Raw genomic sequence first — 54898 nt, forward strand, 5'->3', positions numbered from 1 at the left:
GTATAGGTGTGAAACTTTGGGTCGGGGTCGTCCAGGTGCGGCTCGGTCCACCAGCGGGTTCCCTCGGGGTGGAGTGCCTGCCGCGTCAGGTAGGCCGCGGGCTCGGTCGGAGTGTTCGACCAGTCCTTGGTCACCACGAACACGTCCGTGCCCGCGAACAATTCGTCGAGGACCGTGTTGTACCGGTCCAGCACGATCGCGTACTCGTCCTCGGACTCCGGGTAGCGCTTCGAGCCGGGGAGGCTGTGGAAGCGCACCCAGCGGTCCGCGTACGTACTGCGGAACGTGTGGGCGATGGGCGGACCGGACGGCCGCCGCTCCTGCCACAGCCCCGCCAGTAGCTCGGGGGTGAAGCTGGACGTCACCCCTCGGCCTTCGCGACGCCGATCGGGCAGGAGACGCCCGTGCCGCCGATGCCGCAGTAGCCCGCCGGGTTCTTGTCCAGGTATTGCTGGTGGTACCCCTCCGCCGGGTAGAACGGGCGGCCCTCCGCCGGGAGGATCTCCGTCGTGATCGTGCCGTACCCGGAGCCGGTCAGGACCTTCTGGTACGCATCCCGCGACGCCGCCGCGGCCTCCGCCTGGGCCGCCGAGTGGGTGTAGATCGCCGAGCGGTACTGCGTGCCCACGTCGTTGCCCTGGCGGAAGCCCTGCGTCGGGTTGTGGGACTCCCAGAACAGCTTCAGCAGCGATTCGTACGACACCTTTGACGGGTCGAAGACCACGCGGACCGCCTCCGTGTGGCCCGTCAGGCCCGAGCAGGCCTCTTCGTACACCGGGTTCTCGGTGTATCCGCCCTGGTAGCCGACCAGCGTCGTCCAGACGCCCTCGGTCTGCCAGAACTTCCGCTCCGCTCCCCAGAAACAGCCCAGGCCGAAGTCCGCGACCTCCAGGCCCTCCGGGTACGGGCCCAGCAGTGGGTTGCCCAGGACCGTGTGGTGGGACGGGACGGTGAACTCCGGGGCCGGGCGGCCGCGGAGGGCCTGGTCGGGGGTGGGGAGCTGGGGGGTGCGGTTGCTCAGGAACATGCGGGGCTCCTCGGACAGCGGTCGTGACAGTCGGTGACAGGAGAACGTATGGCGCGGGGTCCGGGATTCCCGGGTGCCCCCGGCATGCCGTCCGGCCAGGTCAGCGGCTGCGTGCGTGGCGAATCGCCAGGTCGCGGATGTCGCAGTACGTCTCCACCGCCGTCCCGCCGTTCACCCACGGGAACGCACCCACGTAACCGTCTACGTGCCGGAACTGTTCCAGGGCCAGGCCCGGCCGGTCCTGCACCACGAGGAAATACGCCAGCATGTGCCGTACATCCGCCAGATAGGGGTGGTGCGAGGGCGCCGCCGCCACATCGTTGAGCGTCGCGTCCACCGCTGCCCTCAACTCCAGGGTCCCGTAATCCATACGTGTGCCGTCCCTGGGGCGGTGCTCCCACCGTGCCGTCAGGCGCAGCGCGCTCAGCAGCGTGCCGGGTGGGGCTCCTGCCGCCGCACGCTCGGCAAAATCGAAGGCCAGCTCACGCGAGCCGCGCCACTTCGCGCACCAGTACTGCAGTGCGCTGCGGTGCGCTTCGTAGTGGTACGGATCCCTGGCGGTGAGCTGCGACCAGAGGTGGTGCATTTCTTCGTGCGGGCGGCCTTGGCCGACGCCGAGCCAGATGTCGGTGACGTATGCGGAGGGGTCCGCCGGGTTCAGGGCCTTGGCCCGCTCGATGGTTTCGCCCGAGCGCCCCAGGACGTTGAGGAAGCCCTCGAACTGCTCGCCCGTCGTCATATGGGCCCGGGCGCCGCCGCGGATGGACCAGGCAAGCTTGATCATGGAAGCCGCTTCTACGGCCGCCGCGTCCGGGTCGTCGGGGCGCGCGGACTCCCACGCCAGGAGCCAGCTGTCGTCCTTGGCGGCCACCCCGGCGAGATTGTCGATCGCCGCCGTGCGGCGCTCCCAGTAGCTGCCCGTGGCCACGAGAAAATCCGCGCCCGGACGCCAGTCGCCCGCCTGCGCGGCGGCCACGATGTGGTCGAGTTCCGGGTCGGGCATGGGACGGTCCGGATTCAGCCGCTCGGGTGGCAGGAAGCCGTGGGCGGCGAGCTCCTGGGGCGTGACGGGTGCGTCCATGAGGCCTGGGGCGGAGGCGGCGGGCTTGCGTAAGCGGCTGAAGAAGGCCATGGAAGTCCGATCGAGGTCACGTGTGGAGTGTCGAGTTCAGTGTGCGGCGAGCAGTTTGCGCAGCGGCTGGGTGTCGGGGAGGTCGGCGACGGCCGCGTCCAGGGCGGCTGGCAGCAACTCCTCGTACCCCTGCGGCAGTCGCAGGCTCGCCGACTCGGACCACGAGAGCTGCCAGCGGGCCCGGCCGTCGGCGATGAGCCGGCCCGACGCCAGCTTCGACAGACCGTGCCGCACGGCGGGGCGGGCGAACTCGTGGGCCGCGCGGCCCGATGCGGCTGCGGCCTCCGCCGACTTGGGCAGCCGCTCGGCGATCTGCCACAGTGCCCCCGCGTCGACAGCGTTCAGCAGTGACACCAGTGACGGGTCGCCCGTCAGCTCGGCCGTCGCCCGCCGCAGCGGCTCCGCGTCCGCCTCGACGTACGCCGTCATCGACTCGTGCACCAGCTCCGGCCAGTCCACGCGGCGCAGCCCCAGCGCCTCCGCGGTGAGCGCGGACTCCTCGACGGCGGCGAGCGTGTCGTCGAGGGAGTGCAGCAGCGCCAGCGCGGGGCCCGACTGCTCGGAAGCCCGCCCGTCGTCCGGCAGCGCCTCGATCCGCGCCACCCGCTCGGCGATCGGCGGATGCGTGTCGTACGGCGACGACCGCTCCGTCGGCAGGTCGCGCCGCAGCTCGTCCAGTTCCGCGGTCCGGGCCGCCAGCAGATGCCGTACGCCGCCGAACACCTCGCCCCGCGGCGGCAGCAGACCCGCGCCGACGCCCATCGTCGCGTACGACCGCAGGTAGAAGTCGTGCGCGCCGTCCAGTACGGGGATCTCGCGCAGCGCGGAGGCGGTCGCGTCGCGCCCCGCGATCCGGGCGGCGGCGAGGTCGGCGGCCAGTTCCTGGCGGCGGGAGCCGGACTCGGTGGCGCGGATGTAGAGCTTCGCGTACGCCGTGTAGATCCAGGCCATCGCCCGGTACGTGATACCGGCTCCGGCCGTGTCGATCTCCTTCGCCCCCTTGCCTTTGGCGAGGGCCTTCTCAGCCTTCTTCTCCTGCCGGGCGCGCTCCTTGGCGACCTTGCTGCCCGCGCGCTCCTCGAAATGCCCGATCGTACGGAGGACCTGGACGCGTCCGCGTACGGCGATCGAGGCGAGGCGGGTGTCGGCGTTGCTGTAGTGGCCCATCTCGTGGGCGAGCACGGCGCGCAGCTGGGCCTCGGTCAACCCCGTCATCAGCGGTACGCCGAGGTACAGACGACGCGTGCCGGACAGCAGGCCCAGGAAGCGGGCGTCCTCGCTCACCGCCGCGTTCATGTCGGCGGTCAGCCGGATCTCGTCGGGCGCGCGGGTGGAGACGCCCGCCGCGAGTTCGCGGGCGGTCTGCCACAGCCGTGGCTGTTGCGCCTCGCTGACCGGCAGTCCGGCGGGCCCGTCCTCGCCGTCGTCCTTGGGCGTACGGAGCATGAACATGCCGCGCACGACCGGGACCGCCAGTACGGCGCTGAGAAAGTACAGCTTCAGATAGACGCTGCCCGGGGTCCAGAGCGTCGCCGCCCAGTCGATACCGGCGAGTGCGACCAGCATGATCAGACCGAGCAGATAGAAGCCGGCGAGCAGGACAAGAGCACGCAGGGCGCGCAGAGTTGAGCCCATTGAACAGATTCCCCCCACAGGAATGGAAGCGGAGTATCGCCCGCCGCCGAGGGGGAAGGCAAATGAAAAGGCGGAGGTCAGTGCGGCAGCGTCGCCGGGCTGCCGCCGTTCGCCTCGTAGCCCGCCACCGCCAGCGCCCGGTACACCGCGTACTCCGCCGCCGGGTCCCCGCCCTGCGTCCACGGCAGCGCGCCGATGTAGCCGTCCACCCGTACCAGCTGGTTCATCGCCTCGGCCCACCTCTCCGACCGTACGAGGAAGAGGATCAGCAGATGGCGTACGTGCGCCAGCATCGGGTCGTCGGCGCGGGCGGAGTGCACCGTGTAGAGCGCGCCCTCCACCGCCTTCGTGACCACCGTGCTCTGGTAGAAGCCCTGCACCAGCACCACGTCCGGGATGTGCTCGTACACCGCGAACAGGGGGAGGGCGGCCAGCAGCGAGCCCCGGGGTGCGCGGGCCGCGGCCGTCGTCGCGAAGTGGTCCGCCTCCTCGCGGGAGCCGTGCCACTTCTCGCACCAGTAGCGCAGCGCGGCCAGATGCGCGCCCATGTGCTCCGGCGCGCGGTCGATCACCTTCGCCCACAGCTGGTCGAACTGCTCGTGGCTGTAGCCCAGTCCGCGTGCGACGGCGAGTTCGACGATGTACGGGATCGGGTCGCCGGGCGCGAGCAGCGCCGCCTCGCCGCAGACCGTACGGGCCTCCTCCAGGATGATCCGGAAGTCGTCCGTCCCCGCCGTCGAGGACCGCCACGCCTGCTGCACCAGGAACTCGGCGTGCACCTGCGCGGCGCCCGCGTCCTTCGGGGACTCGGAGCGCCAGGCACGCAGCCACGCCCCGCCGACGCCCGGCTTCCGCTGGAGCTCCAGCGACGCGGCGCCCGCGAAGGACTGGACGCGCTGCCAGCGCACCTCGCCCTCCTTCGGGGTGCCGGCGAGCAGCTGCGCCGCCGCCTGCCACTCCTGGGTGCGCTGGACGACATCGAGTACGTCAAGGAGGTCCTGGTCCGGTCCCGGCAGCCGGATGTCCAGCTCCTCCTGGCGTACGAATCCGTACGTGTCGGGGTCGGCGGCGTCGGGCGAGCCCGGGGCCACCAGCCGGATGCCGGAGCGGCGGCGCATCAGGTACGGGCCGAAGGCCGCGGCCAGCAAGGCCATCGCGATCAGGAACCAGAGAATCTCCATGGGCCCATTGTCCCGGACGGGGGACGGTGCGGGCCACGCCCGTTTCCCGTCCGGGACGGGGGGTCCGCGTACAGGGCGCGGGCCGGGCTACCCTCGGAGCCCATGAGCGACCAGCACAGTTTGCACAGTTTCGAGACACTCGCCATCCACGCGGGCAACGCCGCGGACCCACTGACCGGTGCCGTCGTCCCGCCCATTTACCAGGTGTCCACGTACAAGCAGGACGGAGTGGGCGGACTGCGCGGCGGTTACGAGTACAGCCGCAGCGCCAACCCGACGCGCACCGCGCTGGAGGAGAACCTCGCCGCTCTGGAGGGCGGCCGGCGCGGGCTCGCCTTCGCGTCCGGGCTCGCGGCGGAGGACTGCCTGCTGCGCACGCTGCTCGCGCCGGGCGACCATGTGGTGATCCCCAACGACGCGTACGGCGGCACCTTCCGGCTCTTCGCGAAGGTGGTCTCGCGGTGGGGCGTGGAGTGGTCGGTGGCCGACACCTCCGACCCGGCGGCGGTCCGCGCCGCGATCACCCCGAAGACCAAGGTGATCTGGGTCGAGACCCCCTCCAATCCGCTGCTCGGTATCACCGACATCACGGCGGTGGCGGCCATCGCGCGCGGCGCGGGCGCGAAGCTGGTCGTGGACAACACCTTCGCCACTCCTTATCTTCAGCAGCCGCTCGCGCTCGGCGCGGACATCGTCGTGCACTCCCTCACCAAGTACATGGGCGGGCACTCGGACGTCGTCGGCGGTGCGCTGATCGCGGCGGACGAGACGGTGGGCGAGGAACTGGCGTACCACCAGAACGCGATGGGGGCGGTGGCGGGCCCGTTCGACGCGTGGCTGGTGCTGCGCGGCATCAAGACGCTGCCTGTCCGTATGGACCGGCACAGCGAGAACGCGGGCCGGGTCGCCGAGCTGCTGACCAAGCACCCGCGGGTGACGTCGGTGCTCTACCCGGGGCTGTCGGAGCACCCGGGGCACGAGACGGCCGCGAAGCAGATGAAGGCGTTCGGCGGCATGGTCTCGTTCCGGGTCGACGGGGGCGAGGAGGCGGCGGTCGAGGTCTGCAACCGCGCGAAGCTGTTCACGCTGGGCGAGTCGCTGGGGGGTGTGGAGTCGCTGATCGAGCACCCGGGACGGATGACGCACGCGTCGGTGGCGGGCTCGGCGCTGGAGGTTCCGGCGGATCTGGTGCGCCTGTCGGTGGGCATCGAGTCGGGCGACGACCTGCTGGCGGACCTGACGCAGGCGCTGGGGTAAGGGGGAGGGCGGGAGGGGGCGGCCCGGGCTCCTTGGACAGGTGGATCCCGGGCCGGTCACGGAAGGGTCCGCTACTCGCTCCCCTTACCGATGGTCTTGCGTGAAAGCCCCGGCCTTCAGGCCGGGGATGAAACGCATCTCTGGTCTGCTCACCCACCTCTCTGACGATCACCAAGGATTCCAGCGGCCGGTACTTCATGAGCTTTGTCGTGGACACCGAGCCGGACATCCTGCCCGAGCTGGACGCCGAGGTGGGTATCGACCTCGGCCTGACCACCTTTGCTGTCCTGTCCGACGGCACCCGCATCCGCTCCCCGAAGTTCCTGCGCCGTGCGGAGAAGAAACTCAAAAGGTTGCGGAAGGACTTGTCCCGTAAGGCCAAGGCGTCGAAGAACCGGGCCAGGGCCCGTATCAAGGTCGCCCGGCAGCACGCGCGGGTGGCCGATCGCCGCCGGGGCTTCCACCACAAGGCATCCACCCGGATCATCCGCGACAACCAAGCGGTGTATGTGGAAGACCTCGCGGTGTCCGGTCTGGGCAGGGCCCGGCTGGCCAAGTCCGTGCACGACGCCGGATGGTCCACCTTCGTGAGCATGCTGGAGTACAAGGCCGCCAAACATGGCCGGTACTTCGGCAAGATCGGCCGGTTCGAGCCGACCTCCCAGATCTGCTCCGTGTGCGGCCTCAAGGACGGACCGAAACCCCTGCACGTCCGGGAATGGACGTGCAGGAGTGCGGGACCGTCCACGACCGCGACGACAACGCCTCCAAGAACACCCTGGCCGCCGGACGGGCGGACAGGCTAAACGCCTCGCAGAGCGCAGGTAAGACCAGGGCGAAAGTCCCGGCACAGCGCGTTGAAGCAGGAAGCCACCCAGACGGTCCGACGACCGTGGCAGGAATCCCCGGACCTCAGGCCGGGAAGCACGTCAAGCACTGACCTTCTCGTCCTCGAGCATCTCGCGGATCTGCGCCCGAAGGTCCAGGCTGTCCGTGTGGCCGTGGACGGAGACCGCGTGCTCGCTGGCGGCCCGTACGACTTCCTCCTCCTCACCGGAGATGGTGAGAGAGCAGTTCGTCTCACTCGGGAACTTGCGGCAGTCGGCTACTTTCCTGGTCATAACGACCTCCTTCGCGGGATCTGTACGCCGCTTCTTCCAGCATAGAACCGGACAAAGCGGCGGTTCCCCCGGCTACCAGCCCTCCAGCGGCGGCGTCACATCCATCGGCGGCGACACCCACGGTTCCGCCACCGACGCCCACACCGCGAACGCGATCGCCGCGGCTGCCAGCAGCAGCCACCCCACTCGCCGTACCGCCCGGTGGCGGCGCAGCAGCCGGTTGCCCCGGTCCGCCGCGCGGGATGCCAGGTCGGCCGGGACCGGCGGGTACCGGGTCTCCATCATCCGCCGGACCTCGTCCTCCTTGCGGTCCGCGCGGCTCATGGCGCCGTCTCCACCCGTGCGTGCGGCGGCGGTCGCGGGGCCCTGCGCATCGTCGCGACCGCGCGGGCGCAGACCGCCCGGACCCGTTCCACCGGCAGCCCGATCAGTGCCGCCGTCTGCTCCTCGGCCACCCCTTCGTACAGCCGCAGCACCAGGATCAGGCGCTCCTGGGGGCCGAGGCGGGCCAGGATCCCGCCGCGTGCCTTGTGGTGGCGCCAGGCGCTGAGCGCGAAGCGGGAGACCAGTTCCCGGCGGGTGCGGTCGTACGGATCCTCCCCGCGCAGCCGGTCCCAGTCCGCGTACGTACGCGCGAGCGCGGCCGTCAGCAGTCGCTGTGCCTGCGGGTTGATGCCCGGTGTCTCGGCCGTCAGCAGGGTGGCGGCATGCAACAACCGGCCGGCCGCGCCCGCGACGAACGCGTCGAACTCCCGGGCCCGCCGGACCCGGCGGGCCCGGCGACGCGTCTTGGCCGTCTGCCGCTCGCTCACGTCCTCATATAGAGGCAGTCGCACAGCCAGGGTCAAGAGCTCGGCGGCGTCCCCGTCTCCACCGTCTCCACCGTCTCCACGGGCGGCAGCCCCGCCTGGCGGGCGGAGAGCGCGGTGTTGAAGCGGGTGAGCAAGGTGCAGAACGACTCGCGCTCCGTCTCCGTCCAGCCGTCCGTCACCTGCGCCATCAGCTCGCGCCGCGACGAGCGCACCTCTTCGAGCCGGGACTGCCCGCGCGGGGACAGCTGGAGCACGACCGCGCGGCCGTCCTCCGGGTGCGAGGTGCGTTTGACCAGGCCGGTGTCGACGAGCGGCGCGACCTGGCGAGTGACGGTCGACGAGTCGATGCCCATCCCCGCGGCCAGCGCTTTCACGCCCATGGGGCCTTCCAGGTCGAGCCGGTTGAGCAGCAGATACGCGGCACGGTCCATGGAGTTGCGGACCTGGCCGACCCCGCCGAGCCGAGTCTGTTCCGCGCGGCGTGCGAAGACGGCCACCTGGTGCTGGAGGGCATCGAGGAGACCGGGGTCGAGACGGGTCGTCATGTCCTGAGAAGTGGGCATGGCTGAGGGGGCTCTCTCGTGCGGTGGGCGGTTGGTGGGGGACAGAGTACGCGGCCGGGACCCGGTGCGTACCTGCGCTGCGTAAACCCATGAGGAACCTTGGTGTGAGGCCGATTCGGGCCATGATCCGGCTACGATCCGGGCCGTGAGGCCTTGTTTGATACGGGTCGTGACGCGGGTGGTGACAGCGGTCGTGACGCAGCCGGTGACGCGGCCTGTGACGCGGCCTGTGACGCGGACGCCGTCCCGGCGGTGAGCTGCGAGACTTGACGCCATGAGCTTCAGCACGCCCGGCACCTTCCGTCCCGTCATCCTCGACGACATCAGGGGGGCGCAGAAGATGCTGTCGGGCGTGGCCCGCATGACCGCCATGGAGGGCAGCAGGCATCTGTCGCAGCTCGTCGGCTCGCCCGTGCACCTGAAGTGCGAGAACCTTCAGCGGACCGGGTCCTTCAAGCTGCGCGGCGCGTACGTACGGATCGCGGGCCTCTCCCCGGAGGAGCGGGCGGCGGGCGTCGTCGCCGCCTCGGCCGGAAATCACGCGCAGGGCGTGGCCCTGGCCTCCTCGCTGCTCGGCGTGCGGTCCACCGTGTTCATGCCGGTCGGCGCACCGCTGCCGAAGGTCGCCGCGACGGCCGAGTACGGCGCTCAGGTGCGTATGTACGGACAGGTCGTGGACGAGACCCTGGCCGCCGCGCAGGAGTACGCCCGCGAGACGGGTGCGGTCTTCATCCACCCCTTCGACCACCCGGACATCATCGCCGGGCAGGGCACGGTCGGCCTGGAGATCCTGGAGCAGTGCCCGGAGGTGCGGACGATCATCGTCGGGGTCGGCGGCGGCGGGCTCGCGGCCGGGGTCGCGGTGGCGGTGAAGTCGGTGCGCCCCGATGTGAAGGTGATCGGCGTGCAGGCGGAGGGCGCGGCGGCGTACCCGCCCTCGCTGGCTGCCGGGCATCCGGTCTCGATAGAGGGGCTTTCGACGATGGCGGACGGCATCAAGGTGGGCCGCCCCGGAGACCTGCCGTTCAAAATAATTGGCGATCTCCTGGACGAGGTCCGTACGGTCTCCGAGGACGCGCTCTCCAGTGCGCTGCTGCTCTGCCTGGAGCGGGCCAAGATGGTGGTCGAGCCGGCCGGGGCGAGTCCGGTGGCGGCGCTGATGAGCGATCCGGGGGCGTTCCAGGGGCCCGTGGTCGCCCTCTTGTCGGGCGGGAACGTGGACCCGCTGCTGTTGCAGCGCATCCTGCGGCACGGCATGTCGGCGGCGGGGCGGTATCTCTCGCTGCGGCTGCGCCTGACGGACCGGCCCGGGGCGCTGGCCGCTCTGCTGGGGGTGTTGTCAGTGGTGGACGCTAACGTCCTTGACGTGAGTCATGTACGGACGGATCCGCGGCTCGGACTCACAGAGGCGGAGGTGGAGTTGCATCTGGAGACGAAGGGGCCGGAGCACTGCGGGGAGGTCGCGACGATGCTCCGCGAGGCGGGTTACACGGTCATGGCCTGAAGCGCTACCGGGGGGTTGAGTATCGCGATGTATCGCGTTACGGTGTTGTCCGCTCGGCCCCGGCTCGGCGCGGCGTCCTGCCATGCACCTGCCAGACGCCCGCGCCCGTACACACCCTCACGCGCGCACCCCCGCACACGCCCCCACGTACACCCACACGCATTCCTGCTTTCGCACCAAGTAACCCACCCACCCGCCACCTTGGGAGAACCCATATGCCAGGCGCCATTTACGCCGAAGGCCTGGTGAAGACCTTCGGCGCTGTAAGGGCTTTGGACGGCGTCGATCTCGACGTCCCCGAAGGCACGGTCCTGGGACTGCTCGGCCCCAACGGAGCCGGCAAGACCACCGCCGTGCGCGTCCTGACCACCTTGCTGCAGCCCGACAGCGGCAAGGCCGTCGTCGCCGGTATCGACGTCCTCAAGCACCCGAACGAGGTGCGCCGCGTCATCGGCCTCTCCGGCCAGTTCGCCGCGGTGGACGAGTATCTGACCGGCCGTGAGAACCTCCAGATGGTCGGTCAGCTGTACCAGATGAGCTCCCGGGACGCCAAGGCGCGGGCGGTCACCCTGCTCGACCGGTTCAACCTCGCCGACGCCGCCGACCGCCCCGCCAAGACGTACTCCGGCGGTATGCGCCGCAGGCTCGACCTCGCCGCCGCCCTTGTCGTCTCCCCGCCCGTGATGTTCATGGACGAGCCGACCACCGGGCTCGACCCGCGCAACCGCCAGCAGTTGTGGGAGGTCATCGAGGAACTGGTCGCCGGCGGTACGACACTGCTGCTCACCACCCAGTACCTCGAAGAGGCCGACCGCCTCGCCCATGACATCTGCGTCATCGACCACGGCAAGGTCATCGCCCGCGGCACCTCCGACGAGCTCAAGGCACGTACGGGCGGCGAGCGCGTCGAGGTCGTCGTGCACCAGCCCGACCAGATGGCCCCGGCCCAGGCCGTGCTGGCCGGTTTCGGCAAGGGCGAGGTCACCGTCGTCCAGCTCAGCCGCAAGCTCACCGTCCCGGTCACCGGCGGCGCCAAGCTGCTCGCCGAGGTCATTCGCGAACTGGACGCCCGTGGTGTCGAGATCGACGACATCGGCCTGCGCCGCCCCACCCTCGACGACGTCTTCATCTCCCTCACCGGCCATGCCGCCGAGCTGGCGGCCGAGGAGACCGAGGAGACCGAGGAAACCGACAAGCCGCAGGACGCCAAGGCGTCGAAAACATCCGGGAAGGAGACGGCGAAGTGACCACGACCACCAAAGCTCCTCCGCTCGCGGCCCCCCGGCCGCGCGGCGGCATCGTGCAGTCGGTCAACGACTCACTCGTCATCGCCAAGCGCAATCTGATCAGGATGACCCGGATCCCGGAGATGATCATCTTCGGGCTGATCCAGCCGATCATGTTCGTGGTCCTGTTCAGCTACGTCTTCGGCGGCTCCATGCAGATCGGCTCCTCGACGTCCCCGGAGGTCTACCGCGAGTTCCTGATGGCCGGGATCTTCGCGCAGACCGTCACCTTCGCCACGGCGGGGGCGGGCGCGGGCATCGCCGACGATATGCACAAGGGCCTCATCGACCGGTTCCGCTCGCTGCCGATGGCGCGCGGCGCGGTCCTCACCGGCCGTACGCTCGCCGACCTCGTGCAGACCGCGCTGACCGTCGTGGTCCTCGCGATCGTCGCCCTGCTCGTCGGCTGGCGAGTCCACGAGGGCATCCCCAAGGCGCTCGGCGGGTTCGCCCTGTTGCTGCTCCTCGGCTACGCCTTCTCGTGGATCGGCGCGCTGATCGGCCTCTCGGTCCGTACGCCCGAGGCGGCCACCTCCGGCGGTCTGGTCTGGCTCTTCCCGGTCACATTCATCTCGAACGCGTTCGTGGACTCCAGCAAGCTGCCCCCCTGGCTGCGGCACATCGCCGAGTGGAACCCGTTCAGTGCCACGGTCCGGGCCTGCCGTGAGCTTTTCGGCAACCCGGGAGTCCCGCCGTCCGACGCCTGGCCGATGCAGCACCCGGTGCTGGCCTCGATCATCTGGTCGATCGTGATTATCGTGCTGTTCCGGACGCTGGCGGTGCGGAAGTACCGCTCGGCGACCGTCTGAGGGGCGCGTGGCGTACACGTTGCGAACAACGTGGCAAAGGGGCCGGACCGCAGCGAGCGGTCCGGCCCCTTCGGGGTTTGTCTCTGCGCGGCCGGCCTCAGCCGGTGTACGGCTTGGCCTCGAGGATCTTCACCGAGGCCTTGTTGCCGTTCGGCAGCTCGTACTGCGCGTCCTCGCCGACCTTCTTGCCGTTCACGGCGGACCCCAGGGGGGACTGCGGCGAGTACGTCTCGATGTCCGTACTCGCGTACTCACGCGATGCCATCAGGAAGGTCACGGTGTCGTCCGGATCGCCGCCGAAGGCGATCGTGACGACCATGCCGGGGCCGACGACGCCGGTGTCCGCAGGCGCCTCGCCGACCTTGGCGTTGTCCAGAAGCTGGGTCAGCTGGCGCACACGGAGCTCCTGCTTGCCCTGCTCTTCCTTGGCTGCGTGGTACCCGCCGTTCTCGCGCAGGTCGCCCTCCTCGCGCGCCGCCTCGATCTTCTTCGAGATCTCGGTGCGCGCGGGACCAGACAGGTACTCCAGCTCGGCCTTCAGCTGGTTGTACGCCTCCTGGGTGAGCCAGGTGACGTTCTCGCTGGTCTGGGTCACAGGTGCTCCTCGTAGGTACTGGGAATACAAAGCATCGCCCTACCCAAAGGATGTGCCTCCCCGGGTGGGCGAAACCACGAGCCTAACAATTTCGTGGCCGAAGGGGGAGGACGAATGCCATCAGAATTACATCTTCGCAGGTCAGCATGGAGACTCGCGGAGACCCGAGGATCAGCGTGCGGCGCACTCCACCAGTTCGGCGCTGGTCGCGCGCGCCGTCGTGCGCACCTTGACGACCTGATCGGTCCGCTTGTCGCCGCGCTGATCCACGGCAACGTCCACGCGGCCCACCTCGCTGCCGTCCTCCGCGCGGGAGCGCAGGGTGCAGGTGCCGGTGGCGCCCGCGTCCTTGCGCACCTCCAGGTGCACCTGGACCTCGGTGTCCGAAGTGACGTCAAATTTGATCACTTCGCCGCTGATCTTCTGACTCGCGATGTAGTCATAACCGAACCAGCCGGTCATCCCGAGAAGCGCGACGCCGAGCACCGCGCCCAGGATCCTGAGCTTGCGGTCGGCGCGCTCGTCCACCGAGCGGCCGTAGCGGCCTTCCGGGAGCTCTTCGCGAACCGCGGTCATGATCTTTCCTCTCCAGGGGCGGACGGCGGAATTTTCCGCCCGCCGATTCGGTCACTATAGAAGCCGCCCAACGTGACGAATCATTGAGGATCGACTCTTGACTGAGCAGCTGCGACTGATGGCCGTTCACGCCCACCCCGACGATGAGTCGAGCAAGGGCGCGGCCACGATGGCCAAGTATGTGTCCGAGGGGGTGGACGTGCTGGTCGTGACCTGCACAGGGGGCGAGCGCGGCTCCATCCTCAACCCGAAGCTCCAGGGCGACGCGTATATCGAGGAGCACATCCACGAGGTACGCAAGAAAGAGATGGACGAGGCGCGGCAGATCCTCGGCGTCGGGCAGGAGTGGCTCGGCTTCGTCGACTCCGGCCTGCCCGAGGGCGACCCGCTGCCGCCGCTGCCCCAGGGGTGTTTCGCCCTGGAGGACGTGGAGGTGGCGGCGGGACGTCTGGTGAAGTCCATCCGCGCGTTCCGTCCGCAGGTGATTACGACGTACGACGAGAACGGGGGATACCCGCACCCCGACCACATCATGACCCACAAGATCACGATGGTGGCCTTCGACGGAGCGGCCGACGCCGAGAAGTACCCGGAGTCGGAGTTCGGGCCGGTGTGGGAGCCGCAGAAGCTGTACTACAACCAGGGCTTCAACCGTCCGCGTACGGTCGCGCTGCACGAGGCGCTGATAGAGCGCGGGCTGGAGTCGCCGTACGGGGAGTGGCTGGAGCGCTGGAAGGAGTTCCAGCGCGACGAGCGCACGCTGACCACGTTCGTTCCGTGCGCGGACTTCTTCGGGATCCGCGACAAGGCGCTGATCGCGCACGCGACGCAGATCGACCCGGACGGGGGCTGGTTCCGGGTGCCGATGGACATCCAGCAGAAGGTGTGGCCCACGGAGGAGTACGAGCTGGTGAAGTCTCTGGTCGACACCTCCCTCCCCGAGGACGACCTCTTCGCGGGCATCCGGGACAATGCCTGATATGAGCGCAAGCGCAAACCTGGCACTGACGCACCTCGTCCCTCTTGCCAAGGAGGTCGACGACAACAAGGTGACCCCTGGGGTTCTCGGCTTCATCGTCTTCGCGGCGTTGGCGGTGGGGGTGTGGCTTCTGATGAAGTCGATGAACCGCCATATGGGCAGGATCAACTTCGAGGAGGCGCCGGATCCATCGGGAGCGTCTCCGAAGGATGGCGGCGAGCGGGGACGGGGCGCGGCGTCTGCGTGAGGGTGCGGCGTGAGGGGGTCGGGGCGCGTCTGGTTCCCCCGGTCCCCTTGCGGCGTTGCGCGGGGCACGGGAAACCCGGGCGCTGCGTGCGCCCGGGCCCTTGTCGGGGCTCCGCCCCGCGCCCCGCGCCTCAATCTCCCCATGGCCTTCGGCATGGGAGGGTGCCCCCACGGGGCTGGTTTTCGCCGGAGGCGTGAGCCCGGGTGCTTGTCGGGGCTCCGCCCCAAGTCCCGCGCCTCGAACTCACCCATGGCCTTCGGCATGGGAGGTGCCCCCGCGAGGCTGGATTGTCCGCCGGCGCGCTGGAAGTATCCGGTGAACTGGGGAACCAGCCCGCCTGGCGATTGAGGGCGAACCGAGTGCCGAGCGGCCCCGGTACGTCAGGTCGTCGGGATCGGGACGCCCATTACCTCCCTCGCGTGGCGGTTCGGGACCATGCCCAGTTGCCAGGCCTGCCAGCCGTCCTCCAGGTGCACGCCCCGTTCCAGCATCAGCGCCAGTGCCTCCGCGCAGTCCTCCAGCTTGCCGTCGCGCGAGCGGTGCGTCGTCTCCATCAGTTCGGACAGTTCCTCCTGGGCCACCACCGTGCCGACCTCGATGCCCCCCGGCGAGGCGTACGGCAGCAGCGTGCAGCGCAGGAAGCGGGACCAGTCCGCGCCGCGGTGGTCCTCGTACGAGGTGAAGAGCGCCGTCGCCGCGTCGCACAGGGCCAGCGCCTGTACCGGGCGGTTGTTGCCGCCGTCGATCATCGCGAGCTCCAGGCACGTCCAGGCCTCGCCGTGTGCCACGCCGATGCGGCGGAAGTCCGCGCGCGCGTCCATCAGGAGTTGGCGGGCGAAGCCGGAGTTGCGCAGATTGCCCGTCTGGGCGGCGCGCTGGTCGCGGGTCACGCGGCCCGAGTGGTGGCGGGCGCAGGCCAGGCCGTACACGTCGCGCATCCGCGAGAACATCGTGCGCGCCCGCTCCAGCTCGCGTACCGCCTCGTCGCGGTCGCCGCGCTCCTCCAGCGCCTGGCCCAGGTAGTACAGCGTCCACGCCTCGCCGCGCGCGTCCTCGCTGTCGCGGTGGCGGGTCAGGGCATGACGGAGCTGGTCGACGGCCAGTGCCGGGTCGCCGTCCACCAGGCGGGCCCTGGCCAGCTGGGTCAGCGCCCAGGCCTCGCCGCGCTCGTCGTGGGTGCGGCCGTACAGGTCCAGGGCCGTACGCAGCTCCTCCTCCGCGCGCTCCACATCGCCCATCCGCAGGCAGACCTGGCCCAGCTGGAGCCGCGTCCACGCCTCGCCGTGCAGGGACTCACCCTCCCGGTGCAGGTCGAGCGCCTCCGCCAGCAGACCCAGCGCCTTGTTGAGGTTGGCGCGGTCGCGCTCCACCGCGGCCAGCGCGTGCATCGTCCACGCCCGGTCCGCGGCCTGCTCCTCCGAGGACTGGAGGCCGAGCGCCTCGTTCAGCTTCGCCGCCGCCTCGGTCAGATTGCCCTGGTGGTGCAGGGTGATCCCGAGCGAGCCGAGCGCCAGCGCCGCCCCCGCGTCGTTCTGCGCCTCGCGGTAGAGGCCGACGACCGAGGAGAGCGTGGTGCGGGCCTTGTCGAGCTCGCCGAGCTGGCGGGCCGCGATGCCTGTACGCCACCGTACGGAACGCTCCAGCAGGCCCTGGTCCACCGCCTGCGACAGCTCGCTGATCTCGCCCAGCCGGTAGAGGTCGCCACGCAGCAGGCAGTAGTCGCACAGCGCGCCCAGCAGATTGAGCACGGTCTGCTGGTTCACGCCCTCCGCGTAGCGCAGCGCCGAGGTGATGAAGCTGGACTCGTCGTCCAGCCAGCGCAGCGCCGCGTCCAGGGAGGAGAAGCCGTGCGACCCGAAGTCGCCCGCGCGTGTGGATCTCTTGCCGTCCACCATCCGGATCACCGCGCCGGCCAGGTCCGCGTAGTTCTGGATCAGCCGCTCCTGTGCGGCGGTACGCTCCGCAGCCGCCTCCTCGTCCACGAGCCGGGCGCGGGCGAAGGCCCGTACGGCATCGTGCAGCCGGTAGCGGCCGGCCCGTACCTGAACGATCAGGCCCGTCTGCGCGAGCTTCGCGAGCAGCCCCTGCGCCCCCTTCTCGTCCGTGTCCAGCAGCGCCGCCGCAGCCGCCGCGCCCAGCGACGCCCGCCCGGCCAGCGCGAGCCTGCGCAGCAGCCGCCGCGCCTGCTCGGGCAGATCGGCGTAGCGCAGCCGCAGGGCGCGCTCGACCGGGTCCGGCGCATCGTAGGCGGCCAGGTCCGAGGCGAGTTGCCGGTCGGTGCGCGGGCCGAGGGCGGAGCCCGCGATCCGCAGCGCGAGCGGCAGCCTGCCGCACAACTCCCGTACGGCGTCTGCCGAGTGGGCGTCGTACGGGCCGGTGGCCGGGCTTTCGGCCGAGGCGCGCAGCAGTTCCTCCGCGCTCACCGCGTCCAGCGCCTCGACGGGCAGCTGGTGCACCCACGCCGGGGTGTCGTCCGGCAGGTCCAGCCGCTTGCGCGCCGTGACCAGCACCAGGCTGTCCGAGCGCTCCGGGAGCAGCGTGCGCACCTGCGCCGGGTCGTTCGCGTCGTCGAGCACCACCGTCACCGGCAGCCCGGTCAGATGCTGGTGGTACACGTCGCTCAACCGCTTGACCTGCTGTTCTGCCGAGGACCGCTCCCGGAACAGCAGTTGTTCGCGCGGCGCGCCCAGCCGGTTCAGCAGATGCAGCAACGCGTCCCGGGTGGCGAGCGGATGCTCGCTGTCGCCGCGCAGATCGACCACGCACGCGCCCCGGAACTGGTCCCTGAGGTGGTGCGAGGCCCGCACCGCGAGCTCGGTGCGCCCCGCGCCCGGCGCTCCGTACAGCACCACCACCGTCGGTCTGGTCTCCGTCGACGCGCGCGCGGCGTGCACCCACTGCGCGATCCGCGTCATCGACTCGCGGCGGCCCGCGAACACCCCCTCCGGCTCCGGCAGCAGCCCGAACGACTGCTCCAGCACGGACCTGCGGCGCGCCGCCGCGCTGCGGTCCACGCCGCGCAGCACCGGCGCGGCCGTGGTCTTCTTGGCGTTACGCGTGTTACGGGCCGTACGGGCGGAGGAGGCCAGCATCCGCTGCTGGTCCAGGAACGGGCGGATTCCCCGTACCTCCAGCGCCGTCAGCCATTGGAGCCGCAGCTGATCGGCCCCGCCCGGCTGGCCCAGCGCACCGGCTCTGCGGTTCGCGGCAGGCCAGTGCGACGCGGTCACCCTGAGGACGGTGGTCGCCGCCCCGGCGACGGCGACGATCGCGCCCGCGCCGATCGCGGTGCCCGGGCCGGTGCCGAGCACGAGGTCCGTGCCGATCGCGGCGAGGGCCGCAACCGCCGTCACCAGCGCGGGCGTCGAGATGTTCTGCCGGCTGAAGCGCTCGGACAGGGGCTGCTGCCAGGCCTCCGCCTCGGTCAGTGCCTGCTCGTACGCGGCGTACTCCTCGGCGGCGTTCGCCGCCATGGTGTCCAGGGCCGCCCGGCCGCGTGCCAGCAGCACGCCCGAGTCCGATCTTTCGCCGGAACCGCCGGAACGCCGTAGTTCTTCCTCTACGGCGCGTACCAACAGCCTCTCGGCTTCCGCCCGATGGCTGTCCCGCATGTGCGACCCCCTCGGAGAGCTCCGCTTCCTGTGCCGGTCTGGCGACAAGTGTCCTGCGTACGGCGCGTCAGCGCGAGGGAGTCCGGCGATCAACCACACCCTGAGAGAGGATGGCGGTATGCCGAACCGCCTTGCACACGAGACCTCCCCCTACCTCCTCCAGCACGCCGACAACCCGGTCGACTGGTGGCCATGGTCGGGCGACGCTTTCGACGAGGCGCGCAGGCGCGGGGTGCCGGTGCTGCTCAGCGTCGGCTATTCGAGCTGCCACTGGTGCCATGTGATGGCGCACGAGTCCTTCGAGGACGAGGAGACCGCGGCGTATCTGAACGCCCACTTCGTCAGCATCAAGGTCGACCGTGAGGAGCGGCCCGATGTCGACGCCGTCTATATGGAGGCCGTGCAGTCGGCCACCGGGCACGGCGGCTGGCCCATGACCGTCTTCCTCACCGCGGACGCGGAGCCCTTCTACTTCGGTACGTACTTCCCGCCCGAGCCCCGGCACGGCATGGCGTCCTTCCGGCAGGTGCTGGAAGGCGTCACGGCCGCCTGGAGCGACCGCCGGGACGAGGTCGGCGAGGTCGCCGGCAAGATCGTCCGGGATCTGGCGGGCAGGTCGCTCGCCTTCGGCGGGGACGGCGGCGTACCCGGCGAGGAGGAGCTGGCGCAGGCGCTGCTCGCGCTGACGCGGGAGTACGACGAGCGGCACGGCGGCTTCGGCGGGGCACCCAAGTTCCCGCCGTCGATGGCCGTGGAATTCCTGCTGCGGCACTACGCCCGTACCGGCTCCGACGGTGCGTTGCAGATGGCTGCGGACACCTGTGCGGCGATGGCGCGCGGCGGGATGTACGACCAGCTCGGGGGCGGTTTCGCGCGGTACTCGGTGGACCGGGAGTGGACGGTGCCGCACTTCGAGAAGATGCTCTACGACAATGCGCTGTTGTGCCGGGTGTACGCGCATCTGTGGCGGGCCACCGGTTCTGAGGAGGCCCGGCGGGTGGCGCTGGAGACCGCGGACTTCATGGTGCGGGAGCTGCGTACGGAAGAGGGCGGCTTCGCCTCGGCGCTCGACGCCGACAGTGACGACGGCACGGGAAGGCATGTCGAGGGCGCGTTCTACGCCTGGACGCCGGGGCAACTGGTCGAGGCGCTGGGGGAGAAGGACGCGGAGCGGGCGGCCGAGCTGTTCGCCGTCACCGAGCAGGGCACCTTCGAGGAGGGCGCGTCGGTTCTGCAACTCCCGTCCGGCGAAGCGGATGCGGAGCTCAAGGAGCGGCTGTTCGAGGCCCGCGCGCGGCGTCCGCGGCCGGGTCGTGACGACAAGGTGGTCGCCGCCTGGAACGGCCTCGCGATTGCCGCGCTGGCGGAGGCCGGGGCGTACTTCGAACGCCCGGACCTCGTCGAGCGCGCGACCGAGGCGGCCGATCTGCTGGTGCGGCTGCACATGGACGAGGCGGCGCGGCTCTCCCGTACCTCCAAGGACGGCCGGGTCGGCGCGAACGCGGGCGTGCTGGAGGACTACGCGGATGTCGCCGAGGGCTTCCTGACGCTCGCGGCGGTGACCGGTGAGGGCGTGTGGCTGGAGTTCGCGGGGTTCCTGCTCGACATCGTCATCGACCAGTTCGTCGGCGAGGGCGGGGCGCTGTACGACACCGCCGACGACGCCGAGCGGCTGATCCGCCGCCCGCAGGACCCGACGGACAGCGCCACCCCGTCCGGCTGGTCGGCCGCGGCGGGCGCGCTCCTCTCGTACGCCGCGCACACCGGCTCCGAGGCCCATCGCACGGCCGCCGAGGGCGCGTTGGGCGTGGTGCGGGCGCTCGGCCCGCGCGCGCCGCGGTTCATCGGCTGGGGGCTCGCGGTCGCCGAAGCGCTGCTGGACGGGCCGCGCGAGGCGGCGGTCGTCGGGCCCGACGGCGCCGCGGCGACCCGGGAGCTGCATCGTACGGCGCTGCTGGCGACCGCTCCGGGGCTGGTGGTCGCGGTGGGCGAGCCGGGCAGCGAGGAGTTTCCGCTGCTGCGGGACCGCCCGCTGGTGGACGGCGGCCCGGCGGCGTACGTCTGCCGGAACTTCACCTGCGACGCACCCACCACGGACCCGTCAGACCTTGTCCGGAAACTCGGTAACTGAACGCCGGCAACCCAAGCCCCGCCGCACCGCGCCGCCCCGCCTCGCTTACGCCTGCCCGTACACCACCATCGAAATCCCCACATAATGCACAATGAACGCCGCCAACGTCAGGGAGTGGAAAACCTCATGAAAGCCGAACCACCGCGGTGACGGATTCGGCCTCTTCATCCCGTAAATCACTCCACCCGCGCTGTACAGCAGCCCCCCGACAATCACGCACACCAGCACCGTGATCCCTCCTGCCCGCATGAACTCCGGCAGGAAGAACACCGCCGCCCACCCCATCGCGATGTAGCACGGCGTGTAGAGCCACCGCGGCGCCCCCACCCAGAAGACGCGGAACGCGATCCCCGACACGGCCGCCACCCACACCGCCCACAGCAGCGGCCGGCCGCTGGAGTCCGGCAGCAGGAGCATCGTCAGCGGCGTGTACGTGCCCGCGATGATGAGGAAGATATTGGCGTGGTCGAGGCGCCGCAGTACGGCTTCGCCGCGCGGTCCCCACGTCCCCCGGTGATATATCGCGCTCACACCGAACAGCAGGCATGCCGTGAAGACGTAGATGGCGCAGGCGATCCGCGCCCGAGGTGTGTCGGCCAGGGCCGTGAGTACGAGCCCCGCGACGAGCACGGCGGGGAACATCCCCGCGTGCAGCCAGCCGCGAAGCCTCGGTTTCACCGGCGTCGCGTGTATGTCGGTCTCTTCTGAGGCTGCAGCAGTCATGCCGAGATGTTACCTACGGAACCGTAGGTAACGGGAAACCTGGTCAGCCTCCCTTCCGTCGACCCCGTCACGTTCCGAGTGGCGATGCTCACGTGCGCTCACGTGAGTGCTCCTCTGGACATATGGGCAGAGTCCACCGATGATCAGATGAGTGCGGTCGACACCGGATGAGCGCCAAGCAAAGCGGCAAAAGGTTCGAAGCGTCCGGGTCGCGGCCCCCACGGGGCAATCAACCTACAAACCCTCACTTAGGAGCGATCGTGGCGCGAGACATCGCGGCTCCCAGCACCGTCCCCACCAACCACCAGGAACTCCTCTCCTGGGTCGACGAGATCGCAGCGATAACCCAGCCGGACAGCGTCGTCTGGTGTGACGGATCCGAAGCCGAGTACGAGCGCCTGTGCGGGGAGCTCGTCGCCAAGGGCACTTTTACGAAGCTGGACCCGATCAAGCGCCCGAACTCCTACTACGCCGCCTCCGACCCGAGCGACGTCGCCCGCGTCGAGGACCGGACCTTCATCTGCTCCGAGAAGGAGGAGGACGCGGGCCCGACCAACCACTGGAAGGCCCCCGCCGAGATGCGGGCCATCTTCACCGGCGACAACGGCGTCTTCCGTGGTTCCATGCGCGGCCGGACCATGTACGTCGTGCCCTTCTGCATGGGCCCGCTCGGCTCGCCGCTCTCCGCGATGGGCGTGGAGATCACCGACTCCCCGTACGTCGCCGTCTCCATGCGCACGATGACCCGCATGGGCAGCCCCGTACTCGAGGAGCTCGGCGCCGACGGTGACTTCGTCAAGGCAGTCCACACCCTGGGCGCCCCGCTGGAGCAGGGCCAGGCGGACGTCCCGTGGCCGTGCAACACCACCAAGTACATCTCGCACTTCCCCGAGAGTCGCGAGATCTGGTCGTACGGCTCCGGCTACGGCGGCAACGCCCTGCTCGGCAAGAAGTGCTACGCCCTGCGCATCGCCTCCGTCATGGCCCGCGACGAGGGCTGGCTCGCCGAGCACATGCTGATCCTGAAGCTGACGCCGCCGAAGGGCGAGCCCAAATACGTCACCGCGGCCTTCCCGAGCGCCTGCGGAAAGACCAACCTCGCCATGCTGGAGCCCACCATCTCCGGCTGGACCGTGGAGACCATCGGCGACGACATCGCCTGGATGCGGTTCGGCGACGACGGGCAGCTGTACGCGATCAACCCGGAGGCGGGCTTCTTCGGCGTCGCTCCCGGCACCGGCGAGCACACCAACGCCAACGCCATGAAGACCATGTGGGGCAACTCCATCTTCACGAACGTCGCGCTGACCGACGACGGCGATGTCTGGTGGGAGGGCATGACCGAGGAGCTGCCCGCGCACCTCACCGACTGGAAGGGCAACGACTGGACGCCCGAGTCCCCGACCCCGGCCGCCCACCCCAACGCCCGCTTCACCGTTCCCGCCGGGCAGTGCCCGATCATCGCGCCCGAGTGGGAGGACCCCAAGGGCGTGCCGATTTCGGCGATCCTCTTCGGCGGCCGTCGCGCCAGTGCCGTACCGCTGGTAACGGAGTCCTTCGACTGGCAGCACGGCGTCTTCCTCGGCGCGAACGTCGCGTCCGAGAAGACCGCCGCCGCCGAGGGCAAGGTCGGCGAGCTGCGCCGCGACCCCTTCGCGATGCTGCCGTTCTGCGGCTACAACATGGGCGACTACATGGCCCACTGGATCAAGGTCGGCAAGAACGCCGCCGAGCTGGGCTCCGCGGCCAAGCTGCCCAAGATCTACTACGTGAACTGGTTCCGCAAGAATGACGCGGGCAAGTTCGTGTGGCCGGGATTCGGCGAGAACAGCCGCGTACTGAAGTGGATCGTGGAGCGGCTGGAGGGCAGGGCCGAGGGCGTCGAGACGCCGATCGGCATTCTGCCGACGCGCGAGGCGCTCGACACGCACGGCCTCGAACTGCCCGCCGAGGATCTGGACTTCCTGCTCTCGGTGGACAAGGAGGTGTGGCGCGAGGAGGCGTCGCTGGTGCCCGAGCACCTCAACACCTTCGGTGACCACGCGCCGAAGGAGCTGTGGGACGAGTACCGCGCGCTGGTCGCCCGCCTTGGCTGATCACTGATCACTGTCGGTGATCGGCTCTCGCAGCGCAAGAAATTGTGTGGCACCCGGTCCGCGCGCCTTCGCGGCCCGCGGACCGGGGCCGTCAGGGGGCGCTGACCAGACGCGGTTCGGTCAGCGCGGCGGTGTGGGCGTCCATCCGCTCGGCGGAGAGGATCGCGGCGGCGGTGTCCGCGCGGGACGCCGCGACGACGAGGGCGCGGCCCGCGAGGGCGTGCGCCCGGCGGTGCAGGCCCGCGGGGTCGGCGCCGCTGGTGCCTTTGTGACGGGCGGGCGTCGCGCCGCGCAACCTGGCCACCTGGTCGGCGATGTGCTCGGCGGCCTCATCAAGACCGAGCTCGTCGGTGACGGCGAGCAGCGCGGAGAGATGGCCGGCGAGCTGAATGTCCAGTTCCTCTTCGCGCGTGCGGTGAGGGTACGGGGCATCGTCAGCCACCGAGTGGACGGACCTGGTGCGAATCGGCTCGTACATGGGGATGGCCTCCTGCTCAGCGTCAGGAGACCATCCTAGCTTGGATTCAGTCTAAAGTTGAGCCCGTTCGTGATCCTTTGCCGCGAGATGGCCCGGACTCCGGCCGGACCCCGGCCAGGCTTGAGTCAAACTGTGGTTTCGGGCTCAGGGCTGGCTGTAGCCGTCCAGGAACCGGCCGATCCGCGTCACCGCGTCCGCCAGGTCCTTCGCCGACGGAAGCGTCACGATCCGGAAGTGATCGGGCTCCGGCCAGTTGAAGCCCGTACCGTGCACGACCATGATTTTCTCGCTCCGCAGCAGATCGAGCACCATCTGCCGGTCGTCCTTGATTTTGTAGACCGTGGGGTCCAGCCGCGGGAAGAGATACAGCGCGCCCTTCGGCTTTACGCAGGTCACACCCGGGATCTGGGTGAGCAGGTCGTACGCGACATCCCGCTGCTCCAGGATCCGGCCGCCCGGCAGCACCAGGTCGTCAATCGACTGCCGGCCGCCGAGCGCCGTGGCCACCGCGTGCTGCGAGGGCATGTTCGCGCACAGGCGCATATTGGCGAGGATGGTCAGCCCCTCGATGTACGAGGTGGCGTGCGCCTTCGGGCCGCAGACCGCCATCCACCCGGAGCGGTAGCCGGCCACCCGGTAGTTCTTGGAGAGGCCGTTGAAGGTGAGGACCATCAGGTCCGGGGCGAGCGCGGCGGTCGGTGTGTGCGTGGCGCCGTCGTAGAGGATCCTGTCGTAGATCTCGTCCGAGCAGACGATCAGATTGTGACGGCGCGCGATCTCCGTGAGGGAGCGCAGCATCTCGTCGTCGTATACCGCGCCGGTGGGATTGTTCGGGTTGATGATCACGATCGCCTTCGTGCGATCGGTGATCTTCCGCTCGATATCGGCGAGGTCGGGCATCCAGTCGGACTGCTCGTCACAGCGGTAGTGCACGGCGGTCCCGCCCGCGAGCGCCACGGAGGCGGTCCACAGCGGATAGTCCGGGGCGGGTACGAGGACCTCGTCGCCGTCGTCCAGCAGCGCCTGCATCGACATCTGGATCAGCTCGGAGACGCCGTTGCCGAGGTAGATGTCCTCGACGTTCAGGTCGATGCCCTTGGTCTGGTAGTGCTGCATCACCGCGCGGCGTGCGGACAGCAGCCCCTTCGCATCGCCGTAACCGTGCGCGGTCCCGAGGTTGCGGAGAATGTCCTCAAGAATCTCGGGCGGGCACTCGAAACCGAAGGCTGCCGGATTGCCGGTGTTGAGTTTGAGGATGCGGTGACCTGCTGCCTCAAGCCGCATCGCCTCCTCAAGAACCGGGCCCCGGATTTCGTAACAGACGTTGGCGAGTTTCGTGGACTGGATCACCTGCATGTCCGTGAGGATACGGGCGCGTAAAGCTGATCGCTTCGAGTTTTCGGCCACTCGGCGGTGCGGTGAATGTCCGCTTTGGCGCTTTGGCCGGTGAGAGCGGTCCGCTTCCTTCGAAAGCCTTGTTCCGATGGTGGAGACACCTGCGGTTTACGCGGCGGGGGTGGTGGGGCGGCGCGTGGATGTTGTCCTCGTCACCTCACGGCACAGCGGGCTTCGCGCCGTCGAGGAGCTCGCGTACGGCGTCCATTGCGGCTCCGCACCGCCCCGGCCGCCGGTCGGGGCGGTGCGCGTTCCCCCTGGCTCGGTCGTGGCTCAGGCGTCGCATTCCTTCCAGGCGAGCCGGTAGATGGTGTTGATTTCACCGTCCGTCGAGTCCATGGTCATGAAACTTGTCGTGGTCCTTGGGTCGGACGTGCCGATGTTGACCCGCACTTCGGTGTTGATGTTGAAGTTCCGCTTCACTCCGCACGGTGCCCAGACCATCTGTCCCCATTCCGTGGAGTCGGTGGCCTGCCAGTTGTCGTCGAGCGGCCCGCGGAACGGGTGACTGCGGGACGCCGTGTCCGGCGAGCCCTGGAAGTAGTACGACGCCTTCTGGGTCGCGGTGGCGCCGGTCATGAGGTTCGCGTAGCCGCGGTAGTCGACGCTTGCGATCGCGTAGGTGAAGCCTTGCGGGACATGGACGACGAGGCTGAGCTGACAGTTCTTGCGCATGTCGGTCGCCGTGGCGCCCCGGCCTACCTTGGCGAGGTATTCGCTGTAGGTGACGGTGAAGGCCGTGTTGTCCTCGGACACGGATGTGGCGGCGCTCCCCGGGCGGCAGCCCGATCCGTTGACCGTCGCGACGTCGATCGTGATTTTGTCCGGCGGCGCGATGCTGACCGCGGCAGCGTTCTGAACGGCCAGCAGCGAAGCGACAATTGCCGCCGTCGCGCCACCCGCGATAAGTGCACGGGACATGATTCTCCCATCGGGGAAATGTGAGGGGTTTCGTCCGGAACAGGCATGAAAAAGCCATGGCCATGTCATCTCTTCAAGCATTCTTGTGTTTGCCTGAAGAGCCGGATCGAGGGGAATCATAGGCTCCGAAGCGGATGCTGGACAGTCGGTTATCAGCCGCGTAAAGACCGGGTGAAGGAGGTTTGTGGGACCTGCGAAGGCCAAGCGGCCCCGAGGAGCACCTTCGTGCTCCTCGGGGCCGCAGCCGTACTGAAGGTCACCTGGCGGCGCAGGTGTTGCCTGCGGCCGGGTTCAGCAGGCCGATGATGTCGATGGTGTTGCCGCAGACCTGAAGCGGAATGTGGATCGGAACCTGAATCGTGTTCCCGGAAATCAATCCGGGGGAGCCGGCGGCGAAACCTGTCGCAGACGCACCGTCCTCGCCCCCGTCGCCCCCGCTCGCCATGGCGGGCGCGGCGCTGCCAATGGCGAGGAGGATGCCCGCTACGGCGGCAGCGGCCTTCATGCGCTTCATTTTCGATCCTTTCAGCAGTGGTGCCGTGCGCGTACGCGACCTTCGCGCCACGCAGCCCAGTTTCCTGTTCGTGGACGCCTCTGCGGGACTGGTAATGAATCGGTTCCCGCAGAGGGGGCACCACATGGCCGTCAGTTCGAAAAGCCACTCGTATGCAGCACATACGCCGCGGCGGCCATTTCGAATGCGGCGAAGAACTACTCGTTGCCCGCGCCGTTGCCCGAGAGGATCGGGATGTCATCCAGAATGTGCGACAGCAGGTCGTCGCCCTTCTCCTGGGTGGAGTTCTCGGTGCACTGCTGGACCTGCTGGGACGTGAGGATGTCCTGAACCGTGATCGGGATGAGACCGACGACGGAGCCCACGTTGAGCTTGGCCGGCAGGCCGATGCAGGGCTTGTTCAGAGAGCCCTGGATGAGGCCGATCTGCGGGCTCATGTCGCCGGCGGTGGCGAAATTGCCGTACGTCTGCGAGGCGCCGTTGCCGCTCAGGGCCGTCAATTCCTCTTCGCTGCCGATGGCCATAGCCTGCGGAGCCATCGCGGCACCGGTGCCCACCATCGAAGCGGTGACCGCTGCGGTAGCCAGAATCTTCTTGATCACTTTGTGTCCTTCTTCGCTATGAACAATCGATCGTGGAGCAGACTGATCAACTGCGTTCCGGTGGGTTTGGTTCCGTGCCCTCACCCGAATGCCGCAATGTCTTTGCGTGGCCTCGTCGTCTGACCGTATGTATCGGCGGAGGGCCGGTAAAGGCCCTCCGCCGATGGGCAGATCGCCGTCTCCGGATGCGCCGTGCCAACAGAAAACACGACCGCCCCACGACGCGATGCGCCGCCGGCTGGAGGCGTGCAGCCGGAGTAGTTCTCCTGCACGGTCTGCGCGGCAATTTCACCATCACCGGCCGGTCGGGCGAGCCGGTATTCACCCGTTTGCCGAATGAATTCGAGGGAGAAACGGAGGGAAGTGGCTGGTTCTGGACCATGCGCGGCGCACAGAGTCGTACGCAGCAACAGACAGCCCGAAGACCCCGGCACCAACTGGCGGGTGCCGGGGTCTTCGGCTTTACGTCACTGCTGTCCGCAGGCCACGGGTCACTCGTTCTCCACGCCGTTCCCCGTGAGGATCGGGATGTTGCTGAGAATGTTCGACAGCAGGTCGTCGCCCTTCTCCTGGGTGGAGTTGTCGGCGCAAGCCTGGACCTGCTGGGACGTGAGGATGTCCTGGACCGTGATCGGGATGAGGCCGACGACGGAGCCCACGTTGAGCTTGCCCGGAATGATCGCGATGCAGGGGTCGTTGAGCGTGCCTTGAACGAGGCCGGCCTGCGCGCTCAGGTCGCCGTCCGTGACGAAGTTTCCGTGGGCCTGGCTGGAGCCATTGCCGCTCAGAGCCGTTGTCTCCTCCTCGCTGCCGATGGCCATAGCCTGCGGAGCCATCGTCGCGCCCGTGGCCGCCACGGAGAGGGTGATCGCGGCAGTCGCCATAACCTTCTTGAGCATGTTCCGTCCTTCTGTCGCGTGGATGCCCGCTACTGGAGCGCCCTGACAAACAGTGGTCGGCGGGATTAGTTCCGCGGGTTCACTCAAATGGCCCGCGCCGATGGGTGCGGCCGAACGGAACGGCTGCCGCGCCGACGGCAGGGCACGCCATGGCACGGCAGGGCGGCCCGGCAAGTCCATTGGGCCGAACAGGGGTTACCGGCGCGGTGGGCCGTGTCATCTGGGTGCGTAAACCGTTTCGATCCGTGTGAGCCCTGATGTTGGGCGAAACATCGAAAAGAAGGTGCTATTTCCATGAAGACTGCCAAGAAGGCCGGTCTGGTGCTGGTCGCCGCTGGTTTCGTCGCCGGGACCACCGCAGGGTCCGCATTCGCCGACTCCCATGCGAAGGGTGCCGCTGTCGGCTCTCCCGGCGTGATTTCCGGGAATGTGCTGGAGATCCCGCTCCACATTCCGATTCAGGTCTGCGGCAACACCATCGACATCATCGGCCTGCTGAACCCGGCGTTCGGCAACGCCTGCATCGCCGACTGAGTCTGGTTCGACGCATACGCGTAACACACAAGGGTGGCGCCACCGGTCCTGACCGGTGGCGCCACCCTTGTGTGTGCGGCCGCTGAAACCTGTGCGAGATCTTGTGTGAGACCTTGTGCGCGGATTCAGTTGCCCAGATCGATGCTGCCCAGCAGAGGGGCGACCTCGCCGAGCGCCGAGGCGCCCGTCTTGAGGACCTGCTGCGGCGCATCGCCCTTGATGTTGTTCAGCTCCATGGCGGTACTCGTGACCCTGCTCACCGTGGAGGTGTCCTCGGCCAGTTTCGTACCTACCACCGCCACCTCGCCGAAGGTGTGGGCGAGGCCGCCGTTGAGGCTCATGGGAGGCATGGACGTCGTGCTTGCGGCGTATGCCGGAGAAGCCGCCATAGCAGCGACGGAGCCGACAACGACCGCAGCAGCCCTCACGTACTTCATCTCTTCGAATCCCTTCCTCCGGCGGCGTTCGTCGCCGCCGTCGATCTGCGTAACGAGTTCTGGCCGTGGGAGAAACCCCGCTCCCCAGTCTTTCTCACGGACAACGCGTATCCGGGTATCCGGGTGACTCCAGAAGGCGTCACAAGCGAGTCAGACGTGATTTTCAACTTGCCTTCTGACAAGGTGCACATCTGTTTTCGTTATGTTGCCCGAACAGGGAGAGCCGCAATGTTCTGCCCGGCGCTTTCGGCCGCTCCGCAATCCCCTTCCGGCACCTTGTGGTCCGCGAACTGACGGTTTTTCACCTGGAAGGCCGTGATCCGCAACGGCGTGGACGTGCGGCACTTCGCCGCCGCGACGGAGATCACCGGCACCACCCCCGCGGGCTTCTGCTATCCGTACGGCACGCTCGACGAGCGGACCGTCAGCGCCGTACGGAACGCGGGCTACGCGTACGGCTGCGCCATCGCGCCCGGCGCGCTGACCGGTACGCACGCCCTGCCCCGTACGCACATCAGCCACGCCGACCGGGCCGTACGCCTCTGGGCCAGGCGGCTGCGGCACCGCTTCGGCAGGTGAGGTCCCGGGCGAGTGCGAGGCCCACGGTGTACCCGCGCTGCTCTCGGCCATGGACGCCTTCGTCTCGACGTTCCGGGAAGAGGCCTTCGGTCTCGCCGTGGCCGAGGCGCCGGTCGCCGGGCTGCCCGTCCTGCACCGCGCGTGCCCCGTCATCGCGTCGCGCGTCTGCTGCGGCTGCACGCGTCGGTGGTGGACTGGCGGGACCGGGCGGCCAGGACCGTCAGGACCGTCAGGGCGCGGCTCCCGGCCGCCGCACGCAGATCGCATCGCGGCCGGACAGCCACTGGTTGACCAGGTCGTCCCAGTTGCCCCAGTCGCCCAGATCCAGCGGGACACACCAGGGGGAGGGGTGGGGATCGGGTGCGGGCTTGGTGGGCCTGGGCGGAACGGAGATCGGGGGCGGCGGCGTCGGCTTGGGCGTCGGTGCGGCCGGGACCGGCTCCTCGGCGGGGGCGGGCTTCGTCGGTGTGGGCACGGGCGTGGGGGCCGTGAGCTCGGCCGGTTTCGGCACCGGATCCCGGTCTCCGAACAACTCCGAGCGGAACACCTCTGCCGACTCAGGGTTGTCCTCGCACTGCCAAACGCCGTGCGGACAGTAGTCCGTGATCGTCTGGTAGAGCGGCCGGTGCCGGTCCATCCACTCCAGCATTCGCCTCATGTACTCGGAGTTGTCGCCGTTCCGGAAGAGCCCCCACTCCGGATACGAGATCGCCTTCTTGTGCGCGGCGGCGAACTCGACCTGCCTCCGCAGTCCGTACGGGGCCGTCACCTGCTCGTCGAAGGTCTCGCCGGGGGGCTGGTCGTACGAGTCCATCCCGATGATGTCCACGACCTCGTCACCGGGGTAGCACTCGGTCCACGGAATCGCGTTCACTCCGCGCTTCGGCGCGAAGTCGAAGCGGAAGCGCTGGCCGGGCACGGAGCGCATCGCGGTGACGATGCGATTCCAGTACGCCTTCCAGGATTCGGGGTCGGGTCCGCAGCGGTGCGTATAGGTGACGCTGTTCATCTCCCAGCCCAGGACGATCACCGTGTCCGGTACGCCGAGCCGCACCAGACGCCTGGCGAGCTTCTGGAAGTGGTGATCGAACCGGCCGTCGGCCCCTGCCCGCAGCAGTCGGCGGACCGCGGAATCGGGGAGGTGGTCCTCGCTCCGCTCCAGCATGGGCACGTTGAGCACGAACATCCGGTCGTCCGCGCCGCGCCGCCACGCGGCCCAGGACTCCAGGAAGCGGGGCGCGCCCTCGAAATTGGACCAGACGTCGCCCGGCAGGTACGTGTGGCCGACCCTGGGTTCCGTACCGCCGAGCCGGCGCGACAGCTCCGCCATTCGCTGGACGCCGGCCGGGTCGTACCTCCCGGGTGCGGGTACAGGTGCGGGTGCGGGTGCCGCTCCGGCCGAGAGGAGGAGAGCGGCGGCGACTGTCCCAATGCGGGTGCCGGTGAGACGGCGCCGATGGGGCATGACTCCTCCTTGCCTGAGCCGCGACGACGACACGACAGTAGGCGCAAAATCCGACAAATGGCCTTTCCGGCTGTTGGTCAGTAGGCCATTCGTGACGCGACGCACCCGCATCGGGTCCATCCAGGTGACCCGCCGTCACCAGTAGGAGCAGCGTCAGCCGCGCCCGTGGAGCCAGCCCCGGCGCGATGGCGCGGAAGCCGGCCGGGTGTCGGTTTCACCGCCCGGGCGCGGTGGATAGTGGGAGAGCCGGTTCCACTCCAGATCGGGCAGCCCGGGCAGGGTGCGGCCCTCGGCGGCCCACTCCCGGGTGAGCTGTTCGTAGATCGGGCTGCTGCCGACGGGCGCACTCGCCGGACTCGGAGGGGCGAGTGTCTGGACGCGCTGCCATCGGGCAGGTGCGGTAGTCCTTGCCATCCGTTCTCCTTCGCGGGGAACCACCGGCTTCAGCCGGTGGTGGGGAGCACTCTCATGGCTTCGCCGGGGGACCCCCACCCAGCTGTCAGGCTGGGGGAGAATACGATCCCTTGGCTCCGGCTGGCGCGGAGTGCTCCCGGTTCGCTACAGCGTGTATCGCGCCGTCGGGCGCCGGTCAGGACTTGGCCGTCATGAGGTCGCCACGGAGGCCGAGTGAGAAGCCCCCCTCCCTCCCTCGGGAGGGTGAGGAGTCACAAGTCGGCCAACGCGCGCCGACGGGGTAAGTCACTGCCGGGGCGGTGAGGCGGGGTACGCAAGGAACGGTCTTTCGACCCCGCCGCCCGCGCCGGTGAGATGATTCCCGGCCGAAGGCCCCGGGGTTCCGCCATCCAGGTGAACCGGCCAACGGCTGAGGTGAGGGGGCCCGGCCGGGCAATTAGGGTGCCGAGCCATGACCACAGCCAACGCTTCCAAAAGCATCGTCAATCGCAGCCATTTGGGCACCCTTTCGGTTCTCGCGTGGACCGGTGATCCCGAGGAGGGACAGGACCTGCCCTGCCTGGTCGCCTACTCTCTCGGCGACGGCTCGGGCGGCGCCGAGGCCGGGGAGGAAGCCATCCTCGCGATGATCGAGGAGCTGCGCCTCACGGTGGGCGGCGGCCTGACCGACTGGACCCGGGCGAACAACTCAAGGATCAAGCTGATCGTCGAAGCCGGTCAGGCCGCCATCACCATGCCGTATCTGAGCGGGCAGTGCCCCGTACCGCCGGAGTGGCTGTACGCGGTCGAGGAGCGCGGGCACGCGTACTTCCTGTTGGCCAGCCGCCCCTGGCCGGAGGCGGCCCCCGGGAAGCCCGTCACCGAGGACGCCCTGCGGTCCTACATCGGCGACGAGAAGACGCTCGCCACCGCCGCGCATGTGCTGCTGCCGGTGAGCAAGTTGCGTTAGTCCGTTAGTCGCGTTGGTTGCGTGAGGCGAAAGCGAAGGGCAGCGCGCGGACCCGGCTGTCGAAGCCTGAGTCGACCAGCTCGGGCAGGCCCACCGCGCGCAGCTCCCGGGATCTGGTGAGCGGTTCATGGCACAGCGCCTTCATCTCCTGCCCTCAAGGTGCGGATTGGGGTAGTGGAGCACCACCTTCTCGCCGGGATGGAAGAGGCTGCGGGTGCCGGGCTGGGGGCTGCGCGTCTGGCCCGGCTCCAGCTGGTCCGGCGACGGTTCGCCCATCCCGCCGCTTGTGACATGCCAGCGGCCTCCCTCTTGTACGTGCCTTGTGCGCACAAGGGGAGGCCGCGACGCGCGGCGTCTCAGTAGCCGTTGTTCTTCTGCTTCTTCTTGGTGTCCACAACCGCGCAGGGGTTGCCGAAAGCCGGGTTGAGCAGCGCGATGATGTCCACGGTGTTGCCGCAGAGCTGGATCGGGATGTTGATGGGAACCTGGAGGGCGTTCCCCGAAATGACACCCGGCGAGTGGGCGGCGGCGGCATACGCTCCGGCGTCAGCGGCGGCCATTCCGGCGCTGCCGGCCATGATGGCACTCGAGCCGACGACGACGGCGGCTGCCTTCGCGATACGCGACATCAGTTCTCCTTGCACGATGAGCTCTGCCGCAGGGCTTGCGGCCTTCATGCTCGTTCAACGCCGTAACGGATAACCGGTAACGGATCGGGACCAAACTACCCACCCACGGCACAGGCCCGCTGACCGGATTCCGTCCCTTGTCGGCTGCGACGAAGGCCCCCAACAATGCGCATGACAAACCGAAGGCTCTCTTCGGTCACTGAAGTCGCAAGAGGGGACCCCCACATGAACAAGCCTCTCGTCGGTGCGCTGCTCGCCCTGGCATTCCTCGGGGCTGGCGCGGCACCCGCGGTCGCGGTCAACGCCTCCGCAGACCCCCAAGTCAGAGTCAAAGCCGTCGACTTCGCGGGTACGGTGGCGCTCAGCAACTGTTCCGGCTCGGTGGTGCGGATGCCCGCGTCGGAGTCCGACGACCCCGCCCTCGTACTGTCCAACGGGCACTGCATCGAGAGCGGCTTCCCGGCGGCGGGCCAAGTCATCGTCGACCAGCCGTCCAGCCGTACTTTCGGACTTCTCAACTCGGCGGGCACCAGGGTCGCCACGCTGCGGGCCAGCAAGATCGCATACGCGACGATGACGGACACCGACGTCTCGCTCTACCAACTCACCAGCACATACGCCCAGATACAGAGCAGCTACGGCATCAGCGCCCTTGAGCTGAACGCCGCGCGCCCGGTGGCGGGCACGGCCATCAAGGTCGTCTCCGGGTACTGGAAGCGCATCTACAGCTGCAACATCGACGGCTTCGCGTACCGCCTGAAGGAGGGCCAGTGGACCTGGAAGGACTCGGTCCGCTACACCTCCAGCTGCAACACCATCGGCGGTACGTCCGGTTCGCCCGTCATCGACAACGCGACCGGGAAGGTCGTCGCGGTCAACAACACGGGCAATGAGGACGGCGGGCGCTGCACCGACAACAACCCGTGCGAGGTCGCCGCGAACGGGACGGTGACCGTGCGGCCGGGGATCAATTACGGCCAGCAGACGTACGGGATAGTGCCGTGCGTCGGGCTCGACAACAAGATCGACCTGGGGAGGGCGGGCTGCGCGCTGCCGAAGCCGTAGTCGAAACCGTAGCCATAGCCGTAGCTACGAACGAGCGCGGCGTACGGAGCGGCCCGCCAGCACATCCGTACGCCGTCCGTCCTCGATCACGAACCTGCCGTCGATCAGTACGTAGGGGATGCCCACCGGCAGCGTCCGCGGGGCCTCGAAGGTCGAGCCCGCGGCGACCGTGTCCGGGTCGAACAGGACCAGGTCCGCGCGGTAGCCCTCGCGGACCAGGCCGCGGTCGGGCAGGCGCAGACGGGCAGCCGGGCGGGAGGTGAGGTGGGCCACCGTCTCCTCCAGGCTCAGGATGCCCAACTCCCGTGCGTACCGGCCGAGATAGTGCGGAAACGTGCCGTACGCGCGGGGGTGCGGCTTGTCGCCCTGGAGGATGCCGTCGCTGCCGCCCATGTGGACCCGGTGGCGCATGATCTGCCGGACGTTCTCCTCGTGTCCGACGTGCTGGAGGATTGTGGAACCGAGCCGGTCGCCGATGAGCAGCCGGCGGGCGGTGTCCCAGGGGGCCTCGCCGCGGGTCGCGGCCGACTGCGCGACCGTACGGCCCACGTGGCCCGCGAACACCGGGTCGCTGACGCCCGAGATCTCGATGGTGTCCCACTCGATGGGGACGCCGTGGCAGCCGTCCGCGCCGATTTCCTCCATGTGGTGGCGGATCTTCTCGGCCGTACCGTCGTCGCGCAGCCGCGCCAGGGTCGCGTCCGGGCCGCCCTCGCTCGCCCAGCTGGGCAGCATCGCGACGAGCGTGGTGCAGCCGGGGGTGTACGGATAGGTGTCGAGGCTGATGTCCGCGCCGGAGGCGAGAGCGTTGTCGAGGAGGGCGAGGAGGTCGGGGGCTCGGTCCTTGTTCACGCCGAAGTTCATGGTGGCGTGGGCGAGGTGGAGGGCGCAGCCCGCGTCACGGGTGAGGGTGACCATTTCCTCGTACGCCTGGAGGGCACCGGCGCCGTACGAGCGGTGGTGCGGGCAGTAGTAGCCGCCGTAGCGGGCCACGACGCGGCAGAGCTCGGCGAGCTCGGCGTCGTCGGCGTACATCCCGGGCGTGTAGGTGAGTCCGGAGGACATGCCGACCGCGCCCTGTTCGAGGCCCTCGGCGACGAGCTGCTTCATGCGGGTGAGCTCGGCGGGGGTGGCGGGGCGGTCGTCCCAGCCCATGGCGTACATGCGGACGGTGCCCTGGGGGACGAGGTAGGCGGCGTTGACGGCGATGCCGCGGTCGAGGCGGTCGAGGTACTCGCCGACGGTGCGCCAGTCGAAGTCGACAGTGGGGTCGGTGGCCGTGCCGGTGGGGCCGCCGCCGTTCCAGCCGGTGATGGTCCTGCGGACCTCGGCGAGGGTGCGGTCGTCCACCGGGGCGTACGAGAGGCCGTCCTGGCCGAGGACTTCGAGGGTGACGCCCTGGGCGGCCTTGGCAGAGTGGTCGGGGTCGCGGAGCAGGGCGAGGTCGCTGTGGGCGTGCATGTCGATGAAGCCGGGGGAGAGGGCGAGGCCGGTGGCGTCGAGGACGCGGGGGGCGGAGAGGCGGGCGTTTTTGTCCGGCGGCTGGATGGCGGTGATGCGGCCGTTGGCTATGCCGACGTCGGCGAGGTAGGAGGGGGCACCGGACCCGTCGATGACGCGGGCGGCGCGGATGACCAGGTCCATGGGGTGGCCTTTCTGGGGGTGGGGTGTGGTGCGGGTTGCGGCGGGTGCGGGTGGCGCCTGCGGCGGGCTGTCCCCTACCCGCCCTTTCCCGTAACTTGGGGCTCCGCCCCCAGACCCCCGTACCGCCCTTCGGGTGGGGGTTCGCCCACGCCCCTTGGGGCGTAGGGGGAGTGTCCTCAATCGCCGGACGGGCTGGATCGGGGCGGAGTCCCAGGGGGTTCAGGCAGGTTCGGGCCTAAAAGAACGTACGGATGAAATCCGTGACCGTTCCGTCCGCCTCCACCACCGGAATCAACTGCCACTTGTCAAAGCTCGTGCACGGATGCGACAACCCCATCCCCACCCAGTCCCCCACATCGAGCTCCGCCTCCGCCGTCGTACGAACCCACCCGTGCTGGTCCGAAAGACCGCTCACCGTGACGCCCGCCGCCGGCCGGATCTCCCCCGTGCGCGCGTCGCGGACGACCTGCGCCTCCGGCAGGTCCAAGTCGTACGCCGCGTCGCGCTTCCCCGCGTTGACGAAAGCCTGGTCCGGCGACGGGCGCGAGATCACCTGCGCCCAGAGGCGGAAGGCGGGCTGGAGCGCGCCCTCCTGGGGGATGCGGTTGAAGGGGGTGAGGTGGCGGTAGTGGCCGTCGTCGTGTGAGACGTACGCGCCGGAGCGCAGCAGTTTCAGTACCGGGAGGGAGAGTTCGGGGATCCCGGCGAAGACGTCCGCGACCGCGTCGAACCACGCGCTGCCGCCCGCGCTGATGACGATCTCCTCCGCGGCGGCGAAGCGGCCGGCCTTGTCGAAGTCGGCCGCGAGCGCGGTGAGGCGGCGCAGCCAGGCGTGCACGCGGTCGGTGTCGGCCTGGGGGACCTCGCCCTCGTAGCCCGCGACGCCGACGAGGCGGAGGGACGTCACCGCTGCCACCGCGTCCGCGACGGCCGCGCACTCCGCCTCCGTACGCGCGCCGGTGCGGGCTCCCTCGCCCGCGCCGAGTTCGACCACGACGTCCACGGGGCGGCTCGTACCCCGTAGCGCCTCGTCCATCAGCTCGACGCCGCGCACGGAGTCGACGTAACAGATGAAGCGGAAGCCGGGGTCGGTGTCGAGCTCGTGCGCGAGCCAGCGCAGGGCGGCCGGGTCGACCACCTCGTTGGCGAGGAAGATCCGCTGGATGCCGTACGCGCGGTAGACGCGGGCCTGGTGGGGTACGGCGGCGGTGATGCCCCACGCGCCGTGCTCCAGCTGGCGGGCGAAGAGCTGCGGCGACATGGAGGTCTTGCCGTGCGGGGCGAAGGCGAGGCCATGGCGTGCGGAGTACGTCTCCAGGAGGGCGAGGTTGTGCTCGACGGACTCGGCGGAGAGGGCGAGTACGGGGGTGGTGAAGCCGCCGGTGAACAGGTTGCGGCGCTCGGCCGCGAGCCCGCCGATGGTCAGGCCCGAGGCTTCGGCGTCGGGCGGGAGCCCCTTGAAGCGGTGATCGACCGGTTCGTCGGCGAGCCGGTCAAGCCGTTCGAGCCGATCGAGCATGAGGGCCTCCTCAAAGGCGTTGCATTCTCTGCAACAGTCATTGCGCATCTCGCGTACCGCTGTCTAACATCCGAGCCAGCGCCGGGTCAATGGTGTCCGGCGGCGGCCCACCAACGAGGAGCTTGACCGACTGTGACCGCGACCGGGCTTGTTGATGTCGTCTGTCTTGGCGAGTCCATGGTCACGTTCCTGCCCACGCGGCCGGGACGGCTCGCCGACGTGCCGTCCTTCGTACGGGGCATCGGCGGAGCCGAGTCCAATGTGGCGTGCGGTCTGGCGTCGTCGGGGCACAGCGCGAAGTGGGTCGGCCGGGTCGGCGAGGACGGCTTCGGCGAGCATCTCGTCGCGGCGATCGCGTCGTACGGAGTCGACACGTCGGCGGTGCAGCGCGACGCGCACCGCCCCACCGGGATCTACTTCCGTACGGCCGGCGAGCGCGCGACAGGCGAACAGGCGGACAGTCAGGGGCTTCAGGGGCTTCAGGGGCTTCAGGAGCTCGCGGAGGTCGTCTACTACCGGGCCGGATCCGCCGCCTCCGCCATGTCCCCGTCCACCATGCCCGCCGACGAGCTCTGGTCCGGGCGGATCCTCCATCTCTCCGGGATCACCGCGGCGCTCTCCGCCGACTGCCTCGCCCTCATGCGAACCCTGACCGCCCGCGCCCCCGGCCGCCCGCTGATCTCCTTCGACGTGAATTACCGCATGAGCCTGTGGCGTGACGCCGACGGCCGCGACGCCGACGGCCCCCGCATCCTCCTCGACCTCGCACGCGGCGCGGACCTCGTCTTCGTCGGCGAGGACGAGGCGTACGCGGCATGGGGCCTGCGCGGCGCGCCCGCGATCCGGGCCGCGCTCCCCGAGCCCGAGGCGCTTGTCGTCAAGCAGGGCGGGCAGGGGGCGACCGCATACGTACGCGGCGGGGAGGACGGCACGGACGCCGTCACCTCCGTACCCGCCCTCGACGTCGACGTCGTCGCACCCGTCGGCGCCGGTGACGCCTTCGCCGCTGGATTCCTCTCCGCCACCCTGCGCGGGCTGACCGCCCAGGACCGGCTGCGCCACGGCCACCTGATGGCCGCCGCCACCCTCACCGTCCCCGGAGACCTCGCCGAGCCGCCCTCCCGCGCCCACGCCGACAGGTTGGCCGCACTCGACGACCGCGCCTGGGGCACACTGCGACTCGGCCCCGGCTGGACCGCGGTCGTGGCGCAGGACCCGCAGGAGGTACGTACCGCATGAGCCAGACCGTCGACCGCGCGCTCTCCATCCTTCCCCTGCTCGCCCAGGGACCCGCCGACCTCGGGCAGGTCGCCGAGCGCCTCGGCGTGCACAAGTCCACCGCGCTGCGGCTGCTCCGTACGCTGCACGAGCACGGACTCGTCTACCGCCAGCAGGACCAGCGCTACCGCCTCGGCGCCCGCCTCTTCGCCCTCGCGCAGGAGGCCGTCGAGAATCTCGACGTACGGGAGATCGCACACCCCCACCTCGTCACGCTGAACGAGCAGATCGGGCACACCATCCACCTCGCGGTGTACGAGGAGAGCGAGGTCCTCTATATCGACAAGGTCGAGAGCCGCTACCCCGTACGGATGTACTCGCGGATCGGCAAGCCCGTCGCGATCACCGTCGCGGCCGTCGCCAAGCTGCTGCTCGCCGACCTGCCCGAGCCGGAGCGGCGCGCCATCGCCGAGAAGCTCGACTACCCCATGTACACATCCCGTTCGATCCCCAACCACGCCGCGTTCCTGAAGGAACTCGCCGTGGTACGCGAACAGGGATGGGCCACCGACCTCGGCGGCCACGAGGAGTCCATCAACTGCGTCGCCGCGCCCATCCGGGGCGCGGACGGCAGGGCTGTCGCCGCCATGTCGGTCTCCGCGCCGAATGTCGTCGTCACCGCCGAGGAGCTCCTCACTCTTCTCCCGCTCGTGCGCCGCACCGCCGAGACCATCAGCCGGGAGTACTCAGGACACACCCCACAACGGGCAACCCCTCAGAAATGAGCACAGCATGACCGACGGCAACGCGACCCAGACCGTGATCAAGACCGCGATCACGCCGAGCACGCACACCGCCCCGCCCGCGAAGTTCTCCCACGGCGTCCGCAAGGGCAACATCCTCCAGGTCGCCGGGCAGGTCGGCTTCCTGCCCGCCGTCGAGGGCGAGCCGCCGACGCCCGCCGGACCGACCCTGCGCGAGCAGACCCTGCAGACCCTCGCCAACGTCAAGGCGGTCCTCGAAGCGGGCGGCGCGAGCTGGGACGACGTCATGATGACGCGCGTCTACCTCACCGACGTCGACCACTTCGCGGAGATGAACGCGATCTACAACGCGTACTTCGAGGAGCAGGGCCTCAAGGAGCCCGCCTCCGCCCGAACGACGGTCTACGTCGGCCTGCCCGCGGGGCTCCTCATCGAAATCGACGCCTTGGCCGTCCTCTGCTGACGTCAGCCTGACTCCGTATCTCACGGCACGGCGTGCTTTCCCCAAGCGCCGTGCCGCGATCCGCCACGCCCGAACCGCTCCAGCCTCTGTTCCAGCCCCCGCCCCAGCCTCCCGAACGACAAGGTCTCCCCGCCATGATGCTCGCCGCTGACGCGCCACCACCCGCCCCGCCGCACACCGGCGGCCTGCTCCTCCTCATCGACGGCACCGCGGGTCTGCTGACCGTCGCCGCCCTCGGCATCGCACTGCTCCTCTTCCTGATCATCAAGGTCAGGCTCCAGCCGTTCGTCGCCCTGCTCGCCGTCTCCATCGCCGTGGGACTCGCCGCGGGCCTCTCCGTCACCGAGCTCTTCGGCACGGTCCAGAGATCCGCCGCCGTCTCGGTCATCGAGAGCGGCATGGGCGGCATCCTCGGACACGTAGCGATCATCATCGGCCTGGGCACCATGCTCGGCGCGATCCTCGAAGTGTCGGGCGGCGCCGAGGTGCTGAGCACCCGCCTGCTGAACCTCTTCGGCGAGAAGCGTGCCCCGCTCGCCATGGGCCTGACCGGCCTCATCTTCGGCATCCCGGTCTTCTTCGACGTCGGCATCTTCGTTCTCGCGCCGATCGTGTACGCCGCGGCCAAGCGGTCCGGCAAGTCGATCATTCTGTACGCGATGCCGCTGCTGGCCGGTCTGTCGATGACGCACGCCTTCCTGCCGCCGCACCCGGGCCCCGTCGCCGCGGCCGGGCTGCTCAACGTCTCGCTCGGCTGGGTCATCCTGATGGGCATCCTCGTCGGTCTCCCCGCGGTTCTGGCCGCCTGGGGCTACGCCGCCTGGATCGGAAAGCGGCTGTTCGTCGAGGTCCCGCAGGACATGCTGGAGGCCGCCGAGGACGCGAAGGCCGCCATCGCCGCCGAGCAGACGGCCGCGGGCCGCACCCCGCACGAGAGCCCGGCGTCCCTCGGCACGGTGCTGGCCATCATCGGCACGCCGCTGGCCCTGATCCTGGCCGCGACCTTCTCCTCCATAGCCCTCGACCCGTCCACCCTGCGCTCGGTCATCGAGTTCTTCGGCAACCCGTTCGTGGCCCTGACGATCGCGCTGCTGATGGCGTACTACCTGCTGGGCCTGCGGCGCGGCTGGTCCCGCAAATCCCTGGAGACGGTGTCGACCTCCTCGCTGAAGCCGGTCGGCAACATCCTGCTCGTGGTCGGCGCGGGCGGCGTCTTCGGAGCCGTACTGAAGGGCAGCGGGGTCGCGCAGGCGCTCTCCGACACCTTCAACGGCATCGGACTGCCGGTCATCGTCCTGGCCTACCTGATCTCGCTGGTGCTGCGCGTGGCCCAGGGCTCGGCGACGGTCGCGATCGTCACGACGGCGGGCATCGTGCTGCCGCTGGTGGAGAACGGCGACCACTCGCAGGCGTTCCTGGCGCTGGTCATCATGGCGATCTCGGCGGGCTCGATCTTCGCCTCGCACGTCAACGACGGAGGCTTCTGGATCGTCGCGAAGTACTTCGGGATCTCGGAGCGCGACACGCTGAAGTCCTGGACGGTGCTGGAGTCCGTCCTGTCGGTAGCGGGCTTCGTGATGGCGGCGGCGCTGAGCCTGGTCGTATAAGCGGACATGCAAAAGGGGCGCCCCGGCGGACCGGGGCGCCCCTTCTATGTCTGCATCAGCTCGTGCAGTACTGCGCCTCCTTGCCGATGGAGCGGTACATGCAGTCCGAATTTTCCAGCAATTGGAGCACCGCGTCGCGGTTGCGGCTCGTCTCGCGCTCGATCACCTCGTCCGGCGGGTAGAAACCGCCGCCGCCCGAGGACCCCGGGTACATCTCGAAGGTGTACGCGAAGATCTTCTGGTTGCCCCACAGCCAGTCGTCGATCGACCCGTCCGTGATGTAGAGGTCGCTCGCCTGCTCCGGTGTGTAGCCGTTGCTCGCGGCCATCTTCCCGCCGACCGCGGCGAAGGCGTTCCGGTCGTCCAGAGTCAGCCCCGGCGCGGTGTTGGCGGTGGTGTAGCCGTACGGCCAGAGCACCAGCTCGCTGTACGTGTGGAAGTCGATGGCCGACTTGATCTGCTGCTTGCCGCCCACCACCCGGCTGCGGGTGAAGTCGGCGACCACCTTGACCTCGGGCGCGGACTCGGCGCTCGCGCCGCGGTACGTATCGGAGCTGGTCGAACCGGAGGAACCGCCGCAGCAGCCCCACTGGTAGTTCCAGTTGCGGTTCATGTCCGTACCGACGTACGACGAACCGGAGTTCGGCTGGCGGTTCTTGCGCCAGCTGCGGTACGAGCCGGTCGCGACGTCGTACTCGCCGCCGTCCGGGTTGAGATCGGGGACTATCCAGATTTCGCGGCCGTTCACGGCGTTGGTGATCCGCGAGTCGGTTCCGTAGTCCTCGCCGAGCTCACGCAGCAGATACAGCGCCATCTCGACGGTCAGGTGCTCACGTGCGTGCTGGTGGTGCGTGAAGAGCACCTCGGGCTCGTTCTCGTCCGTCGCGACATTGTCGCTGATCTTGATGGCGACGATGTCCCGGCCCTGGTAGCTCTTGCCGATGACCCGCTTGCTCATGATGCTCGGGTACGCGGCGATCCGCTGATTGATCTCCGTGTTCATCTCGGCGTAGTTGTGGTAGCGCGAGTCGGCCGACGGGAAGTCGAACGGCTCTACGGCCACACCGCTCTTGTTCCTGGCCGGCGGCCCGGGCAACGCGACGAGCTTGTGCCCGAGCGCGCGCAGCCGCTTCGCCTGGGCGGCGTCGGCGCTGACGACGACCGACCGCGTGTCCACCTCGTCGATGGAGACGCCGGTGGCGGCGATGGCGGTACGGGCCGCCACGGTGGCGGGGCCCTGGATCTCGTACTGCCGGGTCTGCTGCTCCTCCTCGGCGGAGACGACCGGGGCCGTCGCGTCGGAGGGGGCGGACGCCGTGTCCGAAGGTGAGGCGCTGGCGGTGAAGGGGGCGGCCACCGCGAGCGCGATGAAGGCCGCGAGAGTGGCGGTCTTTCTGCCGTTCCTGCCGGTGCTTCCGCTGCCGCGAATGCGAAGTCGCATGCTGTCTCCCGGTATGGAGAGTGGGGGTGGGGGGTGAGAACAGACGCGGACACATCGTGGAGGCCTGGCATGCTCGGGTCAAGAGGGCCCGGATCGGCCGACCCCCTTGCGCGATCACTCTGACACCGGTTTGGTGACTTCAGTCACAACCCGGGCCGAGTGGGAAGGCGATCACGCTCATGGCAGGCACCACCGATCGCAGTACGAACGAGTCGGGCGAGTCGGACGAATCCGTCTCCCGCCCCCGTAAATCAAGTTGGAAATACATCGGACCCGGCATCGTCGTCGCCGCGACCGGCGTGGGAGCCGGGGACCTGGTCGCGACGCTCATCGCGGGCAGCAACTTCGGCTACACGCTGCTGTGGGCCGCCGTGCTCGGCTGCCTGGTCAAGATCTCCCTCGCCGAGGCGGCGGGCCGCTGGCACCTGTCCACCGGCCGCACGCTCTTCGACGGCTGGGCCGACCTGGGCAAGTGGACCAGCTGGTTCTTCGTCGTATACGTCGTCATCTGGGGCTTTGTGTACGGCGCGGCGGCGATGTCGTCCAGCGGACTGCCGCTGCAGGCGCTCTTCCCCGACGTCATGGACCTGAAGTGGTGGGCGATCCTGACCGGTCTGGTCGGCCTGGTCTTCGTCTGGTTCAACAAGTACGCGGTCTTCGAAAAGGTCATGACGGTCCTGGTCGGCGTGATGTTCGTGGTCACCGTCTATCTGGCGATCCGCGTCACACCGAATCTCGGCGACGCCTTCGCCGGACTGCTGCCCGTCCTGCCCGACGAGACGGACTCGATCCTCAACACCCTCGGCCTGATCGGCGGCGTCGGCGGCACCATCACCATTGCCGCGTACGGCTACTGGGTCAACGCCAAGGGCTGGACCAACACCGGCTGGATGAAGGTGATGCGCCTGGACAACCGCGTCGCCTACATCACCACCGGCGTCTTCGTCGTGGCGATGCTCTTCGTCGGCGCGGAGATGCTGCACGCCTCGGGCGTCGCCATCGCGGGCGGCGACAAGGGGCTGGTCCAGCTCAGTGACATCCTGGCGGACCGTTACGGCGAGGGCACCGCCAAGCTCTTCCTCATCGGCTTCTTCGCGACCTCGTTCACCTCGCTGATCGGCGTCTGGCACGGCGTGAGCCTGATGTTCGCGGACTTCTGCGAGCGCTACCGCAAGGACCGGGTGAGCGCGGAGGACACGGGGTCCAGCGGCGAGGAGGTGGCGGCGGGCAAGCGCGAGAAGTCGCTGCCGTTCCGGGCGTATCTGCTGTGGCTGACCTTCCCGCCGATGGTGCTGCTCTTCGAGGGCCAGCCGTTCCGGCTGGTGATCATTTACGGGGTGCTGGGCGCGGCGTTCATGCCGTTCCTGGCGCTGACGCTCGTCTGGCTGCTCAACTCCGCTCGAACGCCGAGGGAATGGCGTAACGGGATACTCAGCAACACGATGCTGGTGGTCGCCGGGCTGCTGTTCCTGGTGCTGTGCGTGAAGCAGATCGTCGACCAGCCGTGGTCCGAATTCTTCTGACCGAAGAAATCTGACCGAAGAAAAAACGTGCGGCAGGGCCGCCGCTGAGAAGCCGGCGACGGCCCTGCGGCACGGTTTCCGTACTACGGCAGGTTGTGGACGTGCGGTCCGACCGCGTTCGACCACGCGTTGCCCGACTTCGCGTCCCAGTTCGTGGACCAGGTCATCGCGCCACGCAGCGCCGGATACGTCCTGGCCGGCTTGAACGAACCGCAGTTCGTGCCCCGGGCGAGGCAGTCCAGGGCGTTGTTCACGATCGACGGCGCCACATAGCCACTGCCCGCGCCGCTGGTCGACGCGGGCAGGCCCAGACCGACCTGCGACGCCGCGAGACCGCCCTCCAGCTGGATGCAGGCGAGCGCGGTGAGGAAGTCCACCGAGCCCTGCGAGTACACCTTGCCGTCGCAGCCGAGCATCGAACCGCTGTTGTAGTACTGCATATTGACGACGGTCAGGATGTCCTTGATGTTGAGCGCCGTCCTGAAGTACTCATTCGACGTCGACTGCATGTCGATGGTCTGCGGCGCCATCGTAATGACGAGCTTGGAGCCCGCCTTCGCCGACAGCGAGCGCAGCGCCTGCGTCATATACGTGGAGTTGAGGCCGTTCTCCAGGTCGATGTCGACGCCGTCGAAGCCGTACGTCTGCATCATCGCGTAGACGGAGTTCGCGAAGTTTGTGGCGGAGGCGGCGTTGTTGATCGTGACGGTGCCGTTCTGGCCGCCGATCGAGATGATCACGGACTTGCCCGCCGCCTGCTTGGCCTTGATGTCGGCCTTGAACTGGTCGACGGTGTAGCCGCCGAGCCCGGCCGTGTCGAGGTTGAAGGTGACCCCGCCCGGTGTGCCGGTCGCGTCGGCGAAGGAGACGGCGATGATGTCGTAGTTGGCGGGTACGGCGCTGATCTTCTGGACCGTGGCGCCGTTGTTGAAGTTCTGCCAGTACCCGGTCACCGCGTGCTTGGGTACGGTCCCGCCGCCCCCGCCGCCGGTGGGCGAGGTGGTGCCGGTCACGGTCGTGGACTTGGCGGACTCACCGGCCGTGTTGGTCGCGGTCACCTGGAACTGGTACGAGGTGCTCGCCGCCAGCCCCGTCACGGTCGCCGGGCTTCCCGTGGCCGCCTGGACCTTGGTGCCGTTGCGGTAGACGTTGTACCCGGTCGCCCCGGACACCGGACCCCAGCTCAGCGCCACGGACGACGACGTCACGGAACCGACCGTCACTCCGGAGGGCGCTGCGGGCACCACGGGGTCGGGGTCACCGCCGCCGCCCCCGTCCGGTCCGAAGACGCTCACATCGTCGGCGTAGTACGCGGGCTGCCCGTACCAGCCATGCGTGTACAGGGTCACGGACGAGGTGTTCGCCCCGGTCCGGAAGCTGGTCGTCAGCCGGGTCCAGCTTCCGGTCGTCGGCGTCCAGGTGGAGACGTCGGTCGTGCCGGTCCCACTGGCGCCCAGGTAGGCGTACCCGCCCTGGACCCAGGCACTGAGGGTGTACGTGGAGTTGGGCCGCACCGCCACGGTCTGTGTGCACTTGGCGTTGTCCTGCCCGGCGGGCGTCGCCTTGAGGGCGGACGCGCCGCTGTGCACGGGGGAGCCGGTGGTGGTGCCGCTGCCGGCGGAACAGGTCCAGTTGGCGAGACCGGACTCGAAACCGGCGTTCCTGGCGACATTGATGTCGGCCGCCTGCGCGGTGCCCGCTCCGCCCATGAGGGCGAGCCCGGCCCCGAGGGCGAGCGCCAGGGCACCGGCCGGCCAACCGGGCGTGAGCCGTCTCCGTGAACGTGTGGTGCGCTCCACTTGGTGCCTCCGGTGGGGGGAGAGAGGAATGCGAGGAGGGGATATGGGAACGGTGGCCACCGCTGCGCACAAGGTGGTCCAGACCAATCTGGTTGTCAAGACCTCTGGCGCCGATTCGTATACCACTGGCCTCCTGGAATGCGTCCGCCGTCAACCCGCGGCAGTGAGACGAGGGTTAACCTCTGTCGCCTTCGCCCGTTTCGCCTGTGCGGAGCGTGTGCGAGTTGTGGCCCAGAGATCTGAAAGGTGTTCTCTGCCTGGTGCGGCGCGGATAAAGTGCTGGAGAAGCTCGGAGCTGTAGGTATCTGCGGTCGCCGGATCCCCGGCGTCCGGAGCGGAACGGGGAACCAGCGTGCCGACCGCAATAGCCGTCACCAGCGCCGATCTGGTGCTACCGCCGACCGACCACCAGACCCCGACCGCGGCCCTGCTGCAGGCGCCCGACGTTCAGCCGCTGGACGCCGCGATCGCCGACATATCCGTCCTGCTGGAGCAGCACGGATATGTGATCGCGCTCTACCCCGCCTCCATCTCCGTGGCCCACGAGCGCCGCCTGCACACCCTGCGGTCGGTCCTGGAGAGCGACCGGATCGCGTTGCTCAAATCGGATCTACCGCCGCTCGGCGTGGCCGTGCTGGTACGCCAGTTGCGGCAGCTGTCGATCTGCGACTTCAGCGCCGGAGTCGTCGCCTCCGCCGCCCGGCTGCTCTCCCACTACATCTACGCGGGCGCGCTGCTCAACTCCGTGACCAAGCTCGACCGGGTCCCGGTGAGCCTGAAGTCGCATGCCAAGTCCTGGGTGCCGGGCTCCCAATTCGGCGTACTGGCCAATCCCGCCCCGCAGTTGATCAGGGTCGGCACGGGAGAGCTCACCGGGCCCCAGTTCAGTACGCAACTTCTGGTGGCGAAAGGGCAATTGCAGTCCGAGTGGATCACCTCCACTGTCGCCCCCGCCTGGCAGGTGCAGGGCGTACAGGAGCTGCCGCTGCCGGCCGAATCACCGCGCTGGTGGGGCACCGCAAGGATGATCGAATTCGCGGCCTATCTGCCGGATATCTCGGTGCTCTATCAGCTGGTGTCGTCCGTACGGCGAGAGGTGTGCACCTGGTGCGGAATCGAACTCATCGGTGACCGCTGCGGATTCTGCTCGGCTCCGCTGGTCCCTGCCGAGAACCAAACGCACACCCCCGGTGTCCTGAACCAAGGGGCCCCCGTGCGTCAGCGCTCGTAACGGTCCCTCAGCAGCTCAGGTACGTGCACAGTTCCGATTCTGTCCGCTCGCCCGTCAGCTCCGTCAACGCTTCTGAACGAGGTCTCCCCGCCCATGAATTCACGTCAGCGCCGTGGCGTCGTACTTCTGCTCCTGTCGGTTCTCTGCGCCTTCGGTGTGTTCGTCGGTGTCTTGTCCGTCATCGGTGACGTGAATTCCAAGGTCGGTCCCGAGGTCACCGCGTACCGGATCAAATCCGACGTCGCGCCGTACACCTTGCTGGAAAAAGGACAGTTCGAGAAGATTTCGATGCCCAAGCGCTGGCTTTCCCGGACCGCGGTCACCGATCTCGCCGTGGTGCAGGGCAAGATCGCCGTCACCCAGCTCAAGCGGGGCTCGCTGTTGCAGGACGACATGATGGTGAAGAAGCCCGCCGTGGGCAATGGCGAACAGGAGATCGCCATCATGATCGACGCGGCCACCGGCGTCGCCGGAAAAATCACGCCCGGCGCCCTGGTCAATATCTTCGCCACCTTCGCCGGAAAGAGTGACGGTGAGGCGGACCAGTCCCGCATCATCGTCCCCAACGCCAAGGTCATCGACGTGGGCCGCATCACCGCGCTCAAGCCCGACCAGAAGGACCGGACCAACGGACTGACCCAGGCGGTGCCGATCACCTTCGCCCTCAACGCCACGGACGCCCAGCGCCTCGCGTACGCCGAGTCCTTCGCCGAACACGTCCGCCTCGCCCTCCTCGGCAACGGCACTCCCGGAACGCTGCGCCCGGGGGACGGGACGTACACCCTCGAAGAAGACAAGAACAAGTGAGGGCTGCATGACCACGCGAATCATCCCGGTAGTCGGCGACGCCGACGCCGCCCGATCCATCATCACGCTGCTCAGCCAGGTCCCGGACGCGGAACCGGCAGGTCCGGTGGGTGACTCGACCACGCTCCTGGACACCCTGGCCCGGCTGGCGGGCGAGTCGATAGACGAGCTGCCCGAAGTCGTCCTCGTACACGAGCGGATCGGCCCGGTGCCCGCGCTGGAGCTGATCCGGGAAGTAGCCCTCCGCTTCCCTGCGGTCGGGGTCGTGCTCGTCACCTCCGACGCCAGCCCCGGGCTGTTCTCGGCGGCCATGGACTCGGGCGCGCGCGGCCTGATCGGGCTGCCGCTGAGCTACGAGGAGCTGGTCACCCGGGTCCAGGCGGCGGCGGGCTGGTCCATCGGCGTACGCCGTCACCTCGGGCAGGGCCCGGACGTCTTCGCCGGTCCGGGCGGGACGGTCGTGGCCGTCGCGGGCGGCAAGGGGGGCGTCGGCACCACGCTGACCGCGGTCCAGCTGGCCCTGGCGGCACAGGCCTCGGGCCATCAGACGGCGCTGGTGGACATGGACCTGCAGGCCGGCGACATCGCCTCGTATCTGGATGTGCAGTTCCGCCGCTCGATCGTGGACCTGGCGGCCATCCAGGACATCTCGCCCCGGGTACTCCAGGACGCGGTCTTCCACCACGAGACCGGGCTCGGCCTGCTGCTCGCCCCGGGCGAGGGTGAACGCGGCGAGGAGGTCACCGACCGCGCGGCGCGGCAGATCGTCAGCGCCCTGCGCCAGCGCTACCAGGTTGTCGTCATCGACTGCGGCTCGCAGATGAGCAGCGCGAACGCCACCGCCGTCGAGATGGCGGAGAAGGCGCTGCTGGTGACCACCCCGGACGTGGTCGCGGTACGCGGGGCCAAGCGCATGGTCAGGCTCTGGGACCGGCTCCAGATCCGCAAGGCGGAAGAGACCGTGACCCTGGTCAACCGGTACATGCGCAACTCCGAGATCCAGCCGCCGCTGGTCGAACGGATCACCGGTACCCGGGTGGCGCGCGTCGCCGTCCCGTCGAACTTCAAGGAACTCCAGGCCGTGGTCGACGCGGGCCGGATGCAGGACCTGGAAGCCAAGAGCACCGTCAAGCAGGCGCTGTGGAGCCTCGCCGGAGAGCTCGGCGTGGTGCGAACCGCGGAGAACGAGGGCAAGGGCAGGGCGAAGGGCGGAAGGACGGCGAACGACCGGGGGTCGCTGGCGTTCGGCCGCCGTCCGCGTGGTGACGCGTCGAGGGACGGGAAGAGGGGGGCAGGCGGATGAAAACCAACGTGCGCTTACGAGGTCGCGGGGGCGACCGCGGCCAGGTCGCCGTCGAGTTCATCGGCATGCTGCCGATCATCCTCATGACGTGTGTGCTGCTCTGGCAGGCCGTGCTCTTCGGATACGCGTACACCCTGGCGGGCAATGGGGCGGACCGCGCGGCCCACGAGGCGGCCATCAACCATCCGGAGGACAAGGACGCCCAGTGCGACGAGGGCGCGCGCCTGGGCGTCGCCGACGAGGACTACAACGACGACGTCGAGGCGGACTGCGTTGCGGGGAGCAACACCATGCGGGCGACCGTCAAGGTGAAGGTCCCCGTGCTCATCCCCGGCCTGGCCAGCTTCTCGTTCGGCAAGGTGAAAGGCGAAGCCAGTTCGCCGCTGGAGGGGGAGGACTGATGACCAGGCGCAGAAACGACAAAGGCGTGACCGCCGTCGAGTACATCGGATTCCTGCCGATCCTGATCCTCATCGGGATCTGCCTGGTGCAGTTCGGCCTCGCCGCGTACACCATCCAGCAGGCCGGTACGGCCGCCCGCACCGCCGCCCGTATCAGCTCCCAGAGCGACGACGACGCGGCGGGCGTGGCGGCCGGCGAGTCGGCCGTCAGCGAGTTCCTCCAAGGGAACACCGAGGTCGACATGAGCGGTGGTTCCTTCGAGGATGCCAGGGCGACGGCCACCGTCGAGATCCCCTCCGTCATCCCGGGGTTCAGCTTCGACCCCGTGCAACGTACATCCGTCATGCCGCGCGACTGAGTGGGAGTACTGAATGAGCCTTCTGGAGCGCCGAGGCGCCCCCGAGGAGAACGGCGGTAACCGCGAAGACGGCCATCTCGTCGCGACCTACCGGGCGAAGCTGCTTCAGGAGATCGACCTCGCGGAGATGTCGGCCCTTGCCGCGGTGGAGCGGCGCGTGCGCCTGGAGCGCGTACTGGGCCACATCATCAGCCGCGAAGGCCCCGTCCTCTCCACCGTCGAGCGCGCCCAGCTGATCCGCAGGGTCGTGGACGAGGCGCTCGGCCTCGGCATCCTGGAACCGCTCCTCGAAGACGCGTCCGTCTCCGAGATCATGGTCAATGGCCCGGACCAGATCTTTGTGGAGCGCGGCGGCCGGGTCGAACAGCTGCCGATGAGGTTCGCCTCCAACGACCAGCTGATGCAGACCATCGAACGTATCGTCTCCACCGTCAACCGCCGCGTGGACGAGTCCAATCCGATGGTCGACGCCCGCCTCCCCAGCGGCGAGCGCGTCAACGTGATCATCCCGCCGCTCTCGCTGACCGGCGCGATCCTCACCATCCGCCGCTTCCCCCGGGCCTTCACGCTGCGCGAACTGATCGATCTCGACTCTCTCGACGAGCCCATGCTGTATCTGCTGTCGGCGCTGGTGCAGTCCAAGATGAACATCATCGTGTCGGGCGCCACAGGTACCGGCAAGACGACGCTGCTCAACGCGCTCTCCGGCCTGATCCCGGAGGGCGAGCGCGTCATCACCATCGAGGACTCCGCCGAGCTCCAGCTGCAGCAGGCGCATGTGATCCGGCTGGAGTCCCGCCCCGCGAACGTCGAGGGCAAGGGGCAGATCACCATCCGCGATCTCGTCCGCAACTCGCTGCGTATGCGCCCGGACCGCATCATCGTCGGCGAGGTCCGCGGCGGCGAGACCCTCGACATGCTCCAGGCCATGTCCACCGGCCACGACGGCTCGCTCGCCACCGTCCACGCCAACAGCGCCGAGGACGCGCTGATGCGACTCCAGACCCTCGCCTCGATGTCCGAGGTCGAGGTTCCCTTCGCCGCCCTCCAGGACCAGATCAACTCCGCCGTCGACGTCCTCGTACAGCTGACCCGGCACGCCGACGGCTCCCGGAAGATCACCGAGATCGCGATTCTCGACTCGCACGGCCGCGAGCCCTTCCGGATCGTCTCGGTGTGCCGCTTCCTCGCCGAACCGATGGGCGCCGACGGCAAGATCCGCGGCCACTTCGCGTACTTCCCGGTGACCCGCCGGGTCGCCGACCGCTTCTATATGGCGGGCCAGCCCGTCCCCCAGGCCTTCGGCATCGCCCGGTCCGACGAACAACTCGCCTCCAGAGAAGCCAAGTAACGAGCAGGTGCCAAGAAATGACTCGACTCGATCAGCTGACGATCGGCGCCACACTGCTCTTCAGTGCGCTTCTGATCGCGGGCGTGCATACGTACGCGTCGGGCAGGGCCCAGCGAGAGGCGCTGGAAAAGCGCCTCTCGTCGACGCAGCAGATCACCGACACCACCGGCCGGCTACGGCGCTTCCAGGGTGTCGACCGCAGGCTGAAACAGACCCGCCTCGGCAAGAGGATCGAACGGCGGCTCTCCGCCACCGGCCTCGATCTGACCCCGGGTGAGTTCTTCGTCTACATGCTCGCCGCCGTCGCGGGCTGCTGGCTCCTCGCCAGCTCGGTACTTGCCTCCTTCTTCGGGCCGATCGCCGCTCTGATCGCCCTCTGGTCCGCGTTCGCGTTCCTCAACTGGCAGCGCCAGAAACGCATCGAGAAGTTCATCAACCAGCTCCCCGAGCTCTCCCGCATCATCGCCAACGCCACCCAGGCGGGCCTGGCGCTGCGGATGGCGATCAGCATGGCCGCCGAGGAACTGGAGGAGCCCGCCGGAGACGAACTGGCCAAGGTCGCGAACGCGCTCGCGCTCGGGCACTCCATCGACGACGCCCTCGGCGAACTGGCGGACCGGCTGCCCTCCCGCGAGCTGGGCGTCCTGGTCACCACCCTCGTCCTCTCCAACCGCTCCGGCGGCGCGATCGTCAGTTCCCTGCGCAACCTCACGCAGACCCTGGAGGAGCGCAAGGAGACCCGGCGCGAAGTGCGCACCCAGCTGTCGCAGGTGACGCTGACCGCCTACATCGTCCCCGCGATGGGACTCGCGATGCTGATGTTCATGGACAGCGTCTGGGACGGCGCGCTCGACAAGATCACCGGAAATACGATGGGGCAGATCACCGTCCTGGTCTCGCTGAGCCTGTATCTGGTCGGCTTCCTCCTCGTCCGCCGTCTCGCCAAGATCGAAGTCTGAGAGGCCGGTCGTGATGGATCTTCTGCTCGCACTCGCCGCGGGGCTGTGCGTCACCGGCATGTTCTACGGAATCAGGCTGTACCGCGCCGACGCCAAGCTCCCCTCGGACCTCGCCCTCGCCCTGGAAGTGGGCTCGACCCGCACCAGCGCCGTGGGCGGCGGCGTCGACCGCCTGGGCATGCGGTACGCGCCCGCCGTGCTGCGCATGATGGGACCCAAGCGGGTCAACAAGCTCCGCGTACGGATCGACAAGGCGGGCAATCCCGGCGGCCTGACCGTGGACCGCTACGCCGCCCGCCGGGCCGTGTACGGATTCATCGGCGCTGTGGGGGCGTTCGCCCTCCTCATCAGCGCGCGCCCGTTCTATGCCCTCATCTTCGTGGCCTTCGGCATCTGGTGGTCCGAGGTCGGCATCTGGACGGCGACCCGGGCGCGCAAGGCAGCCATCGAGCGCACACTGCCCGACTTCCTCGACGTCCTGGCGGTTGTCGTCTCCGCGGGCCTCGCCTTCCGTCAGGCGCTCGACCGAGTGGCGGAGCGGTACCAGGGCCCCTGGGCCGACGAGCTCAAGATCACCCTGCGCCAGATGGACATGGGCGTCAGCCGTCGCGACGCCTTCGAGCAGCTCCGTAGGCGCAACGAGTCCGAGCAGGTCGCCCAGTTCGTCAGCGCGCTCCAGCAGGGCGAGGAGCTCGGCGCGCCGATCGTCGACACGCTGATCGCCATAGCCAACGACATGCGCCGTACGGACGCCCAGAACGCCCGCCGCAGGGCGGCCAAGGCGGTGCCGCAGGCGACGGGCATCGTCACCATGCTCATGGTCCCGGCGACCATCCTGCTGATCGGCGCGGGCATGTTCCTGGGGTCGGGCATGAGTATCGGCGGCTGACTGAGGGGAACGAGAGGGAGGGGGAGGGGCCCATGGCAATGCACCCGGTGCCCGCCGGTCCGGCCGGCGCCATCACGGCGGACGGAGTGCTGGGCGTGGCCTTCGGCGACAGCGCGCCGCCCGCCGCGCCCGCGCTCAAGATCCAGCTGAGCGCGCTCCAGGCCATGTGCCGCCAGGTCTTCGGCTTCCGCCTGGCGATGATCGCGCTCGCCACCCCGTTCGCCATCGGGGGTACGGCGAAGGGCTGGCCGACCATTCTGGTCGGCCTCGCCATCCTGGTCACCTTCATGGGCTCGTACGTCCTCTTCCGCGACTGGGAGCGGTTCGGCCCGCTGCTGCTCAAGCACCCCTGGCTGCTGGGCATCGACGCGGCCTTCGGCGCGCTGCTGCTGATCACCGCGACCCCCGACAGCCCGCTGAGCTATGTCACGATCTGCACGCCGCTGCTGGCCGGCCTTGTCTACGGCTGGCGGGGCGCGGGCGTCTTCGCCTCGCTGACCATCCTGATCATTTTCGTCGCGTACGCGGCGAACAGCGACCTGGAGGTCTCGCTCGCCGGTTCCACGCTGCTGCCCGGCCTCTGTGCCGTCCTGGGCGCGGTCGGCGTCAGCCTGCGTCAGCTGATGCTCCGGTTCGGCACAGCGACCCAGGCGCTCAGCGACGTACGCTCGCGGCTGGCCGTGACCGAGGCCGTCGAGGGCGAACGCGCCCGGCTGGCGCGCGAGATGCACGACTCCGTGGCCAAGACCCTGCACGGTGTGGCCCTGGCCGCCGACGGTCTCGCCTCGTCCGCCGACCGGATGGACCCGCTCACCGTCAAGCACCAGGCGGACATGGTCGCCAGATCCGCCCGCCGCGCCGCCGCCGAGTCCCGCGAACTGCTCTCCGACCTGCGCCGCCGGACCGACCCGGGAGCCCGCGGCGTGGACGTGGCCGGCGAACTGGGATCCCGTACGGACGACTTCGCCCGCCGGACCGGACTGCGGGCGACCTGGCGGACCCTCGGCAGCGGACCGGTGCCCGAGGTGCCGCAGGCCGTCGCCCGCCAGTTGCTGACCATCGCCTCCGAGGCGATGGAGAACGCCCACCGGCACGGGCGTCCCACGTATGTGGACGTATCCATAGGCGTGGTGGACGGAACGCTGCGGATCAGCGTCTACGACGACGGGCGCGGGCTGCCGCCCGGCACCTCGCTCGACGACCTCAGAAGAGCGGGCCACTTCGGTCTGGTCGGCATGGTCGAGCGCGCGGCCGGAATAGGCGCCCGCATCCGGATCGGACGCGGCCGGGCGACCAAAGGAACCGAAGTCCGCCTGGAGATACCCGTCAACGCGCTCGTGCCCCGTGGCCTGCCGGCCGACACCCGAACCACGCTCGCGCGGTAGCCGGCCCTCCGATCACCATCCAACCGTCCACGACACGCTTTGAAAGGAGGCCGCACCATGCCGGACGAT

55 protein-coding genes and 2 pseudogenes (2 of these 57 only partly in view) are annotated in these 54898 nt (G+C 69.1%); 28 read left to right on the top strand and 29 right to left on the bottom strand.

Annotated elements, in window-relative coordinates; genetic code table 11:
* From ACIHCQ_RS04965 to ACIHCQ_RS04985, 5 genes are all read right to left on the bottom strand, one after another.
* On the bottom strand, window positions 1–365 hold the 5' portion of the coding sequence (locus ACIHCQ_RS04965) for a hypothetical protein (protein ID WP_399658044.1). The gene continues 229 nt to the left of window position 1, outside the view; only the first 365 of its 594 coding nucleotides appear in the window; it begins with the start codon at window positions 363–365; the stop codon falls past the left edge of the window.
* On the bottom strand, window positions 362–1027 hold the full coding sequence (gene msrA / locus ACIHCQ_RS04970; protein ID WP_399658046.1) for a peptide-methionine (S)-S-oxide reductase MsrA: 666 nt from the start codon (window positions 1025–1027) through the stop codon (window positions 362–364). Before msrA ends, ACIHCQ_RS04965 begins: the two co-directional genes overlap by 4 nt.
* A gap of 100 nt (window positions 1028–1127) precedes the next feature.
* A complete protein-coding gene (locus tag ACIHCQ_RS04975) occupies window positions 1128–2159 on the bottom strand; it encodes a hypothetical protein (RefSeq protein WP_399658048.1) in 1032 nt (343 codons plus the stop codon).
* 36 nt (window positions 2160–2195) lie between these two features.
* Window positions 2196–3794, bottom strand: a complete 1599-nt coding sequence (locus ACIHCQ_RS04980; RefSeq protein WP_399658050.1) for a M48 family metalloprotease — start codon at window positions 3792–3794, stop codon at window positions 2196–2198.
* 77 nt (window positions 3795–3871) lie between these two features.
* Window positions 3872–4975 (bottom strand): hypothetical protein, encoded by a 1104-nt coding sequence (locus tag ACIHCQ_RS04985; protein WP_399658052.1) that lies wholly within the window; start codon window positions 4973–4975, stop codon window positions 3872–3874.
* Between the two features lie 102 nt (window positions 4976–5077).
* Here ACIHCQ_RS04985 and ACIHCQ_RS04990 point away from each other — a divergent pair, with 102 nt between their 5' ends.
* Together ACIHCQ_RS04990 and ACIHCQ_RS04995 are read left to right on the top strand one after the other, a co-directional pair.
* Window positions 5078–6232 carry a cystathionine gamma-synthase gene (locus ACIHCQ_RS04990; protein WP_399658055.1) on the top strand — a complete coding sequence of 385 codons (1155 nt, stop codon included), beginning with the start codon at window positions 5078–5080 and terminating at the stop codon, window positions 6230–6232.
* 140 nt (window positions 6233–6372) lie between these two features.
* Window positions 6373–7172: pseudogene (locus ACIHCQ_RS04995) on the top strand (RNA-guided endonuclease TnpB family protein); the annotation flags it as partial.
* On the opposite strand, the gene ACIHCQ_RS05000 reads toward ACIHCQ_RS04995, so the two are convergent.
* The 4 genes from ACIHCQ_RS05000 to ACIHCQ_RS05015 form a co-directional block, all read right to left on the bottom strand.
* Complete coding sequence (locus tag ACIHCQ_RS05000; RefSeq protein WP_399658057.1) at window positions 7162–7353, bottom strand: DUF1059 domain-containing protein; 192 nt, start codon at window positions 7351–7353, stop codon at window positions 7162–7164. The pseudogene ACIHCQ_RS04995 and the gene ACIHCQ_RS05000 sit on opposite strands and share 11 nt — an antisense overlap.
* 72 nt (window positions 7354–7425) lie before the next feature.
* Entirely contained in the window at window positions 7426–7677 is a 252-nt protein-coding gene (locus ACIHCQ_RS05005; protein ID WP_399658059.1) for a hypothetical protein, read from the bottom strand.
* Entirely contained in the window at window positions 7674–8165 is a 492-nt protein-coding gene (locus tag ACIHCQ_RS05010; protein ID WP_399658061.1) for a sigma factor-like helix-turn-helix DNA-binding protein, read from the bottom strand. The genes ACIHCQ_RS05005 and ACIHCQ_RS05010 overlap by 4 nt, the downstream gene beginning before the upstream one ends.
* Before the next feature lie 32 nt (window positions 8166–8197).
* Window positions 8198–8728, bottom strand: a complete 531-nt coding sequence (locus tag ACIHCQ_RS05015; protein ID WP_399658063.1) for a MarR family winged helix-turn-helix transcriptional regulator — start codon at window positions 8726–8728, stop codon at window positions 8198–8200.
* A 274-nt stretch (window positions 8729–9002) separates the two neighbouring features.
* Here ACIHCQ_RS05015 and ilvA point away from each other — a divergent pair, with 274 nt between their 5' ends.
* The 3 genes from ilvA (at window position 9003) to ACIHCQ_RS05030 (ending at window position 12327) form a co-directional block, all read left to right on the top strand.
* Entirely contained in the window at window positions 9003–10232 is a 1230-nt protein-coding gene (gene ilvA, locus ACIHCQ_RS05020) for a threonine ammonia-lyase (protein WP_399658065.1), read from the top strand.
* 215 nt (window positions 10233–10447) lie between these two features.
* Complete coding sequence (locus ACIHCQ_RS05025) at window positions 10448–11479, top strand: ATP-binding cassette domain-containing protein (RefSeq protein ID WP_399658067.1); 1032 nt, start codon at window positions 10448–10450, stop codon at window positions 11477–11479.
* Window positions 11476–12327: an ABC transporter permease gene (locus ACIHCQ_RS05030; RefSeq protein WP_399658069.1), complete on the top strand. Its 852-nt coding sequence runs from the start codon at window positions 11476–11478 to the stop codon at window positions 12325–12327. Before ACIHCQ_RS05025 ends, ACIHCQ_RS05030 begins: the two co-directional genes overlap by 4 nt.
* A gap of 97 nt (window positions 12328–12424) precedes the next feature.
* Here the strand turns inward: ACIHCQ_RS05030 and greA are convergent, their stop codons facing one another.
* Both greA and ACIHCQ_RS05040 read right to left on the bottom strand, forming a co-directional pair.
* Window positions 12425–12922 carry a transcription elongation factor GreA gene (gene greA / locus ACIHCQ_RS05035; RefSeq protein WP_399658071.1) on the bottom strand — a complete coding sequence of 166 codons (498 nt, stop codon included), beginning with the start codon at window positions 12920–12922 and terminating at the stop codon, window positions 12425–12427.
* A gap of 171 nt (window positions 12923–13093) precedes the next feature.
* A complete protein-coding gene (locus ACIHCQ_RS05040; RefSeq protein WP_399658073.1) occupies window positions 13094–13498 on the bottom strand; it encodes a DUF4307 domain-containing protein in 405 nt (134 codons plus the stop codon).
* A gap of 97 nt (window positions 13499–13595) precedes the next feature.
* Between ACIHCQ_RS05040 and mca the strand changes: the two genes are divergently transcribed.
* On the top strand, window positions 13596–14477 hold the full coding sequence (gene mca, locus ACIHCQ_RS05045; protein ID WP_399658075.1) for a mycothiol conjugate amidase Mca: 882 nt from the start codon (window positions 13596–13598) through the stop codon (window positions 14475–14477).
* Complete coding sequence (locus tag ACIHCQ_RS05050; RefSeq protein WP_399658077.1) at window positions 14470–14724, top strand: hypothetical protein; 255 nt, start codon at window positions 14470–14472, stop codon at window positions 14722–14724. The genes mca and ACIHCQ_RS05050 overlap by 8 nt, the downstream gene beginning before the upstream one ends.
* A gap of 380 nt (window positions 14725–15104) precedes the next feature.
* Here ACIHCQ_RS05050 and ACIHCQ_RS05055 read toward each other — a convergent pair whose 3' ends face one another.
* Window positions 15105–18335, bottom strand: coding sequence for a tetratricopeptide repeat protein (locus ACIHCQ_RS05055; RefSeq protein WP_399658079.1), 3231 nt, complete (start codon window positions 18333–18335; stop codon window positions 15105–15107).
* Window positions 18336–18453: 118 nt separating this feature from the next.
* Between ACIHCQ_RS05055 and ACIHCQ_RS05060 the strand changes: the two genes are divergently transcribed.
* On the top strand, window positions 18454–20466 hold the full coding sequence (locus ACIHCQ_RS05060; RefSeq protein WP_399658081.1) for a thioredoxin domain-containing protein: 2013 nt from the start codon (window positions 18454–18456) through the stop codon (window positions 20464–20466).
* Window positions 20467–20511: 45 nt separating this feature from the next.
* On the opposite strand, the gene ACIHCQ_RS05065 is transcribed toward ACIHCQ_RS05060, so the two are convergent.
* Window positions 20512–21189, bottom strand: a complete 678-nt coding sequence (locus ACIHCQ_RS05065) for a hemolysin III family protein (RefSeq protein WP_399658084.1) — start codon at window positions 21187–21189, stop codon at window positions 20512–20514.
* A 260-nt stretch (window positions 21190–21449) separates the two neighbouring features.
* Here ACIHCQ_RS05065 and ACIHCQ_RS05070 point away from each other — a divergent pair, with 260 nt between their 5' ends.
* Window positions 21450–23285, top strand: a complete 1836-nt coding sequence (locus ACIHCQ_RS05070) for a phosphoenolpyruvate carboxykinase (GTP) (protein WP_399658086.1) — start codon at window positions 21450–21452, stop codon at window positions 23283–23285.
* 91 nt (window positions 23286–23376) lie between these two features.
* On the opposite strand, the gene ACIHCQ_RS05075 is transcribed toward ACIHCQ_RS05070, so the two are convergent.
* The 6 genes from ACIHCQ_RS05075 to ACIHCQ_RS05100 form a co-directional block, all read right to left on the bottom strand.
* Window positions 23377–23763, bottom strand: coding sequence for a hypothetical protein (locus ACIHCQ_RS05075; RefSeq protein WP_399658088.1), 387 nt, complete (start codon window positions 23761–23763; stop codon window positions 23377–23379).
* Between the two features lie 144 nt (window positions 23764–23907).
* Entirely contained in the window at window positions 23908–25119 is a 1212-nt protein-coding gene (locus ACIHCQ_RS05080) for a pyridoxal phosphate-dependent aminotransferase (RefSeq protein ID WP_399658090.1), read from the bottom strand.
* 312 nt (window positions 25120–25431) lie between these two features.
* Window positions 25432–26079: a DUF4360 domain-containing protein gene (locus tag ACIHCQ_RS05085; protein WP_399658092.1), complete on the bottom strand. Its 648-nt coding sequence runs from the start codon at window positions 26077–26079 to the stop codon at window positions 25432–25434.
* A gap of 256 nt (window positions 26080–26335) precedes the next feature.
* Complete coding sequence (locus ACIHCQ_RS05090) at window positions 26336–26593, bottom strand: chaplin (RefSeq protein ID WP_399658094.1); 258 nt, start codon at window positions 26591–26593, stop codon at window positions 26336–26338.
* Between the two features lie 197 nt (window positions 26594–26790).
* Window positions 26791–27195: a rodlin gene (locus ACIHCQ_RS05095; protein ID WP_399658096.1), complete on the bottom strand. Its 405-nt coding sequence runs from the start codon at window positions 27193–27195 to the stop codon at window positions 26791–26793.
* Window positions 27196–27686: 491 nt separating this feature from the next.
* Window positions 27687–28094 (bottom strand): rodlin, encoded by a 408-nt coding sequence (locus tag ACIHCQ_RS05100; RefSeq protein ID WP_399658098.1) that lies wholly within the window; start codon window positions 28092–28094, stop codon window positions 27687–27689.
* Between the two features lie 294 nt (window positions 28095–28388).
* On the opposite strand from ACIHCQ_RS05100, the gene ACIHCQ_RS05105 reads away from it, so the two are divergent.
* Entirely contained in the window at window positions 28389–28628 is a 240-nt protein-coding gene (locus ACIHCQ_RS05105) for a chaplin (RefSeq protein ID WP_399658100.1), read from the top strand.
* Between the two features lie 125 nt (window positions 28629–28753).
* On the opposite strand, the gene ACIHCQ_RS05110 is transcribed toward ACIHCQ_RS05105, so the two are convergent.
* Window positions 28754–28978: a hypothetical protein gene (locus tag ACIHCQ_RS05110; RefSeq protein ID WP_399658103.1), complete on the bottom strand. Its 225-nt coding sequence runs from the start codon at window positions 28976–28978 to the stop codon at window positions 28754–28756.
* Between the two features lie 447 nt (window positions 28979–29425).
* Here ACIHCQ_RS05110 and ACIHCQ_RS05115 point away from each other — a divergent pair.
* Window positions 29426–29644, top strand: a pseudogene (locus ACIHCQ_RS05115) (polysaccharide deacetylase family protein); the annotation flags it as partial.
* Between the two features lie 229 nt (window positions 29645–29873).
* Here ACIHCQ_RS05115 and ACIHCQ_RS05120 read toward each other — a convergent pair.
* A complete protein-coding gene (locus ACIHCQ_RS05120) occupies window positions 29874–31109 on the bottom strand; it encodes a glycoside hydrolase family 26 protein (protein WP_399658105.1) in 1236 nt (411 codons plus the stop codon).
* A 153-nt stretch (window positions 31110–31262) separates the two neighbouring features.
* Window positions 31263–31523, bottom strand: a complete 261-nt coding sequence (locus ACIHCQ_RS05125) for a hypothetical protein (protein WP_399658107.1) — start codon at window positions 31521–31523, stop codon at window positions 31263–31265.
* 451 nt (window positions 31524–31974) lie between these two features.
* Between ACIHCQ_RS05125 and ACIHCQ_RS05130 the strand changes: the two genes are divergently transcribed.
* Entirely contained in the window at window positions 31975–32472 is a 498-nt protein-coding gene (locus ACIHCQ_RS05130; protein ID WP_399658109.1) for a DUF5949 family protein, read from the top strand.
* A gap of 4 nt (window positions 32473–32476) precedes the next feature.
* Here the strand turns inward: ACIHCQ_RS05130 and ACIHCQ_RS05135 are convergent, their stop codons facing one another.
* The 3 genes from ACIHCQ_RS05135 to ACIHCQ_RS05145 form a co-directional block, all read right to left on the bottom strand.
* Window positions 32477–32617: a hypothetical protein gene (locus tag ACIHCQ_RS05135; RefSeq protein WP_399658112.1), complete on the bottom strand. Its 141-nt coding sequence runs from the start codon at window positions 32615–32617 to the stop codon at window positions 32477–32479.
* The gene (locus tag ACIHCQ_RS05140) at window positions 32614–32748 is read right to left on the bottom strand and encodes a hypothetical protein (RefSeq protein WP_399658114.1); all 135 of its coding nucleotides are present in this window, start codon (window positions 32746–32748) and stop codon (window positions 32614–32616) included. The genes ACIHCQ_RS05135 and ACIHCQ_RS05140 overlap by 4 nt, the downstream gene beginning before the upstream one ends.
* 80 nt (window positions 32749–32828) lie before the next feature.
* On the bottom strand, window positions 32829–33101 hold the full coding sequence (locus tag ACIHCQ_RS05145) for a chaplin (RefSeq protein ID WP_399658116.1): 273 nt from the start codon (window positions 33099–33101) through the stop codon (window positions 32829–32831).
* Between the two features lie 225 nt (window positions 33102–33326).
* On the opposite strand from ACIHCQ_RS05145, the gene ACIHCQ_RS05150 reads away from it, so the two are divergent.
* A complete protein-coding gene (locus tag ACIHCQ_RS05150; protein ID WP_399658118.1) occupies window positions 33327–34166 on the top strand; it encodes a trypsin-like serine peptidase in 840 nt (279 codons plus the stop codon).
* Between the two features lie 24 nt (window positions 34167–34190).
* On the opposite strand, the gene ACIHCQ_RS05155 is transcribed toward ACIHCQ_RS05150, so the two are convergent.
* Together ACIHCQ_RS05155 and ACIHCQ_RS05160 are read right to left on the bottom strand one after the other, a co-directional pair.
* Window positions 34191–35810, bottom strand: coding sequence for an amidohydrolase family protein (locus ACIHCQ_RS05155; RefSeq protein ID WP_399658121.1), 1620 nt, complete (start codon window positions 35808–35810; stop codon window positions 34191–34193).
* 235 nt (window positions 35811–36045) lie between these two features.
* Window positions 36046–37329: an amino acid deaminase gene (locus ACIHCQ_RS05160; protein ID WP_399658123.1), complete on the bottom strand. Its 1284-nt coding sequence runs from the start codon at window positions 37327–37329 to the stop codon at window positions 36046–36048.
* Window positions 37330–37461: 132 nt separating this feature from the next.
* Here ACIHCQ_RS05160 and ACIHCQ_RS05165 point away from each other — a divergent pair, with 132 nt between their 5' ends.
* The 4 genes from ACIHCQ_RS05165 (at window position 37462) to ACIHCQ_RS05180 (ending at window position 41381) form a co-directional block, all read left to right on the top strand.
* Window positions 37462–38568 (top strand): sugar kinase, encoded by a 1107-nt coding sequence (locus ACIHCQ_RS05165; protein WP_399658125.1) that lies wholly within the window; start codon window positions 37462–37464, stop codon window positions 38566–38568.
* Window positions 38565–39332: an IclR family transcriptional regulator gene (locus tag ACIHCQ_RS05170; protein WP_399658127.1), complete on the top strand. Its 768-nt coding sequence runs from the start codon at window positions 38565–38567 to the stop codon at window positions 39330–39332. The genes ACIHCQ_RS05165 and ACIHCQ_RS05170 overlap by 4 nt, the downstream gene beginning before the upstream one ends.
* A 7-nt stretch (window positions 39333–39339) precedes the next feature.
* A complete protein-coding gene (locus ACIHCQ_RS05175) occupies window positions 39340–39774 on the top strand; it encodes a RidA family protein (protein WP_399658129.1) in 435 nt (144 codons plus the stop codon).
* Between the two features lie 134 nt (window positions 39775–39908).
* Complete coding sequence (locus tag ACIHCQ_RS05180; RefSeq protein WP_399658131.1) at window positions 39909–41381, top strand: GntP family permease; 1473 nt, start codon at window positions 39909–39911, stop codon at window positions 41379–41381.
* 55 nt (window positions 41382–41436) lie between these two features.
* Here ACIHCQ_RS05180 and ACIHCQ_RS05185 read toward each other — a convergent pair whose 3' ends face one another.
* A complete protein-coding gene (locus ACIHCQ_RS05185) occupies window positions 41437–42822 on the bottom strand; it encodes a M14 family metallopeptidase (RefSeq protein ID WP_399658133.1) in 1386 nt (461 codons plus the stop codon).
* 179 nt (window positions 42823–43001) lie between these two features.
* Here ACIHCQ_RS05185 and ACIHCQ_RS05190 point away from each other — a divergent pair, with 179 nt between their 5' ends.
* Entirely contained in the window at window positions 43002–44345 is a 1344-nt protein-coding gene (locus ACIHCQ_RS05190; protein WP_399658136.1) for an Nramp family divalent metal transporter, read from the top strand.
* Between the two features lie 83 nt (window positions 44346–44428).
* Here ACIHCQ_RS05190 and ACIHCQ_RS05195 read toward each other — a convergent pair whose 3' ends face one another.
* On the bottom strand, window positions 44429–46144 hold the full coding sequence (locus tag ACIHCQ_RS05195; RefSeq protein ID WP_399658138.1) for a chitinase: 1716 nt from the start codon (window positions 46142–46144) through the stop codon (window positions 44429–44431).
* 352 nt (window positions 46145–46496) lie between these two features.
* Here ACIHCQ_RS05195 and ACIHCQ_RS05200 point away from each other — a divergent pair, with 352 nt between their 5' ends.
* From ACIHCQ_RS05200 to ACIHCQ_RS05245, 10 genes are all read left to right on the top strand, one after another.
* On the top strand, window positions 46497–47375 hold the full coding sequence (locus ACIHCQ_RS05200; RefSeq protein ID WP_399658140.1) for a hypothetical protein: 879 nt from the start codon (window positions 46497–46499) through the stop codon (window positions 47373–47375).
* A 93-nt stretch (window positions 47376–47468) separates the two neighbouring features.
* Window positions 47469–48182 carry a Flp pilus assembly protein CpaB gene (cpaB, locus tag ACIHCQ_RS05205; protein ID WP_399658142.1) on the top strand — a complete coding sequence of 238 codons (714 nt, stop codon included), beginning with the start codon at window positions 47469–47471 and terminating at the stop codon, window positions 48180–48182.
* Window positions 48183–48189: 7 nt separating this feature from the next.
* Window positions 48190–49485 carry an AAA family ATPase gene (locus ACIHCQ_RS05210; RefSeq protein ID WP_399658144.1) on the top strand — a complete coding sequence of 432 codons (1296 nt, stop codon included), beginning with the start codon at window positions 48190–48192 and terminating at the stop codon, window positions 49483–49485.
* The gene (locus ACIHCQ_RS05215; protein WP_399658147.1) at window positions 49482–49886 is read left to right on the top strand and encodes a TadE/TadG family type IV pilus assembly protein; all 405 of its coding nucleotides are present in this window, start codon (window positions 49482–49484) and stop codon (window positions 49884–49886) included. Before ACIHCQ_RS05210 ends, ACIHCQ_RS05215 begins: the two co-directional genes overlap by 4 nt.
* Window positions 49886–50245, top strand: a complete 360-nt coding sequence (locus tag ACIHCQ_RS05220) for a TadE/TadG family type IV pilus assembly protein (protein WP_399658149.1) — start codon at window positions 49886–49888, stop codon at window positions 50243–50245. Before ACIHCQ_RS05215 ends, ACIHCQ_RS05220 begins: the two co-directional genes overlap by 1 nt.
* Before the next feature lie 13 nt (window positions 50246–50258).
* A complete protein-coding gene (locus tag ACIHCQ_RS05225) occupies window positions 50259–51596 on the top strand; it encodes a CpaF family protein (protein ID WP_399658151.1) in 1338 nt (445 codons plus the stop codon).
* Between the two features lie 17 nt (window positions 51597–51613).
* On the top strand, window positions 51614–52555 hold the full coding sequence (locus ACIHCQ_RS05230; protein WP_399658153.1) for a type II secretion system F family protein: 942 nt from the start codon (window positions 51614–51616) through the stop codon (window positions 52553–52555).
* A 13-nt stretch (window positions 52556–52568) separates the two neighbouring features.
* Window positions 52569–53444: a DUF5936 domain-containing protein gene (locus ACIHCQ_RS05235; protein ID WP_399658155.1), complete on the top strand. Its 876-nt coding sequence runs from the start codon at window positions 52569–52571 to the stop codon at window positions 53442–53444.
* A 38-nt stretch (window positions 53445–53482) separates the two neighbouring features.
* The gene (locus tag ACIHCQ_RS05240; RefSeq protein ID WP_399658651.1) at window positions 53483–54829 is read left to right on the top strand and encodes a sensor histidine kinase; all 1347 of its coding nucleotides are present in this window, start codon (window positions 53483–53485) and stop codon (window positions 54827–54829) included.
* 57 nt (window positions 54830–54886) lie between these two features.
* A protein-coding gene (locus ACIHCQ_RS05245; RefSeq protein WP_399658157.1) for a response regulator crosses the window boundary here: on the top strand, window positions 54887–54898 show its 5' end (the start). It continues 1032 nt past the right edge of the window; only the first 12 of its 1044 coding nucleotides appear in the window; the start codon lies at window positions 54887–54889; its stop codon lies beyond the right edge, outside the window.

Origin of the sequence: Streptomyces sp. NPDC052236 (assembly GCF_044548015.1) — a bacterium.
In the GTDB taxonomy this organism is placed as follows: domain Bacteria; phylum Actinomycetota; class Actinomycetes; order Streptomycetales; family Streptomycetaceae; genus Streptomyces.

Coding starts and splice junctions, on each gene's coding strand:
- msrA (WP_399658046.1), bottom strand. CDS start 1,027: ATGTTCCTGAGCAACCGCACCCCCCAGCTCCCCACCCCCGACCAGGCC.
- ACIHCQ_RS04975 (WP_399658048.1), bottom strand. CDS start 2,159: ATGGCCTTCTTCAGCCGCTTACGCAAGCCCGCCGCCTCCGCCCCAGGC.
- ACIHCQ_RS04980 (WP_399658050.1), bottom strand. CDS start 3,794: ATGGGCTCAACTCTGCGCGCCCTGCGTGCTCTTGTCCTGCTCGCCGGC.
- ACIHCQ_RS04985 (WP_399658052.1), bottom strand. CDS start 4,975: ATGGAGATTCTCTGGTTCCTGATCGCGATGGCCTTGCTGGCCGCGGCC.
- ACIHCQ_RS04990 (WP_399658055.1), top strand. CDS start 5,078: ATGAGCGACCAGCACAGTTTGCACAGTTTCGAGACACTCGCCATCCAC.
- ACIHCQ_RS05000 (WP_399658057.1), bottom strand. CDS start 7,353: ATGACCAGGAAAGTAGCCGACTGCCGCAAGTTCCCGAGTGAGACGAAC.
- ACIHCQ_RS05005 (WP_399658059.1), bottom strand. CDS start 7,677: ATGAGCCGCGCGGACCGCAAGGAGGACGAGGTCCGGCGGATGATGGAG.
- ACIHCQ_RS05015 (WP_399658063.1), bottom strand. CDS start 8,728: ATGCCCACTTCTCAGGACATGACGACCCGTCTCGACCCCGGTCTCCTC.
- ilvA (WP_399658065.1), top strand. CDS start 9,003: ATGAGCTTCAGCACGCCCGGCACCTTCCGTCCCGTCATCCTCGACGAC.
- ACIHCQ_RS05025 (WP_399658067.1), top strand. CDS start 10,448: ATGCCAGGCGCCATTTACGCCGAAGGCCTGGTGAAGACCTTCGGCGCT.
- ACIHCQ_RS05040 (WP_399658073.1), bottom strand. CDS start 13,498: ATGACCGCGGTTCGCGAAGAGCTCCCGGAAGGCCGCTACGGCCGCTCG.
- ACIHCQ_RS05050 (WP_399658077.1), top strand. CDS start 14,470: ATGCCTGATATGAGCGCAAGCGCAAACCTGGCACTGACGCACCTCGTC.
- ACIHCQ_RS05055 (WP_399658079.1), bottom strand. CDS start 18,335: ATGCGGGACAGCCATCGGGCGGAAGCCGAGAGGCTGTTGGTACGCGCC.
- ACIHCQ_RS05060 (WP_399658081.1), top strand. CDS start 18,454: ATGCCGAACCGCCTTGCACACGAGACCTCCCCCTACCTCCTCCAGCAC.
- ACIHCQ_RS05065 (WP_399658084.1), bottom strand. CDS start 21,189: ATGACTGCTGCAGCCTCAGAAGAGACCGACATACACGCGACGCCGGTG.
- ACIHCQ_RS05075 (WP_399658088.1), bottom strand. CDS start 23,763: ATGTACGAGCCGATTCGCACCAGGTCCGTCCACTCGGTGGCTGACGAT.
- ACIHCQ_RS05080 (WP_399658090.1), bottom strand. CDS start 25,119: ATGCAGGTGATCCAGTCCACGAAACTCGCCAACGTCTGTTACGAAATC.
- ACIHCQ_RS05085 (WP_399658092.1), bottom strand. CDS start 26,079: ATGTCCCGTGCACTTATCGCGGGTGGCGCGACGGCGGCAATTGTCGCT.
- ACIHCQ_RS05090 (WP_399658094.1), bottom strand. CDS start 26,593: ATGAAGCGCATGAAGGCCGCTGCCGCCGTAGCGGGCATCCTCCTCGCC.
- ACIHCQ_RS05100 (WP_399658098.1), bottom strand. CDS start 28,094: ATGCTCAAGAAGGTTATGGCGACTGCCGCGATCACCCTCTCCGTGGCG.
- ACIHCQ_RS05105 (WP_399658100.1), top strand. CDS start 28,389: ATGAAGACTGCCAAGAAGGCCGGTCTGGTGCTGGTCGCCGCTGGTTTC.
- ACIHCQ_RS05110 (WP_399658103.1), bottom strand. CDS start 28,978: ATGCCTCCCATGAGCCTCAACGGCGGCCTCGCCCACACCTTCGGCGAG.
- ACIHCQ_RS05120 (WP_399658105.1), bottom strand. CDS start 31,109: ATGCCCCATCGGCGCCGTCTCACCGGCACCCGCATTGGGACAGTCGCC.
- ACIHCQ_RS05125 (WP_399658107.1), bottom strand. CDS start 31,523: ATGGCAAGGACTACCGCACCTGCCCGATGGCAGCGCGTCCAGACACTC.
- ACIHCQ_RS05130 (WP_399658109.1), top strand. CDS start 31,975: ATGACCACAGCCAACGCTTCCAAAAGCATCGTCAATCGCAGCCATTTG.
- ACIHCQ_RS05135 (WP_399658112.1), bottom strand. CDS start 32,617: ATGAAGGCGCTGTGCCATGAACCGCTCACCAGATCCCGGGAGCTGCGC.
- ACIHCQ_RS05140 (WP_399658114.1), bottom strand. CDS start 32,748: ATGGGCGAACCGTCGCCGGACCAGCTGGAGCCGGGCCAGACGCGCAGC.
- ACIHCQ_RS05145 (WP_399658116.1), bottom strand. CDS start 33,101: ATGTCGCGTATCGCGAAGGCAGCCGCCGTCGTCGTCGGCTCGAGTGCC.
- ACIHCQ_RS05150 (WP_399658118.1), top strand. CDS start 33,327: ATGAACAAGCCTCTCGTCGGTGCGCTGCTCGCCCTGGCATTCCTCGGG.
- ACIHCQ_RS05155 (WP_399658121.1), bottom strand. CDS start 35,810: ATGGACCTGGTCATCCGCGCCGCCCGCGTCATCGACGGGTCCGGTGCC.
- ACIHCQ_RS05160 (WP_399658123.1), bottom strand. CDS start 37,329: ATGCTCGATCGGCTCGAACGGCTTGACCGGCTCGCCGACGAACCGGTC.
- ACIHCQ_RS05170 (WP_399658127.1), top strand. CDS start 38,565: ATGAGCCAGACCGTCGACCGCGCGCTCTCCATCCTTCCCCTGCTCGCC.
- ACIHCQ_RS05175 (WP_399658129.1), top strand. CDS start 39,340: ATGACCGACGGCAACGCGACCCAGACCGTGATCAAGACCGCGATCACG.
- ACIHCQ_RS05180 (WP_399658131.1), top strand. CDS start 39,909: ATGATGCTCGCCGCTGACGCGCCACCACCCGCCCCGCCGCACACCGGC.
- ACIHCQ_RS05185 (WP_399658133.1), bottom strand. CDS start 42,822: ATGCGACTTCGCATTCGCGGCAGCGGAAGCACCGGCAGGAACGGCAGA.
- ACIHCQ_RS05190 (WP_399658136.1), top strand. CDS start 43,002: ATGGCAGGCACCACCGATCGCAGTACGAACGAGTCGGGCGAGTCGGAC.
- cpaB (WP_399658142.1), top strand. CDS start 47,469: ATGAATTCACGTCAGCGCCGTGGCGTCGTACTTCTGCTCCTGTCGGTT.
- ACIHCQ_RS05210 (WP_399658144.1), top strand. CDS start 48,190: ATGACCACGCGAATCATCCCGGTAGTCGGCGACGCCGACGCCGCCCGA.
- ACIHCQ_RS05215 (WP_399658147.1), top strand. CDS start 49,482: ATGAAAACCAACGTGCGCTTACGAGGTCGCGGGGGCGACCGCGGCCAG.
- ACIHCQ_RS05220 (WP_399658149.1), top strand. CDS start 49,886: ATGACCAGGCGCAGAAACGACAAAGGCGTGACCGCCGTCGAGTACATC.
- ACIHCQ_RS05225 (WP_399658151.1), top strand. CDS start 50,259: ATGAGCCTTCTGGAGCGCCGAGGCGCCCCCGAGGAGAACGGCGGTAAC.
- ACIHCQ_RS05230 (WP_399658153.1), top strand. CDS start 51,614: ATGACTCGACTCGATCAGCTGACGATCGGCGCCACACTGCTCTTCAGT.
- ACIHCQ_RS05235 (WP_399658155.1), top strand. CDS start 52,569: ATGGATCTTCTGCTCGCACTCGCCGCGGGGCTGTGCGTCACCGGCATG.
- ACIHCQ_RS05240 (WP_399658651.1), top strand. CDS start 53,483: ATGCACCCGGTGCCCGCCGGTCCGGCCGGCGCCATCACGGCGGACGGA.